Below are 56,946 nucleotides of genomic sequence, written 5' to 3'. Positions count from 1 at the left end.
CGCCACCTCGGCAGCACCCAGCCCGGCACGATCCGCGACCAGCACCGCGCCTTCTCCCGGAGCGGGAGGCCCGTCGTCGCGACGGCCCGGTACAGCTCGAGGTTGAGCCGCGTCTGCGGGAAGGCGAAGCGGACCCGCGCGGACGGCGCGTGCCACTTCACCTGCTCCTGGCCCTGCAGCGAGAGCTGCTCGGGCACCCGCCGCTGCAGGAACGCCCGGTCGTCCACGACGACGGCCGGTCCCTGGCAGAGCAGCTCGGTCAGCAGCACGATGTCGTCGCCCACCATCGGGCGCAGCGGGCGCGCGCGGGCCAGCGCCGAGCGCCGGATCACGCCGTACATGACGTGCGACGCCTGCGACCGGAACAGGCGGCGCAGCCGCTCGTGCGCGGCGTCGGCGTCCAACCCGAGGTCCGCATCCCCGAGGCCGTCGGTGACCGTGCCGTCGCCGTCGACCAGCCGGGCCCGCGTCATCGCGAGCACGGCGTCGGGGCGCTCGTCGAGGGCCCGCACGCACGAGGAGGCGAACGTGGGGAGCCAGAGATCGTCCACGGCCGCCCAGCTGAACAGGGGGGCCGAGGACCGTTCGAGGACGCGCCGGTAGTTCCACGTCCCACCGCGGTTCGCCTCCGCGCGGAGGTACCGCACGCGGGGGTCCGCCGCGGCGACGGCTCGGCAGATCTCCTGGGTGCCGTCGGTCGAGCCGTTGTCGGAGACGACGACCTCGAGGTCCTCCAGGTCCTGCGCGAGCAGGGACCGGAGGGCTCCCTCCAGGAACCGCTCGCCGTTGTACACCGGCAGCCCGAAGGACAGCACGGGGGCCGGCGCGCCCCGCGTCACGGTGTCCCCCGGCCGAGCGACAGCACGCTCTTGGTCACGGTGTACGCCTCGGCGTAGCGGCTGCGGCACTCCATCCCGCGCAGGCGCAGGAGCCCGAGGAACACCTCGTGGTCCCACCAGTCGTGAGCCTTCTGGGAGGCGTAGCAGACGTCGAGCAGCTCGACCTTGCGCCGCGCCAGCGCGTCGGGGACCGGCACGTAGGTCGACGGGCGCCCCATGTCGCCGTCCCACTTGGGGATCTCGTAGTGCAGCACGACGGCGTCCCGCCAGACCGTCGGAGCCATCGTCCCCACCAGCCGGTGGTCCTGGTGCGCGTCGTCGGGCCGCGGCGCCAGCACCAGGTCCGGTGCCGGGACCCGCTCGGCGTGCTCGTGCAGGGCGGCCCGCGCCTCTCCCCACCGGTCCGGCAGGCGCCCGTCCGGAAGCCCGCCGAACACGCTCGTCGCGCCGGGGAGGAAGGCCTCGGCGGCGGTGCGCGCCTCGTCCTGGCGGGACGGGTCGCCGGTGAGCGTGAGGTACGCCGCCTCGACACCACCCCGCGCCGCGAGCGCCAGCAGCGTGCCGCCGCAGGCGATCTCGACGTCGTCCGGGTGCGCGGCGAGGCACACCACCCGCAGCGGGCCGTCGGGGAGCGCGAGGCCGATCATCGGGCGGCCCCCGACCTCTCGTGCGTGCTGCTGGCGGCGGCCCCGGGGACCGTCGAGGCGAGGACGTCGCGGAGCCGCTCCTCCTGGGCCGCCAGCCGTCGGGCCGCGTCCGCGAGCACCGGCCGCGTGTCCGGCGCGGGCTCCCGCAGCAGGTCGAGCACCTGGTCCGCCACCTCGTCCGGGTCGAAGCCGTCGACCGCGTGCACCTGCTCCCCCTGGCCGAACTGCTCGAGCAGCCGTCCCTGCTTCGCGCCGTAGCCGAGCGAGACGGCCGGGACCCCCAACCGCAGCGCCGTCACCAGGTGGTGGTACCGGGCCGCCGCGACGACCCGTGACCCGGCCGTCTCCCGCGCCACGTCGGCCAACGACCCCGCCTCCACGGCCTCGACCCGGCCTGGGCCGGCCGACGCCGCACGGGCCGCGACCTCGCGGGCGGTCGGCGCGTCCGGCAGCGCGCCGCCGAGCACGACGACGTCGGCGCCGGACGCCGCCACCCGCTGGACGACCCGCACCATCCGCGCGACGTAGGCGGCGCGGTCCGCCTCCCCCTCCGCCGTCCCGAGACCCCGGTAGTCGATGACTCCCACGACGACCCGCGGCCGCTCACGGCGAGGGGCGGCGGGCGCCGGGAGCCCGAGGACGAGATCGGGCACCACGTCGAGGGGGCGTCGCACCCCGAGCCGGCGCGCGGCGCGCGCCGACCCGTCGTCGCGCACCGTCACGAGGGTCGCGGCGGAGAGCGTCCAGCGGAACAGTCGCGCCGTCACGGGGTGGAAGGCGGCGTCGACCCCGACCGACAGGGCGAGGAAGGGCCGCCCTCGGAGGCGGGCGGCGAACGCGTACCAGAAGAGGGTGAGCGGGATCCCCCCGGGGGCGATCGCCAGCCCCTCGAAGATCCCGGTGCCGGGCACGACCACGGCGTCCAGGTCGCCGACCGTGCGCCACGCGCGCCGCGCGTCGGCCAGCTTGCCGAGCAGGCCGCCCGCTCCCCCGCGGCGGGCACCGGGATGGTGCAGGGGCACGGCCGCCACGCCGTGCTCCGCCGTCACCGCCTCGCACCGGTCGGCCACCACCACCGGGACCACCCGGTCGTCGGCCCGCAGCACGCCCAGCATCGCGGCGAGCGAGGCCTCGTTCCCGAAGTTGTGGACCCCGAACTCGCCCAGCAGCCCGACGTGCACCTTTACCTCGCCCACCGTGACCTCGTGCACCGGGACCTCACGCGCCGGCACGAGCCGGACCCACGACCTCGCCGACCTCGACCTCGGGCACGCGCCGCGGCGCGGGGCGCGCGCCGCTGTCCCACACCGCCCACGGCCGGTCGCCCACGCGGTTCATCTCCTCCAGCGCGGACCGCTCCTTGAGCGTGTCCATCGGCGCCCAGAACCCGGTGTGCGGGTGCACGCGGAACCGGCCGGCGCGAGCGGCGCGCACGCAGGCGTCCATGACGAGGTCCTCGCCCTCGCCCAGGTAGTCGAAGATGCCCTGCCGCAGCACGAAGTACCCGCCGTTGATGCACATGCTCATGTCGGCCACGGGCTCCAGGTCGCGCATCGTCCCGTCGGGGTCGTAGCGCACCACGTGGAACGAGTCCTGCGGGGCCACCGCCATGAGCGACCCGACGGCGTCCGTGGCGAGGAAGTCGTCGACGATCCGGTCCATCGGCGCGTCCGTGAGCACGTCGCCGTAGTTGGCGAGGAACACCTCGTCGTCGTCGAGGAACCGGCGCACGCGCCGCAGCCGCTCGCCGATCGCCGTGTCGATCCCCGTGTCGACGAACGTGATGCGCCACTCGCTGATGTCGCTGCTGAGCAGCTCGACGTGCTCGCCGCCCTTGGTGAGGACGAAGTCGTTGGAGTGCGTCTCGGAGTAGTGGAGGAAGTAGTCCTTCACGGCGTTCGCGCCGTGCCCCAGCGCGAGCACGAACTCCGTGTGCCCGTAGTGCGCGTAGTACTTCATGATGTGCCACAGGACGGGCCGCGACCCGATCGGCATCATCGGCTTGGGCAGCGAGTCGGGACCGGACCGCATCCGCATCCCCAGCCCGCCGCAGAACAGCACGACCTTCATGACGTCCCTCCCAGGGCCTGCCCGTCGTCGGGCGTGTGACGGACACGGCGCGGCGCGGCCCGCTCCCGCAGCGCGGGGGCGACGGGCCGGCCGACGAGGAAGCCGTCGGTGCCGCCCGCGTCCAGAGCGGCGGCGTAGACGGGCAGCGCCCCGGCGACGGCCTCGACCGTCCGGTCGACGTCCGCGTCGGTGTGCGCGGCGGAGATCACGAACGACTGCGCCAGCACGCCGCGGCGCAGCAGCTCGGCGAGGAACAGGGTGCGGTACGCCTGCGAGGGCGCGCCGTCGTGGTCGCGGGTGCCGAAGACCAGGCACGCCGGGTGCCCGGACACCGTCACCGAGCCCGTCAGACCGGCGGAGTCGACCACCTGCTGCACCCCGGCACGCAGCCGCTCACCCTGGGCGGCCATCGCGCCGGGCACGTCGCGCGCGGCGTACTCGCGGTGCACCGCCAGCCACGCCGCGAGCCCGGCCGTCTCCGCGCCGTGCGTCGTCGAGAGCAGGAAGACCCGCCGTGCGTCCGTCGCCAGGCCGCCGAGCTCCATGAGCTCGCGCCGGCCCGCGAGCGCCGAGACGGCGAACCCGTTGCCCAGCGCCTTGCCCCACGTCGACAGGTCCGGCACGACGCCGTACACGGTCTGGGCGCCTCCGGCGGACCACCGCATCCCGGTGATGATCTCGTCGAACACGAGCACCGTCCCCGTGCTGTCGCACAGGGCGCGCAGCCCCTCGAGGTAGCCGGGCGGGGGGCTCGCGTGCGCGGTCGCGGCCTCGAGCACGAGGGCGGCGACACGGCCCTCGTGCCGGGCGAGCAGCTCCTGGACGGCGGCCAGGTCGCCGTACGGGAACCGGACCGTGAGGTCGCCGATCGCCCGCGGGATCCCGGCGTCCATCGGCGTGGTGCCGATGAACCAGTCGTCGGTGGAGAAGAACGGGTGGTCGGCGCAGACGGCGACCAGGTCGCGGCCTGTCGCGGCGCGGGCCAGCCGCACCGCCGCGGTGGTGACGTCGGAGCCGTTCTTCGCGAACTTCACCATGTCGGCGCCCGGCACCTGCGCGCAGAACGCCTCGGCCGCCTCCAGCTCCCACCGGCTGGGCCGGGAGAAGCTCACGCCGTCCGCGATCGCCGATGTCACGGCGTCCACCACGGGCCGGAAGCCGTGGCCGAGCGTGACGCTGCGCAGGCCCATCCCGTACTCGACGTACTCGTTGCCGTCCACGTCCCACACGTGGGCGCCCGCGCCCCGCGCCAGCACGGGGGCCATGCGCTCCGGGTACTGGTCCGCGCCGCGCGCGTACGTGTGCGCGCCCCCGGGCACGAGACGGTGCAGCCGGGCCTGCGCGGCCGTCGACCGGTCGAAGGACCGGGCGGGGTCCGCGGGCTGCGACGGGTCGGGATGCGTCGCGTGCTGCGTCAGCTGCGTCATGGTGCCCCCGGGTGCGGTCGGGAGGTGGGTCGTGAAGTCTGGTGGGGCCGGCAGGGGGCCGGTCCCGCCGCCAGTCTGCGGCGCGGCACGGCACGGATGAAGGGCCCGCAGGGCTTTTCATCCGGCGCCCGCACCGACTTCACCCGACCGCTCCCCGGACCCTCTCCGTACCGTGTGGAGCATGCAGGTGCTGCCCACGACCCTCGACGGCGTGCTGATCCTCGCCCCCACCCCGCACCGGGACGAGCGCGGGCTGTTCACGCGCACGTTCGACACCGCCACCGCGGCGCACGCGGGCCTCGACCCGGCGGCGTTCGTGCAGGACAGCCAGTCCCGCTCGCGGCGCGGCGTCGTGCGGGGGCTGCACGGTCGGGTGGGCGGCGGCGAGGCCAAGCTGGTGCGGGTGGCGCACGGTGCCGTGCACGACGTCGTCGTCGACGCCCGCCCGGGCTCCCCGACGTTCGGGCACTGGGAGGCGTTCCGGCTCGACGACGTCGACTTCCACGTCCTGTACGTGCCGCGCGGCTGCCTGCACGGACACCAGACGCTCACCGACACCGCGGACGTCTGCTACCGCATCGACGCGGAGCACGACCCGTCCGAGGACGTCGCGGTGCACCACCTCGACCCCGACCTCGGGGTGCGGTGGCCGCTGCCCGTCTCGCTCGTCAGCGACCGCGACGCCGCCGCGGGGCCGTGGGTGGCGCTCGTCCAGCAGCTCGGCGGGGCGGCGTCGGGGCCCGGCGCGGACGTGCTGTAGCCCGACGCCGACGAGGTCGTCCCAGGGCGGCCGACGGCGTCGCGCCGCGTCGAGCCTGCCGTTCCCCCTGGGGACGAGCTGCTTCTCCACAGATCTCGTCGACTCCCTGATCGATCGAACATGCGTTCGATAGCGTCCTTCGTGTCATGGCGCGCCGACCGAGGAGGGACGATGCCCGCCACCACTGCCCCTGCACCCGTGCCGCCCACCGGCCCGGACCCGGCGACCGGCACGGTGTCACGGCTGCTCGACGCCCTGGCCGCCCTCGAGGGCGGGGTCGCCGCGCTCGCGGGGGCCGTCGAGGAGATCGGCCTGCACGACGTCGGCCGGGACGTCCTCGAGCAGGCGTCGGCCCGGCTCCGGAGAGTCGGCTCCCGGGTGGACGCCGCGCGGTGGCGGGTGCTGCCCGCGCTGGAGGCGGACGGCCGGTGGTCGCTCGACGGGTCGCGCACCTTCGCGCACTGGCTCGCCCGTGCCGAGAACGTCGGGCTGCCCACCGCGCGCCGCGACGTCCGCACGGCCCACGCCCTGCGCGACGTCCTCCCGGCGACCGGTGCCGCCGCGCTCGCCGGCCGGCTCGGCGCCGACCACCTGCGCGCCATCGTCGACGTCGCCCCGACCTCCGAGGCCCGCCGAGACGCGCTCCTCGCTCCCGCGCCGACCGCGAGCGAGATGAACCGCACGACGGACAGCGGGACGACGGACGACGAGAACCCGGAAGCGCCGGACGCCGGCCTCGCCGCGCCGACCGGCGAGGAGCACCTGCTCGCCACCGGCTCCTGGTACACGCCCGCGCAGTTCCGCCGGCTCGTCAAGCGGTTCGCGTACGTGACGGACCCGGAGTCGGACGAGCAGGGCTACGCGCACGCCCGCGAGAAAGAGTTCGTCGACCTGTCGCCCACGTGGGACGGCTACCACCTCGCCGGGTTCCTCACCGAGGAGCACGGCCAGGCGCTGCGCGCCGCCCTCGACGCCGTCGCCGGCCGGCCCGCCGCCGGGGAGACCCGCACGCCCGCGCAGCGACGCGCCCAGGCGCTCGCCGACCTCGCACGCGTCGCCCTCGACTCCGGGACCGTGGGGTCGGGCTCCGCCGTGCGCCCGCACCTGACCGTCACCATCTCCCTGACCGAGCTCCGTCGCCTGCTCGCTGCCGGTCACGGTCGCGCCACCGAGCTCGGCCCTCCCGTCGCGGGATGGGCCGAGTCGCTGGGAGTCGACCCCGCCGAGTTCGTGGACGGCCGCGGCCCGCTGCCCGCGTCCCTCCTCCGCCGCATCGTGTGCGACAGCGAGGTGACACGGGTGGTCCTCGGCCCGGAGTCGCAGGTGCTCGACGTCGGGCGTGCCCGGCGCACCGTCACCGGCCAGCTGCGACGCGCCGTCGTCGCCCGGGACCGGCGGTGCACCTGGCCCGGCTGCGACGAGCCACCTGCACGCTGCGAGGTCCACCACGCCGTGGCCCACTGGGCGGACGGCGGCAGCACGTCCGTCGACAACTCCGCCCTGCTGTGCTGGCACCATCACGACCGCGTCGACGCGCTCGGCATCACCATGCGTCGCGACGGCGGCACGTGGCACTTCACCGACCGTCACGGTCGCCCGGCGGCTCAGGCGCCGGGCGTCCCGCTCATCGCTGACCGCCGCGGTCCCGGCTGAGCGGCTCGACCTCGACGGGCTCGGGCTCGGCGATCACCCAGCGACCCCCGAGCGCCTCCACCTCGGGGTGCGCGAACCGCACCTCGTCGAGGAGGTCGGGCACGAGCAGCAGCACCTTGTCGGGGCGGATCTCGGCAAGGATGTCGGGCCCGAGCACGGGCACCCGCGGCCCGGGGCCGCCCGGCATGGACCTGCCCCGCTTCGCGGGCGACGCGTCCACCACGGCGAGGACGTCGTCCGCGGTGACGCCGGCGAGCGCGAACAACGCGACCGCGCGCGACGCGGCGCCGTAGGCGACCACCTTCCCCTCGCTCGCGTCGAGCCAGTCGCGGAGGGCAGCGGCCGACGCGGCCACCTGCCGTTGGAGCGCCGCCACGGCCGCCGGCTCCGTGATCCCCGCCGCGGCCTCGGCCGCCAGCTCGGTGGCGACGAGGTCGCCCGCGGCGCGGGCGTGCCGACCGGCGGGCTGCGAGCCCTCCCGCGCCAGCGCGAGCAGCCGCGTCCCGCCGTACAGCGGATAGCGCCACAGCCCGACCGGGACGAGCCCGGTGCTGCGCGCCATCTCCACGAGCACCGTGAGCGAGTAGTACGCGAAGTGCCCGTGCCGCAGCGCGTTCCAGGTGCCGTCGCGCAGGATCACGGACAGCGGGTGCACGTGCAGCGCGAGGACGCCGTCGGGGGCGAGGGAGTCGAGCCGCAGGTCCCAGGCCGCGCGCTGGTCCGCCTCGTGCATGATCCCGAGCGAGTCGACGACGAGGTCCGCGGCGAGCCCGGGCACCGTGCCGGGGCCGTCGAGCAGCACGGCGTCCGGCACGATCTCCTGCACCCGCGCAAGCCAGGAGCCCCCGTGCGGGGAGCGCATCTCCCCCACCCACGTGCCGGGGCCCAGCAGCCCGCCCCCGACGAGGTCGGCCACTCCCGCCCGCGCCTGCGCGACGAGTGCGGCAGGCTCCACTCCGAGCGGCTTCTCGGGACCTGTCGGGTCCTCCTCGAGCTGGGCCAGTCGGCACCGGTCGCACATCACCATGCGCAACGGGTGCACGGGGTCAGGAGCGGGTGCCTCCGGCTCGGGGAACAGGTCGGCGGCAGGCTGGGAGCCCAGGTCGAGCACCACGGTGGCGCGGTCCGACTGGCACCACCGGCAGCGCCAGCCCGGCACGACGGCGCTCACGTGCCCGGCTCGAAGACCTCGAGGCGCGGCAGGAACGTCACCAGCCGGCCTCCCCAGTCGGCGACGTGCGCGAGCTGGGCCGAGATCTCCCGCCGCAGGTTCCACGGCATGACGACGACGTAGTCGGGCCGGGCCACGTCGAGCGCCTCGGGCGCGTGGATGGGGAGGTGCATGCCCGGCGTGAACCGGCCGTGCTTGTACGGGTTGCGGTCGACGGCGAACTCGATCAGGTCGGGGCGTACGCCGCAGTGGTTGAGCAGCGTGTTCCCCTTGCCGGGGGCCCCGTACGCCACCACGCGCCTGCCCTCGCGGCGGGCGGTGAGCAGGAAGCGCAGCACGTCGTCGCGCACGGCGGCGACCTGCTCGGCGAAGCCGGCGTGACCTTCCACGGTGTGCAGGCCGGCGGCGGCCTCTGCGGCGAGCACGCGCGCCACGGCGGCGGACGGCGCGGGCCCACCGCCGGCTGGTGCGCCGTCGGGCGTCGGCACGGACCACGTGCGCAGCGAGCCGCCGTGGCTGGGCAGCTCGTCCACGTCCACCACGGTGAGCCCGGCGGCGGCCAGCACCCGCTGCGTCGTGAGCAGCGACAGGTAGCTGTAGTGCTCGTGATAGATCGTGTCGTACTCGTTGCCCTCGACGAGGCGCAGCAGGTGCGGGATCTCGATCGACACCCGCCCGTCGTCGGCGACGAGCTGCCGCAGCCCGCGCGAGAAGTCGACGATGTCCGGCACGTGCGCGAAGACGTTGTTGGCCACGACGAGGTCGGCAGGGCCGTGCTCGGCGCGCACGCGCCGCCCCGTCTCCTCGCCCAGGAACTCCACCACCGTGGGCACGCCCCGCTCGACCGCGGCCGCGGCCACGTTGCCCGACGGCTCGATGCCGAGGCAGCGGATCCCCCGGTCGACGACGTGCTGCAGCAGGTAGCCGTCGTTGCTCGCGACCTCAACGACGAACGACCGCTCGGGGGCGAGCCCGAGCCTGTCCACCGCGTCGTCGACGTACCGCCGCGCGTGCTCCACCCACGACGCGGAGTAGGACGAGAAGTAGGCGTAGTCGTCAAAGATGTCCTCCGCCGGCACGTAGGCGGGCAGCTGCACCAGCAGGCACTGCTCGCACACCCGCACGTGCAGCGGGTAGAAGACCTCCGGGCCGTCGACCTGCTCGGCGGTGGGGTAGGTCTCGCACGGCGGCGACATCCCGAGGTCCACGAAGGTACGGGTCAGGGGTGCGCCGCACAGCCGGCACGACGGCGCGGGCACCGCGGACCCCTCGGGCGCTCCGGCGGCGTGCCGCGCCGCCGACACGGCGGTCATGCCGGCACCGCCGTGGTGCGCAGGTTCTCCAGGTCGAGAGCGCCGCTGGCGGCGAGCTCGCTCACCCGGTGCAGGCGCACGAAGCGCGGGCCCTCGAAGTCGTCGGCGGTGAGGCCGAACCGGTGGACGTCCTGCCAGATCTGCCGGATCCCGTCGCGCACCGTCCAGCGGGGCGCGGCGGCCGGGAGCTCGGTGCGGATGCGCGTGAAGTCGACCCGGTAGTTGCGGGTGTCGGCCCCCGCCCCCGCGGCAAAGGTCACGGGGGCGCCGGTGACCTCGCTGACCTGCTCGGCGACGGTGCGGATCTGGACGACGTCCTCGTCGCGGCCCACGTTGAACGCCCGGTCGTGCACCACCTCGCGGGGGGCCTCGAGCCCGGCGAGGAACGCCCGCGCGATGTCCTCGACGTGCACGAGGGGCCGCCACGGCGAGCCGTCCGACTGCAGCCGCACCTCGCCGCGCGTGTACGCGGTGCCGGTGAGGTTGTTGACCACGATGTCGGCCCGCAGCCGCGGTGACGAGCCGTACGCGGTCGCATTGCGCAGGAACGTGGGCGAGAAGTCGTCGTCGGCGAGCGCGGAGAGGCCGCGCTCGGCCTGGATCTTCGACTCCCCGTACGGGGTGACGGGGTGGAACTCGGCGCCCTCGTCGACGGGCTCGTCGCCCGCCGCCCCGTACAGGGAGCACGACGACGAGAACAGGAACCGCGCCACCCCGGCCGCCTTGGCCGCCCGCGCCATCCGCACGGCGCCGTCCGTGTTGACGGAGAACGTGGCATGCGGGTTGAGGTGCCCGAGCGGGTCGTTGGAGATGGCCGCCAGGTGCACCACCGCGTCGAAGCCGGCGAGGTCCTCGGGCCGCGCGTCCCGGACGTCGCCGGTGCGCTGCTCGTACCCCGTCACCGGAGGGCCGAAGTCGCAGCCGTCGTACCAGCCGGCGTCGAGGCCGACCACCTCGTGGCCCGCCGCCTGCAGGAACGGCACCAGCACCGCACCCACGTATCCGCGGTCACCATCGACGAGCACTCGCATGGTCCGTCCCCCGTCGTCGTCCGGCCGGTCCCGCGGGCAGGGAGTCCCGCGAGCCGGTGGCTTCACCGCCGCCTCGACGCTAACCAGCGACCTCCTCCCACCGTGAGGGTTGCCCGGGGTGAAAAGCCTCGTCACCCGGGTGATTCCGCCCCCGGGACGTTCCGCGCCCGCACCCCGGCGGCGAGGATCGGGAGCCATGAAGGTCCTGCGCATCTCCCACAGCGCGGTGGTCGACGCCTGGCGCGGCCGCGAGGCCGAGCTGCGCCGGCGCGGCGACCACGTCCGCGTCGTCACGGCCGCCGTCTGGGACGAGGGCGGCCGCGACGTGCGCCCCGCGCCCTCGCCGGACGAGGAGCTCGAGACCGCGCGCACGTTCGGCCGGCACCCCGCCCTGTTCCTCTACGACCCGCGGGCCCTGTGGCGGGTGCTCGGCGAGCGGTGGGACGTCCTCGACATCCACGAGGAGCCCGTGGCGCTCGCGACCGCGGAGATCCTGGGCGTCCGCGCCGCGCGACGGCTCGTGGACGCGGCGCGCGGGCGCCGCTCCCGCCCCGCGCCCTACCTCCTCTACTCCGCGCAGAACCTCCTCAAGCGGTACCCGTGGCCGTTCCGGGCGCTCGAGGCGGCCGCGCTGCGCGGCGCCGCCGCCGTCGTCACCTGCAACCACGACGCCGCGCGCATCGTGCGCTACAAGGGCGCCCGGGGACTGGTCGAGCGGATCCCGCTCGGGCTCGACACGACCGTGTTCTCTCCCGCCGACGACGCAGAGCTGGGGACGCAGCCGGCCGGGCCGCGCACTCCGGGACGGGTGCGCGTCGGGTACGCCGGGCGCCTCACCGCCCAGAAGGGGGTGGACGTGCTCCTCGCGGCTGTCGCCCGGGACGAGGCGCTGGACCTCGTGGTGGCGGGCGCCGGTCCGGAGGAGGCGCGGCTGCGGCGGGTCGCCGCCCGGTTGGGCGACCGCGTCGACTTCCTCGGCCCGCTCGACACCGACGACCTCCCCGCCTTCTACCGCGGGCTGGACGTCCTGGTCGTGCCGTCGAGGCACGCCCCGGGCCTGGCCGAGCAGTTCGGCCGCGTGGTGGTCGAGGCGATGGCGTGCGGCACCCCGGTCGTGGCGACCCGTGTCGGCTCCGTGCCGGACCTCGTCGCCGGCGCCGGTGTCCTCGTGGCACCGGACGAACCCGAGGCCCTGCTGGACGGCATCCGGCAGGCGACCCACCCGCGGACCGCGCGCACGCTGCGCCTGGCCGGGCTCGACCGTGCACGCGAGTGCTCGTGGCCCGAGGTCGCCCGTCGGTACCGCGCGGTCTACGAGGCGGCCCTCGGCGCGCCGGCACGCGACCACGGTTCCGCCGCGCACGACGGCGCAGCACGTCGGCCGTCCCCCCGTGTCGAGGTGGTGGTCGTCGCCTACGGCCACCCCGACCTGCTGCGCTCCGCGCTCGAGCCTCTGGCGGGAGCCTTCCCGATCACCGTGGTCGACAACTCGTCCGACCCGCAGCACCGCGCGCTCGCCCAGGTCTTCGGCGCCGCCTACCACGACCCCGGGCGCAACCTCGGGTTCGCGGCGGCCGTCAACGTGGCGCTCGCGCACCGGCAGGACCCCGGAGCGGACGTGTTCCTCCTCAACCCCGACGCCGTCGTCGGGCCCGAGACCGTCGCCACGCTCCACGAGGCCCTGCACGGGGACCCCGGGCTGGCGAGCGTCGGCCCCGCGCAGGTCGACGGTGCGGGGCGGCCGGGACGCGTCGTCTGGCCGTTCCCCTCTCCGGCGCGGGCATGGCTGGAGGCCGCCGGTCTCGGCCGGCTCCGGCTGCCGCGCGAGCGCACCTTCGTCATCGGCTCCGCGCTGCTGATCCGCGCGGCCGCGCTGCGCGGCGTCGGCGGGCTCGACGAGCGGTTCTTCCTCTACGCCGAGGAGACCGACTGGGCGTACCGGGCCGACCGGCAGGGCTGGCGGCACGCCCTCGTGCCCACCACCGAGGTCGTGCACGAGGGCGCGGGCACGGGTGGTGACGTCCGGGTCCGCGAGCTGCACTTCCACGCGTCGCAGGAGCGCTACCTGCGCAAGCACTACGGTGCGGCCGGCTGGACCGCCGCCCGTGCCGGTCTCGTCGCGGGCGCGGTGCTGCGGTCCGCCGCGCTCCGCGGGCCTCGCCGGGAGCACGCCCAGCGGCGTCTGCGCGCGTACCTCGGCGGGCCCGCGTCGCTGGAGGACCGCGAAGCGGTGCCGTCGTGAGCGCCGGCGGGCCCGGCGCCCACCACCTGCGCCTTCGGACGGGCGGGGGGCCGCGGACGGGCACGCAGACGGGCATCGCGTCGAGCCTGCGGTCGACGACGCGCGTCGCGACGTGGGCGGCGGTCCTCGGCGTCGTCGTCCTCGCGGCGACCTACGTGCTCGCCCACGACCTCACCCTCGGGGTGGCCGTGACGTCCGTCGCGGTGCTGGCCTGCGTGATGCTCTACGACCCCTCGCTGGTCCCCGTGATCGCGATGCCCACGTTCGTCGTGGCCGAGCGGGTGGGCGGGGACGCCCTGAACATGTCGCTGGGCGACGTGACCCTGTTCGCGACGTTCTGGGTCGCCGTCCTCTTCTCGCCGCGCCCGTTCACGCCTGCGCTGCGGTCCATGCTCTGGCTGTCGGCGGTGTACCAGCTCGCGACGCTCTTCGCCGTCGTCGCCACCCCCTTCGCCCAGAACTCGATCGAGTGGTTCCACGCGTGGCTGCTGGTGGGTGGGGCGCTGGTCGTGGGCTGGGCGGTGGGCCGGTCCGGGCACGCGACGCTCGGACTGACGCTCCTGACCGTGTTCGTGCTCGCGATCGCGCTCGACGCCTGTGCGACCGCGGCCGTGCAGCTCGCGCAGGGCGACGTGTCGCCGGTCTACCCGAGCTGGCCGTTCGAGCTGCACAAGAACCTCGCGGGTCCGATCTTCGCCTCGGTCGCCCTGCTCGTCTTCGTGCGCCAGTCGTGGCTGCGGTGGCCGGCCTGGTTCCGGGTCCCGGCCTTCTACCTGCTGGTGCTCGCGCTCATGGCCGTCCAGTCACGCCAGGCGATCGTCGGCCTGGGCGTCGGCCTCATCGTCCTCGCGCTGCGTGCCGGCCGCGGACGCCGACAGACCCCGATCCTCATGCTGCTCACCATGGCCCCCGCCGCCATCTTCGTCGCGAGCCGCGTGCAGGACGACCTCTCCGGCGACGACCCGTTCAACTCCACGGCGTTCCGCGCCGTGGGCATCGAGGGCGGGTTCGACGTCTGGCGGGAGCACCTGTGGTTCGGCGCCGGGCTGCGCTGGTGGACCGTGGGGCCCGAGCTCGGGTTCCAACCGCCCAACGCCGTCGCGGAGGTACTGTCCTCGGTCGGGATCGTCGGCCTCGCCGGGTTCGCGGTCCTCATGCTGGGCACGCTGGTGGTCGCGTGGCGGATGGACCGCCGGTTCGGGACGCTCGCCGTCGCCCTGCTCGCGTCGCGCCTCGTGGCGAGCCAGTTCGACCAGTTCTGGGTCGCGATCATCGTGTCCCTGCCCTTCCTGCTCGTGGGGGTCTGCCTCGGCGCCGAAGGGTTCGCGAAGGCGCCTGGCGCGCCCCTCCTCGACGACCGGCCGGCGCGCGTCCGTCGGCGCGCGGCGCGAGCCGCCCTGACCCCGGTGGAGCCACCGGTCCCGGCGCAGGGCGAGGAGCTCCTGCTCCCCGGTGGCCGCTCATGAGGATCACCCACGTCGTCGTGACGGACGCGTACGCCGGGGTCGAGGCCCACGTCGCGCGCCTCGCCCGAGAGCAGGCGCGGGCAGGCCATGACGTCGCGGTGGTGGGCGGTGCGGAGGAGCCGATGCGCGCCGTCGTCGGCGACGACGTCGAGCTCAGGCCGGGTTCGACGGTCGCGCGGGCGCGCCGCTCGCTCGTGCGTGGGCCGCAGCCGGACGTCGTCCACGCCCACATGACGGCGGGCGAGATCGCGGCGTGCCTCGTCCCCCGGGTGCTCCTGCACCGCGTGCCGCTGGTCGTGACGCGGCACTTCGCCCTGGTCCGGGGGCGCAGCGCCGCCGGCCGCGTCGCCGCGCCGGTGATCCGTCGCACCGTCGCCGCCCAGATCGCGATCAGCGCCTTCGTGCAGGACCGCATCGACGGCCCGAGCCGGGTGGTGGTCGCAGGCCTCGAGGAGCGGCCGCACTCGCGCGGCGCCGCGCTCCGGTCGCCCGTGGTGCTGATCGCGTCCCGGATCGAGCCGGAGAAACGGGTCGACTCCGGTGTCCGGGCGTTCGCGGCGTCGGGGCTCGCCGACCGCGGCTGGCGCTTGCGGGTCGCCGGCTCGGGCTCGCTCGAGGTGGTGACCAAGGAGCTCGTGAGCGAGCTCGGGCTTGACGGGGCCGTCGATCTCCTCGGCCACCGCGACGACGTGCCCGCGCTCCTGGCCGACGCGGGGCTCTTCCTCGCCCCGACCCCCGGCGACGGCTTCGGGCTGAGCGTGCTCGAGGCCATGGCGAGCGGCGTCCCGGTCGTGGCCGACGGCTCCGGCGGGCACGTCGAGTCTCTCGGCCCCGCCGGCGGCCCCGGCCTGTACGCCACCGGGGACGTCGACGACGCGGGGCGGCGGCTGCGCGCCCTCGCGGACGACCCCCGTCGGCGCGACCGCTACGGCGCCGCCCTGCAGACGCGGCAGCAGGCCGAGTTCTCCGTCGCACGCCAGGCGGCCGCCACCGAGCGCGTGTACCGGCAGGTGCTGTCGTGACGCCGGACCGCGAGACCGTCACCGGCCCCGACCTCGTCGTGATGTCGCTCGAGCCGTGGGACGACGTCTGGCGGCGCAACCAGTACCTCGTCGCCGGTCTCCTGCGCGAACGCCCGTCGGCCCGGGTGCTCTTCGTCGAGCCGGTCAGCGACCCTGTGCACGCCGTGACCCGTGGCGCCTGGCCGCGGCCCGGTCGAGGGCTGCGGCCCGCCCCGGACGTCGAGGGCGTCGGCCCGCGCCGCCTGTGGCTGCTCGAGCCGACCAAGCTGCTGCCACGGCGGGTCGCGCCGCACGGCGACGAGCGTCGCGCGGCCGTCGTCCTGCGGGCTGCCCGGCGCCTCGGGCTCGCGCGGCCGGTGCTGTGGGTCAACGACCCGTACGGCGCCACGCTCGCCCGCGTCAGCGGCTGGCCCACGCTGTACGACGTCACCGACGACTGGACGGCGGCCACGCGTGGCCCGGCCGAGTCCCGTCGCGTCGCCGAGTCGGACCGGTACCTGGTGGAGCACGCTGCGGCCGTCACCGTCTGCTCCCCCACCCTGGCGTCCCGCAAGGCCGACGCCCGGTCGGTCGTGCTGGTCACCAACGGCGTGGACGTCGAGCGGTACCGGCGCCCCGCGGCCCGGCCGGCGGACCTCCCGCACGGTGCGACGGCCGTCTACGTCGGTACTCTGCACTCCGACCGGCTCGATGTCGGGCTGTGCGAGGCCACCGCCCGCGCCCTGGCCGGCGTGGGCTCCCTGGTGCTGGTGGGCCCGGTCGCACTGGAGCGGCCCGACGTCGACCGGCTGCGCCGGGCGGGCGTGGTCGTGCTCGGTGCCCGACCGTTCGACGCGGTGCCGGCGTACCTCCAGCACGCCGACGCGCTCGTCGTCCCGCACGTCGTCGACGACTTCACGGACAGCCTCGACCCGCTCAAGCTCTACGAGTACCGGGCCGTGGGGCGCCCCGTCGTCTCGACGCCCGTCGCCGGCTTCCGGGACACCTCCGACCCGCGGGTCGCCGTCACCCCGCCGGACGGCTTCGCCGCTGCCGTCCGGGACGCGCTCGCGGAGCCGACGCGCGGGCCGGCGGGGCGACCCGGCACGGACCTCGAGCCCATCCCCACCTGGGCGCACCAGGTCGCCCTCATGTCCGACGTCGTCGACGCCGTCCGGCGACCCGCTCCCACACCCCGGTGACCGCGTCCGCGGTCCCGCGGGCGGGGAACCGCCGGGTCGCGTCGTCGTAGGCCGCCCGGGCGCGCCGGTCGGCCGCCCCCGGGTCGTCCAGCACCGCCAGGAGCCCCGCGGCGAGAGCATCCGGGTCTCCGGGCGGCACGAGCACGCCCAGCTCCTCCCCCGCCGGCCGGACGATCTCCGGCACGCCCCCGGCGTCCGTCGCGACCACGGGGACGCCGCGCACCATCGCCTCCACGACCACCTGACCGAACGGCTCCGGCACCGGCGAGGCGTGCACGCACACCGACAGCCGGTCCAGCTCGCCGGCGGGGTCGTCGCTGAACCCGACCACGTCCACCGCGCCGCGCAGCCCGAGCCGGTCGATCTCCGCGTCGACGGCGTCCGCGTAGGCCTCCGCGCCGAACAGCGCCCCTCCGACCAGGCGGAACCGCACGTCGGGGTGGTCGTCGAGCACGGTCCGCGCGGCGCGCACGAGCTCCAGCTGGCCCTTCGTCGGGCTGAGGCGGCCGACCAGGCCCACCACCGGGCGCTCCGGCGGCACCCGCGCGTCATAGGCCGGCACCGCCTGGTCGGGCGCGTAGCCCGGGTGGACGACGGTGAGGTCGTGCACCCCGGGGAGCGTCCGGGCCGTCGCCTCCGAGTTCGCGACGACCGCGCGCGGGCCCCGGCGGGCCAGCGCGCGCAGGAGCCGGACCGCCAGCGTCGGGAGGTAGTCGTCGGCGATCCGGTCGTGGACGTGCCACACCGCCGGAACCCGGCACCACCGGGCCGCGAGGAGCCCCACGACGTCGGCGCGCAGCGAGTTGGTGTGCACGACGTCGGCGTCCGCCCGCCGGAGCACGCCGGCCACCCGGACCCCGAGCCGGAGGGTCTCGCCCAGCGCGAGCACCGCGCGCCAGGATCCGCCGAGCGCGTGCCGGTCCATGCCTCGCGACCGCGCCCCGGCGCGGACCACCACCGTCCGTACTCCGGCTGCCCGCAGCCGCTCCACGAGCGGGCCCTCGTCCAGCACGATCGCGCGGAGCTCGACACGGCTCGGGTCGAGCTCCGCGGCCAGCCGGAGCAGCGCCAGCTCCCCGCCGCCCAGCGCCGCCGTGTGGTCGACGGCCACGACCCGGAGCGGCCGCTCGGCCCCGCCCGAGGGCACGGTCACGACGAGCGCGCGGTCCGCAGCAGCCGACCGATCGTGGGCGCGACCTGCGCCGGCGTCGGCGGCTCCTGCTCCGCGGCCGGCGGGGCGGCCACGGTCGCGACCCGGACCCCCGTGGGCGGGAACGCCGGGGGACGGACCGGCGTCGGCGGCGTGACGGCCCCCGCCGGGCTCGCCTCGTCGCGCGCCGGGGCCGGGGCCGCGTCGTCGCCCGCGCTGGTGGGCGCACCGGGGTCCGGCGTGCCCTGCGGACCGCTCGGGGTGCGGTCCGCCGTCTCGTCGGCCGGGTCGGGCACCGCAGCGGACGGAGCGTCGGACGGGTCCGACTCGACGGGCTCGCCGTAGGTCGACGCGTAGACCATCCGGCTGTCGCCCTTCACCCCGGCCAGCGCGACACCGGTGAGCGGTACGCCGTTGATGCGCAGCCGCTCGGCCGCCTCGGCGAGGACGCTCCGCGCGGTCCGGCCGGCGGTGGCGACGAGGACGACGCAGTCCGCGTAGGCGCCGAGGATCGTGGCGTCCGCCGCCGCCAGCACGGGTGGGGCGTCGATGACGAGCACCTCGCCGGCGTCCCGTGCCGCCTCCACGGTCGCACGGACCCGGTCCGTCGCGAGGTAGTCCGCGGGGTCCATCGTCGGGTCGTGGAGGGCGAGGAAGCGGAGGTTGGGCACCTGGGTGGGACGCAGCCCGTCCGGATCGGTGCCCGGACCGTTCGGGCGAGGCAGCAGGTCCTCCAGGTCCGGACGACGCAGGTCGCCCGACACCGCGACGGTGGCTCGGCCGCTCATGGCCCACGACGCCGCGAGGTTGGCGGCGATGAACGGCCGCGGCGCGTGCGGGTCGGTGGCCGTCACGACGACCACGGCGTGCTCGCGGTCCTGCATCGCCACGTGCAGGGCGGTGCGCAGCTCCCGGATCGACTCGGTGAACGGGGAGGCGACCCGGCTCGAGATCGGCAGCACCGGGGTGCGGCGGTACGACTTGGCGGCCCGGGTCACCCCGTAGAGCTCTGCGAGGACCGGTACGCCGGCCGCGGCCGCGGCGTCGGCACGGCCACGCAGCCGGGAGTCGAGGGCCCGTCGGGCGAGGGCGAGGCCGACCCCGATCGCGAGCCCGGCGAGCGCGCCGAGGAGGACGATGCTGGCCCGCGGCAGCCCCACCACCACGGCGGACGAGCCGGTGGCGGGAGTGAGGATCTGGGCGGGCGTCACGATCGACTCGAGCGTGCTCCTGCTGGCCGACAGGGTCTGGTACTGGTCGATGATGGTGGAGCGCTCCGCGCCCGCCAGGGGGTCCTTGGGCTTGTCCTTCACCTGCTTGTCGACCGCGTCGAGCTGGCCGCGCAGCGCGTCGCGGCGGGCGTCGATCTCGGCGATCTGGTCGTCGATGACCCCGGGCATGCTGTCGACGTAGGCGGACGCCACCGCGTTCGCCAGCCCGACCGCGTCGCCCGGGGCGCCCGCCGTGGTGGTGACCGCCATGACCTGCGTGGAGGCGTCGAACGCTCCCGAGACCTGGGCGGCGAGCGCCTTCGGGTCCGTTCCCGCGGCCACACCCTCGGCGACCACCTGGAGCACACCGGGCGCCTCGACGAGCCCAGGGTCGGTGTCGACGCTCGTGGTGGTGGCCGCCGGCGACGTGCTGTCGCCCAGCTCGACGGCGTTGATCTGGACCGTCGCGGTCGCCTCGAACACCTCGGGCTTGCGGTCGGCGTACACCCACGCGGCGGCCAGCGCGAGCACGACCGACCCGATCAGGAGGTACTTGCCCTCCCACATCACCCGCAGGAACTCCCGGACGGTCATCGGCCCCCTACCTCCCCCTGTGTCCCCGGCACCCCGGCCGCCACGGCCTCCTGCGCCACCACGGCCTGCAGCCGGGCGACGAACGCGTCCTTGGAGAACCCCTTCACGTGCACGCCGATGGCCTCCTGGTCCCAGGACCGGGCGAGCGCGGCCTCGATCCCCTCGGCGACCGGCGCCGCGTCCGGGCTGTCCACGTACAGCCCGGTCACGCCGTCGACCACGGTGTCCAGGTACCCGCCCGTGCCGAGCGTCACCGCCGGGACGCCGAACGCGGCCGCCTCCAGCGGCGTGAGCCCGTAGTCCTCGTACGACGTGGCCACCAGCAACGACGCGTGGCCGTACAGCCAGCGCAGCTGGGCGTCGTCGACCTTCCCGACGAACCGCACCCGCTCGTCCGCGAGACGCTCGAGCCGCTCGCGGTCGGGGCCGTCCCCGACGACGACGAGGGGCAGGCGGAGCCGCCGCGCGGCCGCGACGACGACGTCGACGTTCTTGTACGGCAGCAGCCGGGCCACGCAGAGCAGGTAGCCGGGGGCGATCCCCGGAATCGGGGTCGCGGGGCCCTCCGGCTCCATCGCCGGCGGGGGCGCCACGACCTCGGCGTCGATGCCGTAGGCCTCGCGCACGGCGCGCCGGGCGACGGTCGAGACGGCCAGGTAGACGTCGGCGCGGGCGGCGGCCGCCGCGTCGGACTCGCGCAGCCCGGGGCCGAGCAGGTCGAGCGCGGCGCCGGCGAGGCCGGTGCGCCACCGCTCCTTCCAGGCCCGGCCCGAGGCCCCGGAGAGGTACCGGTCGCGCTGGTAGAGCCAGCGGGCGGGCGCGTAGCAGTAAACGACGGTGCGCCGCGCGCCGCGATAGCGGTGCGCCCACCCGCTGGAGCTGGCGAGCAGCACGTCGGCCTCGACGGGCTCGCTCTCGACCGCACCGCGGAGCAGCGGCAGCGCCAGGCGGTGGTGGCGCCGCAGCGCGCCGACACGGTCCAGGCGCGACGGGCGCACGTCCACGTCCGCGAACTCGGGGAACGTCCCGTCGGGGTGGTACAGCGTCGTGTAGAGCGGCGCCGACGGGAAGGCCCGGGCCATCGTCAGCGCCACCCGCTCGGCGCCCCCGCGCTGCGTCAGGTAGTCGTGCGCCAGTGCCACCGTCGGGCCCATGGTTCCTCCTCGTGCGGACGGTCGAGACCGCCCGTCGAGCGTAAGGAGACCGGGGCATGGAAAGGACCCCGTGGCGGCCTTTCCACCCGGGTGAAGAGCCCGGTCAGGCCGGGATCCGCACGGCGTCAGACCCTCGTGTGGAACTTCCCCTGCGCGGCGAGGAGCCCCTCGGCGAGGACCATCTCCACGGCGTCGGCGGCGTCGTCGACGAGGATCGGCAGGTCCTTGCGCTCGGTGGCGGAGAAGTCCTTGAGCACGTGGTCGGCAGTGTCCATGCGCCCCGGGGGGCGGCCGACGCCGACGCGGACGCGGACGTAGTCCTTGGTGCCGAGGGCCTTGGTGATGTCGCGCAGGCCGTTGTGCCCGCCCTCGCCGCCGCCGGACTTGAGCTTGATGGTGTCGAACGGGATGTCGACCTCGTCGTGCACGACGACGACCTGGGCCGGGTCGACGCCGTAGTACTTCACGAGCCCGGCGACGGGCCCGCCGGACGTGTTCATGTACGTGGTGGGCTTGGCCAGCACCACGCGGGGGCCGGGGCGCCCGCCGGGCAGGACGCCGAGCCGCGTCTCGGCGACGGCCGCCTGGGTGCGGGCGTGCCGCGAGAAGCGCGCGCCGGTGCGCTCGGCGAGCAGGTCGAGCACCATCTGCCCGACGTTGTGCCGGTTGCCCGCGTACTTCGGGCCGGGGTTGCCCAGCCCGACCACCAGCCAGGGGGTCTCGGTCATCGGCGTTCTCTCTCCAGGGTTCGGCGGCGGGTGCGCACGTCACAGGGCGCGGACGCGCGAAGGGCGCCCGGAACCGAACGGTACCGGGCGCCCTGGGCGTGAGGTGGTGTCAGCCCTCGGTGGACTCGGCGGCCTCGGTGGTCTCCTCGGCGGCCTCGCCCTCCTCGGCCTCCTCGTCCTCGGCGGCGGCCTCGGCGCGCGGCTCGGCGATCTGGACGACGGCGGCCTCGGGGTCGGTGAGCAGCGTGGCGCCCTTCGGCAGCTCGACCTCGCCGGCGGTGACGTGCTGGCCGGCCTCGAGGCCCTCGATGGAGACCTCGACCGACTCGGGCAGGTGGGTGGCCTCGGCCTCGACCGACAGGGTCTGGGCCTCGACGAAGTGGATGGTGCCCGGGGCCGACTCGCCCACGACGTTCACGGTGACGTCGACGGCGATCTTCTCGCCGCGGCGCACGATCAGGAAGTCGATGTGCTCGATGGTGCTGTTCACCGGCGTGCGCTGCACGTCCTTGGCGACGGCGAGCTCGGTCTTGCCGTCCAGCTCGATCGAGAACAGGGCGTTGCTGTGACGCATCGCCAGCATCGTCTGGTGGCCCGGGAGGGTGATGTGCAGCGGGTCCGCGCCGTGCCCGTACAGGACGGCGGGGATCTTGTTCTCGCGACGGATGCGGCGGGCGGCGCCCTTGCCGAACTCGGTGCGGGCCTCGGCGGCGAGCTTGATGTCGGACACGTGGATCACTCCTGGGATGTCTGTGCGTGCCGACGGCCAGAGGGAGCCGTCGGCTGTCCACGAGGGTGTGGTCCCCGCGAACTGCGGTTGCGTCGGCGTGGGACACGTGACGGACGCGATCGAGAGCGCGCCGTGGGAGCACCCGCAGAACGCGGTGCACCGACAGCCGCCCAGTCGATCACGGAAATCCGACGGATCCTGCGCTGAGGGTGGCGGCCGGGTCGCAGGTGCGTGACCTGTACGACCTGGGTGACCGGCGCCCGTCAGACGTCCCTCGCCGAGGCAACCGGACGAGTATAGCCCCCTCGGGGCAGGGCGTGTCAGGCCCGGGCTCAGGGTTGGGCGTGCTCGCCCGTGCGAGCCCGGGCCCGCGACGCGCTGCGGGGGCGGTAGACCACCTGCGCCTGGAAGACGAACCGCACGACGAACGCGACGAGGATGAGCACCGCCTGCACCAGCTCGGGGTGCGGCACGGCGCGCTCGACGATCCACCACAGCAGCAGCGTGCGGACCGCGGCCTCCGTCCCGTTGAAGGCGAAGGACCGCACGAAACGGCCCCAGAAGCCGTGCGCGCCGTCGCGCAGGTCGGCGAAGACGAACCGCTCCTGCAGCAGGAAGTTGATGACGATCGTCACGGCGTTGGCCCAGACGACGGCGGGCAGGTAGTGCACCCCGAGCCCCTGGAGCCCTGCGAGGATCGCGAGGTTGAGCACCGCGCCGAGCGCACCGATCAGCGCGAACGGGGACAGCCGCCCGAACCGCAGGAGGGTGAGCTGCTGCACGTACCGCAGCCCGTTGGCGACAGTGGCCTTGGACCGGCCCGCGAACCGCTCCCCGAAGACGAACGGCTCCTCGACCACGACGAGCCGCTGCCGGGCGAGGATCTCGAGCAGGATCTTGAAGCCGCGCGGGCGCAGCCCGGTCAGGTCGACGGCACCGGGGCGGACGACGAAGAACCCGGTCATCGGGTCGGAGACGTCGCGCAGCTTGACGGGGAACATGGACCGGGCCAGCAGCCCGGACGCCTTGGAGACCCAGCGGCGGTACCGCCCGTCGAGGCCGCCGGCGTCGCCGCGGCCGGTGTACCGGGAGGCGACGACGACGTCGGCGCCGGTCTCGCGCGCGGTGGTGAGCAGCACGGGCACCATCTCGGGCGGGTGCTGCAGGTCGCCGTCCATCACGACGACGCGCTCGCCGGTCGCGGCGCGCAGGCCGGCGACGACGGCGCCCGAGAGCCCGCCGTCGGGCACCTCGCGGTGGATCATGCGCACGGGCAGCGCGGCGGTGGCGGCGACCCGCTCGATGACGGCGGGGGTGTCGTCCTTCGAGTCGTCGACGAACAGGATCTCGACGCCGCCGGGCGCGACGCGGCGCCCTTCGCCGTCGGGGCCGAGCACGGCGGCGAGACGACGGACCAGCTCGGCGACGTTCGGTCCCTCGTTGTAGGTGGGGACCACCACGGTCACGTCCACCGTCATGTCACCGTGCCTCCCTCGGGGACGCCGCGGCCCGGGACGGCGCGCGTCCCGGGCCTCCGGCGTCGCTCAGGCGTTGCCGTCGAACAGGCTCGTCACCGAGCCGTCGTCGAAGACCTCACGGATGGCGCGGGCCACGAGCGGGGCGACGGACAGCACGGTGAGCTTCTCGAACCGCTTGTCGGCCGTGATCGGCAGCGTGTCGGTGACGACGACCTCGGCGGCGCCGCACTCCTGCAGGCGCTGCGCGGCGGGGTCGGACAGCACGCCGTGCGTGGCGGCCACGGTGACGGAGCGGGCGCCCGCGTCCATGACCACCTTGACGGCCTCGGCGATCGTGCCGCCGGTGTCGATGAGGTCGTCGACGAGCACGCAGTCGCGCCCCTCGACCTCGCCGACCACGCGGTTGGCGACGGCCTGGTTGGGGCGGGTGACGTCGCGCGTCTTGTGGACGAAGGCCAGCGGGCAGCCGCCCAGCTTGGCGGCCCACTGCTCGGCGACGCGGATGCGGCCGGCGTCGGGCGAGACGACGGCGGCGTTGGACACGTCCACGCGGGTGCGGACGTAGTCGACCAGGACGGGCATGGCCCACAGGTGGTCGACCGGGCCGTCGAAGAAGCCCTGGATCTGCGGCGTGTGCAGGTCGATGCTGAGGATGCGGTCCGCGCCCGCCGTCCTGAGCATGTCGGCGACGAGGCGGGCCGAGATGGGCTCGCGGCCGCGGCTCTTCTTGTCCTGGCGCGCGTACGCGTAGAACGGCGCCACGGCGGTGATCGAGCGTGCGGAGCCGCGCTTGGCCGCGTCGACCATGAGCAGCTGCTCCATGAGCCACTGGTTCACCGGGGCGGTGTGGCTCTGCAGCAGGAAGATGTCCGAGCCGCGCACCGACTCGCTGAACCGCACGTAGGTCTCGCTGTTCGCGAAGTCGTACGCGGACACGGGCAGCAGCTCGATGCCGAGCTCCTTCGCCACGGCCTCCGCGAGCTCCGGGTGCGCCCGACCGGTGGCGAGGACGAGCGTGCGCTCACCGGTGCCGGGGATGAAGTTGTTCATCGCTGCGTGCTTCCTTCGGTCGGGTCGGAACTGTCGGCGGGGGGCACCACCGGGATGGCGCCGGTGAGGGCATTGTGCGCGGCGAGCTGACGCTGCGCCTGGGCACCGAGCTGCCCGCCCGAGCCCTCGGCGCGGGCCCGGGCGGCCGCCTCGGCGGCCGGCGAGCCCGACCAGCGGCGCTCCACCCAGTCGTCGACGTTGCGCTGCTGGGCGCGGGCGACGCCGAGCGCGCCCGCCGGCACGTCCTTGACGATGACGGAGCCCGCGGCCGTGTACGCGCCGTCGCCCACGGTCACCGGCGCGACGAACATATTGTCGGCGCCCGTCTTCGCGTAGGAGCCGATCACGGTGCGGTGCTTCTTCTGGCCGTCGTAGTTCACCGTGACCGACGCGGCGCCGATGTTGGTGTGCTCGCCGATCGTCGCGTCGCCGACGTACGACAGGTGCGGCACCTTCGAGCCCTCGCCGATCTGCGCGTTCTTCGTCTCGACGAAGGTGCCGATCTTGCCCTTCGTGCCCAGCTCGGTGCCGGGGCGCAGGTAGGCGAACGGGCCGACAGACGCGTCCTCCCCGATGACGGACAGCGAGCCGTGCGTGCGCACGACGGTCGCGCCGGGGCCGACCTCGACGTCGGTCAGCGTGGTGTCCGGGCCGATCGTCGCGCCGGACTCCACCTTGGTGGCGCCGTGCAGCTGCGTGCCGGGCAGGAGCGTGACGTCGGGGGCGAGCTCGACGTCGACGTCCACCCAGGTGGTCGCCGGGTCGACGACGGTGACGCCGGCCTGCATCCACTCCGTGAGCACGCGGCGGTTGAGCTCGGCGCCCAGGGTCGCGAGCGCCACGCGGTCGTTGACGCCCTCGACGAGCATCGGGTCGTCGCTGAGCACGGCGCGCACGGCACCGCCCTCGGCCCGCGCGGAGGCGACGACGTCGGTGAGGTAGACCTCGCCCTGCGCGTTGTCGCGGTCCAGGCCGCCGAGCCCGCGGCGCAGCACCGCGGCGTCGAAGACGTAGACGGAGCTGTTGATCTCGCGGATCTCGCGCTGCTCGGGCGTCGCGTCCTTGTGCTCGACGATCGCCAGCACGTCGCCCGTGCCCGCCTCGCGCACGATGCGGCCGTAGCCGGTGGCGTCCGCGACCTCGGTCGTGAGGATCGTGACGGCGTTGCCGTCCTCGTGGTGCGCGGCGAGCAGCTGGCCCAGCGTGGCGCCGTCGAGGAGGGGGATGTCGCCGGCGAGGACGACGACGGCGCCGTCCAGCCCGTCGCCCAGCGGGTGGTCGCCTCCGTTGGCGTGGTCGGCGTGCAGCTCGTCGTCGACGGCGTCGTCGTGCACGAGCTGGGCGGCACGCCCGGCGTGCGCGCGGGCGTCGAGCGCGTCGAGCGCGCACTGCACGGCGCGGCCGGTGCCGGGGATCTCGTCCTGGTCGACGACGAGGGCCGCGGCGTCGATCTGCGCCGCGGCGGCGGCCACGAGGTCGCGCTCGTGGCGGACGACGACCGCCACCTGCTGCGGGTCGAGCTCGCGGGCCGCGGTCATCGCGTGGCCGAGCATGGTCCGCCCGCCCAGGGCGTGCAGCACCTTCGGCGTCGCGGACCTCATCCGCGTCCCCTGCCCCGCGGCGAGGACGACGACGGCCGCCGGACTGGGGTGGGAGGGTGCTGCGCCGGTCGAACCTGCGGCGTCCGGTCCTGTCGAGACCACGAGTGCTCCGTCTCTTCTCGGGTGTGCTCTGTCGATGGTGCCGAGCTCCGCCCCCAGGACTCGAACCTGGACCAAAGGCACCAAAAACCTCTGTGCTGCCGATTACACCAAGGCGGATCGGGCCCCCGGGCCGGGTTCACGCCCCAGCAGGCGCGGCACCGTCGGGCGTCCGTCCTCAGTCTGCCAGGTCCGCACCACCGCCCCGGCACGCGTCCCGCCCCTCGGCGTCCCCGGGCGCCGTGGCACGCGCCACACCCGGCACGCGCAGGAGCTCAGGCGCGGGCCCCGGCGGGGGCCTCGCCGCGCGGCAACGTCACGGCGAGCTCGAAGCCGTCGGGCACGTGCGCCGCGGTGACCGACCCGCCGTGCGCCTCGACGATGCCGCGCACGATCGCGAGGCCGAGACCGGCGCCGTGGCCGCCGACCTGCCCGTCGACTGTTCCGCCCTCGGGGGCGTCGGCGGTCCGGGCGTCGTTCGCCCGCCAGCCGACGTCGAACAGGTGGCCCAGGTCTGCGACGTCCACGCCGCTGCCGTGGTCGAGCACGCTGACCACCAGGTGGTCGTCGTCCCTCGTGTGCGCGGAGACGAGGATCTCGGTGCCTGCGGGGGCGTGCCGGACGGCGTTGGCGAGCAGGTTGCCGATCGCGCGCGTCAGCTCGCGCGGGTCGGCCCACAGGAGGTGTCCCTCGATCCCGGACTGCGCGATGCGCACGCCGCGGCCCGCGGCGGCGGCCTGCACGTCGACGACGGCGTCGGAGACGAGGTCGAGCAGGACGACGAGCTCGCGCTGCAGTCGCAGCGTGCCGCTCTGCAGGGTCGACAGCTCGAAGAGGTCGTCGACCATCGCGGTGACGGTGTCGACCTTGCCGCGGATGGCCCGGACGTACGCGTCCCGGTCGGGCGCGACGTCGTCGTCGAGCGCCTCGGTCATGGCGCGGATCCCTGCGAGCGGGGTGCGCAGGTCGTGGGAGATCCAGGCGAAGAACTGGCGGCGGGCGGCGTCGAGCCGGTCGATCTCGGCGCGCGCCTGGGCCAGCCGCTCGGAGGTGTCGACGAGCTGGGCGTGCAGGTCGTCGAACTCCTTCCAGCCGGCCGCGGCGGGCGCGACGACGTCGCCGTCCGCGATCCGCCGCGCCGACCGCGTGAGCGTCCCCACCGACCGGCGCACGGCCCGGCTCGTGGTCAGCCACGCCGCGGCAAGGCTCAGGACGGTGGCCACGACGATCACCGCCGTCAGCACGACCAGGTCGTGCGCCGAGATGAACATCTCCACCATGACCGCCACGACCGACGCGACGATCGAGGCGACCGCCGCGCCCACGACGACGGCCATCTGGGACGCGACCGGCCCGCGCCGGTTCCAGCGCAGCACGACCAGGGCGAGGGCGGTCACCAGGGCCGTGCACACCACCGTGGTCAGGACGATCAGCCCGACGTCGGCGAGCCCGAGCATGCCGTCGAACATCAGCGCTCCCCTGGCCCGGCGGTCATCGGGCGTCCCCTCGCGGCGTGAACCGGTACCCCGCGCCCCACTCGGTGCGCAGGTACACGGGGTAGCGGGGCTCGGGCTCGATCTTCTCCCGCAGCCGCCGCACGTGCACCGTGACCGTGGACGCGTCGCCGAAGCTCCACCCCCACACCTCGCCCAGGACGTCGTCGCGCGCGAGCACCTGGTCGGGGCGCTGCACGCAGTACAGCAGCAGCTCGTACTCGCGGGTCGTGAGCGCGATCTCCTCGCCGCCCCGCCACGCCCGGCGGTGGCCGGGATCGATGCGGAAGTCCCCGACGGTGAACGCGTCCGCCGGGGCGGCCGGCGCCCGGCGCCGCAGCTGCGCGTCGACACGCAGCCGCAGCTCCTTGAGCGCGAACGGCTTGGTGACGTAGTCGTCCGCCCCGCGCTCCAGCCCGGCGATCCGCTGCTCGACGGCGCCGAGCGCGGTGAGCATGATCACCGGCAGGTCCGAGGTGCGGCGCACCTCGCGGCACAGGTCGTCGCCGGTGACGCCGGGCAGCATGCGGTCCACGACCAGCACGTCCGGGAGGTCGGCCCGCAGCGCCTCGCGCGCGCTCTCGCCCTCGCTGTACAGGTCGACGTCGTACCCACCGGCCCGCAGGTAGTCGCCGACGACGGTCCGCACCGCCGCGTCGTCCTCCACGACCATCACCCGCGCCCTGCCGCTGCTCATGGACCGACCCTACGCACGGCACCGCACCGCGCGGGCTGTCCTTACACCTCTGAAAGAAACGGCCCGCGGCCGGGGTCGCGGTGCTTGTCTCGGGGTGTTCCATCCCCGAGACGACAGGACACCCTCATGCGTGCGAAGGCACTCGCGACCACCGGGCTCGTCGCCCTGGCCCTCACCCTCACCGCGTGCGGCGCCGACGACGGCGCCGGCTCCGGCGACGACATGACGCCCGCCGCCACCGACTCCATGCAGTCCGACGACATGCAGTCCGACGACATGCAGTCCGACGGCGCCATGGCGCAGCACGGGACGTTCGCCGGGATGAACGACAAGAGCGTCGAGGGCACGGTCACGGTCGAGGGCGACACGGTCACCCTCTCCGACTTCTCCTCCGACGAGGGCCCCGACCTGCACCTCTACCTCGCGAAGGGCACGGACGAGGCGGCCGTCGAGGCCGGCACGGAGCTGGGAGAGGTCGCGTTCGACGAGGCCAACCAGACGTTCACGATCGACGGCATGGACGGCGGGGACGGCATGGACGGCATGGACGGCATGGACGGCTACACCGACGTCGTCGTGCACTGCGACAAGGCCAAGGCCGTGTTCGGCGCGGCGACGTTGATGTGACGGCCGCCGTGCCCCGCGAGGCGACCACCACCTCGGCGCGCGTCGCCCCGGCCCTCGCCGGGGCGGCCCGCGTGGCCCTCGGCCTGCTGTGGCTGCACGAGGGGTTCGTCAAGTACCGGGCCGGGTTCGGCGCGGCCGACATCGGGTTCGTCGTCGACGGCGCCGCGAGCAACCCCCGGGTGCCCGGCTTCTTCCAGGCCTTCACGGACCTGGTCCTGGGTGCGGCTCCCGGGCTGTTCGGGGTGGTGATGCCGCTGCTGGAGTCGCTCCTGGGCGTCGCGCTGGTCCTCGGCGTGCTCACGGTCCCTGCCGCCTGGGCGTCGGTCGTCGCGCTTGCGACGTACTGGCTCGCCGACCTGCTGGTCTGGCAGTACCCGGTGATGGTGCTGCTGTCCGCCGTCGTGCTGGCGTTCCCGGCGGCCGCCGCCGCGTGGTCGGTGCCGGCGGTGCGCGCCGTCCTCGCGTCCCGGCGGCACGCCCAGGCACAATGACCCCATGCCCACCGACTCCCGCGCGTCCAAGCGTCCGCCGCGCGCCCGGATGACGGCGAGCCAGCGGCGCGAGCAGCTGCTCGCGGTCAGCCGCGGCCTGTTCGCCGAGAAGGGCTTCGACGGCACCAGCGTCGAGGAGATCGCGGCGCGCGCGGAGGTCTCCAAGCCGGTGGTCTACGAGCACTTCGGCGGCAAGGAGGGCGTCTACGCCGTCGTCGTCGACCGCGAGGTGCGCGCCCTGACGTCCGCGCTGACCGGCGCGCTCGAGGAGGGCGGCCACCCGAAGGTCCTGGTGGAGCGCACGGCGCTGGCCCTGCTCGGCTACATCGAGGCGTCGGAGGACGGCTTCCGCATCCTGGTGCGCGACTCCCCCGTCGCCCAGGCCACCGGCACGTTCTCCAGCCTCATCGGCGACGTCGCCACCCTGGTGGAGCACATCCTCGGCGACCAGTTCAAGGCGAACGGCCTGGACCGCAAGGCCGCGCCGCTCTACGCGCAGATGCTCGTCGGCATGGTCGCCCTCACCGGGCAGTACTGGCTCGACGCACGCAGCCCCGACAAGGCCGAGGTCGCCGCACACCTGACCAACCTCGCCTGGAACGGGCTGTCCGGGATGGTGAAGAAGCCGGAGCTGACGAAGTCCCGCTGACCCCGGACCCGCGCCGTCACCCCGTTCACGCAACAGCGCCGCGACGAGGTCGACGAGCGCCCGCGGGGCGCCACGCAGCTCCTCCGCTGGTCGACGGCTTCCTGCGCGCCCACGACGACGCCTGACCGACGAGCTGTCAGGACCAGGGCCCCGGAGACGTGGCTCTGGCCCTGACAGGTCACTTGCCGTCGAGGTAGCCGTTCGCGTTGATGACGTACTTCGTCGCGGCGCCGGCGTCGAACTCGGCGTACCCCTGCGGGGCCTGGTCGAGGGTGATCGCCTTCGCGTTGACGTTCTTCGCGATCTGCACCCGGTCGTGCAGGATCGCCTGCATCAGCCCGCGGTGGTACTTCATCACCGGGCACTGGCCGGTGGTGAACGCGAGCGACTTGGCCCATCCCGTGCCCAGGCTGAGCGAGAGCGAGCCCTTCTGCGCGGCCTCGTCGATGCCCCCCGGGTCGCCGGTCACGTACAGGCCGGGGATGCCCAGCGCCCCGCCCGCGGCCGTGAGGTCCATGAGCGAGTTGAGCACGGTGGCCGGGGCCTCGTGGTCCGAGTCCGCCCCGTGCCCCTTGGCCTCGAAGCCGACGGCGTCGATGCCGCAGTCCACCTCGGGCACGCCGAGGAGCTGCTCGATCTGCTCGACCGGCCCGCCCTTCGTGAGGTCCACGGTCTCGCAGCCGAACGAGCGCGCCTGAGCCAGCCGGTCGGCGTTCATGTCGCCGACGATCACGACGGCGGCGCCCAGCAGCAGCGCCCCCGTGGCGGCGGCGAGCCCCACCGGCCCGGCCCCCGCGACGTACACGGTGGAGCCGACCTCTACGCCCGCGGTCACCGCCCCGTGGAACCCCGTCGGGAAGATGTCGGACAGCATCGTCAGGTCCATGATCTTCTCGAGCGCCTGGTCCTTGTCCGGGAACCTCAGGACGTTCCAGTCGGCGTACGGCACCAGCACGTAGTTGGCCTGCCCGCCGACCCAGCCGCCCATGTCGACGTACCCGTACGCGCTGCCCGGGCGGTCGGGGTTCACGTTGAGACAGATGCCGGTCTTGCGCTCCTTGCAGTTCTTGCAGCGTCCGCACGCGATGTTGAACGGCACGGAGACCAGGTCGCCCACCTGGACGAACTCGACGTCCCGGCCCACCTCGACGACCTCGCCGGTGATCTCGTGGCCCAGCACGAGGTCCTTCGGCGCCGTCGTGCGGCCGCGGACCATGTGCTGGTCCGAGCCGCAGATGTTCGTCGCGACGGTCTTCAGGATCACGCCGTGCGGCACCTGCCGGCCGACGTTGGCCGGGTTCACCCCGGGGCCGTCCTTGAGCTCGAACGTCGGGTAGTCGATGTCGATGACGTCGACCTCGCCGGGCCCCTTGTACGCGACCGCGCGATTCGTGTCTGCCATGGTGCTCCTCCTTGAACACGGCCGGCCCGGTCTGAGCCGGTCCCCCGACCGTAGGCGCGTCGCGCGTCCCCGGCAGGTCGAGCGCGGGCCGCGTCGCCCGGCTGCCGTTGTGCCCGGCGCGGGGGTCTGCTAGGCCTGCGGGTATGACCCGCGTCACCGTCCGACGCCGCGTCAGGCGCGTCACCATCGGCGGCCGCGCCGCGCGCCGCGAGGACCTGCTCGCCGGCGAGGAGCCGCTGGAGATCCGTGTAGGAGGGCGCTCGTACGCGGTGACGATGCGCACCCCGGGGCACGACGTCGAGCTCGCGACCGGCTTCCTCGTCTCGGAGGGTGTCGTGACCGACGGCGCGCAGGTCGCCGGCGCGCGCTACTGCGCGCCCGGCCCGGCGGCCCCGGTCGAGAACCCGTACAACGTGCTCGACGTCGCGCTGGCCGCAGGCGTCGCCCCGCCCGACCCGGCGCTCGCCCGGGAGTTCTTCACCTCCAGCGCCTGCGGCCTGTGCGGCAAGGCGTCGATCGACGCGGTGTTCACCCGCAGCGCGTTCGGCGTCGCCGACGACCCCGTCCGAGTGGACGCGGCCCTGCTGGCCGCCCTGCCCGACCGGCTGCGCGCCGCGCAGGACGTCTTCGCCCGCACGGGCGGGCTGCACGCGGCGGGGCTGTTCGACGCCGCGACCGGCGAGGCCCTGGTCGTGCGCGAGGACGTCGGCCGGCACAACGCCGTCGACAAGGTGGTCGGCTGGGCCGCCGCGGCCGGGATGCTGCCGCTGCGCGGCACGGTGCTCGTGGTGTCCGGGCGGGCGAGCTTCGAGCTCACGCAGAAGGCCGTCATGGCCGGGGTGCCGGTGCTCGCCGCCGTCTCGGCGCCGTCGTCGCTCGCCGCGGAGCTCGCGGACTCCGCCGGGCTGACGCTCGTCGGCTTCGTGCGCGACCCGACGCTCGTGGTCTACGCCGGCGAGCACCGCGTGGTCGAGCAGGACTGGGCCGAGCAGGACGGGGACGCAGGGAGGGCAGGGCCCGGCGACGGGCACGACGAGGCTCGCGCGCGCCGCGACCGGAGAGGGGACGCCGCATGACCACACCGCAGCCGGAGGACGTCCGGGACGGGGGCGAGCCACGGGAGCCCCAGCCCGAGGAGGTCCGCCCGCCGAAGACCTGGGCGGCCGGGGTGCCCGGCATCGTGCACGCGCTGGTCCCGGCGCTGCGCGACATGGGGCCCACGCGGACGGCGCGCCTGCTGCTGTCGATGAACCACCGCGAGGGCTTCGACTGCATGAGCTGCGCCTGGCCGGACCCGGACCGGCGCAAGCCCGCCGAGTTCTGCGAGAACGGCGCGAAGGCGGTCACGTGGGAGGCGACGCCGCTCGTCGTCGAGCCGTCGTTCTGGGCCGAGCACCCGGTCTCCGACCTGCTCACCCGCACCGAGCACTGGCTGGGCCAGCAGGGGCGGCTGGTCGAGCCGGTGCACAAGGCCGCCGGGTCCGACCACTACGTGCCCGTCTCCTGGGACGAGGCGTTCGCGATCGTCGCGGACCGGCTGAACGCCCTCGACTCCCCCGACCAGGCGTCGTTCTACACCAGCGGGCGCACGTCCAACGAGGCCGCGTTCGTCTACCAGCTGTTCGTACGCGCCTTCGGGACCAACAACCTGCCCGACTGCTCCAACATGTGCCACGAGTCCACGGGCGCCGCGCTGGGCGAGACGATCGGCGTCGGGAAGGCGACGATCACCTACGACGACTTCGCCCAGGCCGACCTCATCGTGATCATGGGGCAGAACCCCGGCACGAACCACCCGCGCATGCTCACCGCGCTGGAGGAGGCCAAGGAGAACGGCGCCGCCATCGTCGCCGTGAACCCGCTGCCCGAGGCGGGGCTCAAGCGGTACAAGAACCCGCAGACCGTGCGCGGGCTGGCGGGCCGGGGCACCGGGCTGGCCGACCAGTTCCTCCAGATCCGGCTCGGCGGCGACATGGCCCTGCTCCAGGCGGTGTCGAAGCGGGTGCTCGACGCCGAGGCCGCCGCCCCCGGCACGGTCCTGGACCACGAGTTCCTCGCCGAGCACACCTCGGGCCTCGAGGCGCTCACCGCGCACCTGGCCGACCTCGACGAGGACGCCGTGCTGGCGGCGACGGGCCTCACCAGCGCCGAGATCGACGAACTCGCCGAGCGGTACCTCCGCGCCGAGCGCGTCATCGTCACGTGGGCGATGGGCCTGACCCAGCACACCAAGGCCGTCCCCACCATCAAGGAGATCGTCAACCTGCTGCTCCTGCGCGGGAACATCGGCCGCCCCGGCGCGGGCGCCTCCCCCATCCGCGGCCACTCCAACGTGCAGGGCGACCGCACGATGGGCATCTGGGAGCAGATGCCGGACACCTTCCTCGACGCGCTCGACTCCGAGTTCGGCATCTCGTCTCCCCGTGAGCACGGCCTCGACGCCGTCGGCACGGTGGAGGCGATGGCGGCCGGGCGTGTGAAGGCGCTCGTCGCCCTCGGCGGCAACCTGGTCGGGGCGATCTCCGACACCGGCGCCGCGGAGGCGGCGGTCCGCAGAGCCGACCTCACCGTCCAGATCTCGACGAAGCTCAACCGGTCCCACGCCGTCGTCGGCCGGGAGGCGCTCATCCTCCCCACCCTGGGGCGCACCGACGTCGACCGGCAGGCGTCGGGGGAACAGTTCGTGTCGGTGGAGGACACGGTCTGCGCGGTGCACGCGTCGCGCGGCAAGGTCGAGCCGGTCGCGCCGGGACTGCTGTCGGAGGTCTCGATCGTCACGCGGCTGGCGCGCGCCGTCCTCGGCGCCCGCCCCGGCGGGCAGGGCTCGCCGGACCGCCCCGTGGACTGGGCGGCGATGGAGCGCGACTACGACGTGATCCGCGAGCACATCGCCCACGTCGTCCCGGGCTGCGAGAACTACAACGCCCAGCTGCGGCGGCCGAACGGCTTCCGCCTGCCGCACGGCCCGCGCGACTCGCGCACCTTCCCCACCGACGACGGCCGCGCCCACCTCACCGTCAACGAGCTCGCGCCCGTCGAGTGCCCGCCCGGGCGCCTGCTGCTGCAGACCATCCGCTCGCACGACCAGTTCAACACCACGATCTACCGCCGCGACGACCGCTACCGGGGCATCAAGGGCGGGCGCTCCGTCGTGCTGGTCAACCCCGACGACCTCGCGGCGCTCGGGATCGCGGACGGCACCACCGTCGACGTGCACGGCGAGTACCACGACGGCGTCGACCGCGTGCTGCGCGGGCAACGCGTCGTCGCCTACCCGACGGCGCGCGGGTGCGCCGCGGCCTACTTCCCGGAGGCGAACGTCCTCGTCCCGCTGGGCGCGACGGCCGAGACGAGCCGGACGCCCGTGTCCAAGGCCGTCGTCGTCCGGCTCGAGCCCGCCTGAGGCCGAGGTGGTACGAACCGTGCCGAGGTAGTACCGGCTGTGCCGAGGTAGTACCAGCCCTGCCGAGGTAGTTCAGGCTTCCTGCGCGCGAGGCTCGACGAGGGCCTCGGCGAGCGCGCCGAGGGCCGGCAACGCGCGGAGAGCGGCGTCACGGACGTCGTCCGGCACGGCTCCGAGTCGGCGGGCCCAGAACGCGTTGATGCGGGCGAGGTGCTCGTCGGCCAGCGGGGTCGCGACCAGCCGGACCGTGCGCCCGTCGCCTTCGGTGTGCTCGCGCAGCACGAGCCCGCGCGCCTCGAGCGTGCGCAGGGCGGCGCTGACGTTGCTGCGGGCGAGCCCGGTCGCGAGGGCGATGCGCGACGGCGTCGGACGCGGCGTGCGGTGGACCTCGCGGATCACGGCCACCTCCGTCCCGGTGAGCGGCACGATGTCGCGCAGCTCCGGGGCACGGACGTCCAGGTGGCGGGCCAGCTCGACGAGGACGTCGGCGAGGTCGGCGAGGTCGGGCGTGACGATCGTCTCGTCGGGCATGGCCCGATCCTAGGCTGGCGACATAGTTATAGTTTCATAATCACTTGTCGCCCGGGCCGCGCCCCGGGCGTTCCTCTGCCCGCGCCGTCCGGCCCCCGACCGCGCACGCACCCACCCCAAGGAGCTCCCGTGAGCAGCGCCCCCGCCCTCGCCCCCGACGCCACCGCGTCCCCGCCCGAGCGACGAGCGCTGCGCGGACGCCCCGCGCTGACGCTCGTCGGCGTCGCCTTCGGGCTGTTCCTGGTCGGCCTGGACGCTACCGTCGTCTCGATCGTCAACCCCGCGATCGCCGCCGACGTCGGCACCACGTTCGTCCAGCTGCAGTGGGTGACGCACAGCTACCTCCTCGGGCTGGCCGTCACCCTGATCCTGGCTGGCAAGCTCGGCGACAGGTACGGCCACCGCACGCTGTACCTGAGCGGCCTCGTGCTCTTCACGCTGGCCTCGGTCGCCATCGGCCTCTCGACCACCGCGGCGGGGCTCATCACGTTCCGCGTCGTGCAGGGCGTCGCGGCCGGCATCCTCATGCCGCAGACCCTCGCGATGCTGCGCGCCACCTTCCCGCGCGAGAGGTTCGGCATGGCCGTGGGGATCTGGGGCGGCGTCTCCTCGATCGCGATCGCCGTGGGCCCGACGCTCGCCGGCGCGCTCGAGGCGTCGCTCGGCTGGCAGTCGGTGTTCTTCGTCAACGTTCCCGTCGCCGTCATCGGCCTGGGGTACGGGCTGTGCCTGCTCCCGCGCACGAGCTTCCCCGTCACGGGCCGCTTCGACCTGCGCGGCGTCGTCGTGCTGGCGCTCGGGCTGGTCGCCACGGTCTTCGCCATCGTGCAGTCCGAGACCTGGGGGTGGGGCGACGCGCACACCCTCGGCCTGCTCGCGCTCGGCGTCCTCGTCATCGTCGGGTTCGTCGCCCTGGAGGCCCGCACCGAGGCGCGCACCGGCGACGCCCTGCTGCCGCTGTCGCTCTTCCGCGGGACGACGGTCGGCACCGGCGGGCTGATGATCGCCGCGAACTTCTTCGTGCTGATGGGCTCGACGTTCATCCTGCCGATGTTCTTCATCAACCTGCGCGGGGCCACCGCGCTGGACGCCGGACTGATGCTGCTGCCGATGTCCGCCGTCTCGATCGTGTCCGCCCCGGCCGGCGCCCTGCTCGTCGCACGGATCGGCACGCGCGCGACCGGCACGCTGAGCCTCGGACTCACCGCCGTGGGCCTGCTGGTGCTGCTGACCTCGTCGGCCGGCTCGCCGTACGGCGTCATGGCGGTCGCGTTCGTCGTCCTCGCGATGGGCACCGGGATGACGATCACCGCCGGAGCGGAGGCGATCGTCGGGTCCGCGCCCGTGCACCTGGCGGGGGTCGCGGGTGGCTTCCAGTCCACGTGCATCCAGATCGGCGGCGCGCTCGGCACCGCCGTGATGTCCGCGGTCGTCGCCGCGAACGTCCACGCCGGCACCGCCGGGCTCGGTCTCGACGACCGTGCGCTCCAGGGCCTGGCGCAGGGTTCCGTGCCCACGGGCCTGGACGCCGTCGCGGTCCGCGCCGCGGAGGGCGCCTACGTCTCGGGCGTGCACACCGCGTTCCTGGTCGCCGCCGCCGTCGCCGTCGTCGTCGCCGTCGTCGCGGCCCTCACCCTGCGCCCGAAGCCCGGGCCGAGGTAGTTCGATCCTCGGCACGAGATCACACCCATCAAGATTCTTGACGTCGAGAGACCGGGAGTAGTCTCGGCGCATGGATGTGGAGGCACGGTCCGACGAGGTCGACCGGATCGTCGACGCGTGGCGCCGCGAGCGCCCGGACCTGGACGTCGAGCCGCTGACCGTGTTCTCGCGGGTCAGCCGGCTCGCGCGGCACCTGGACCGCGCGCGGCGCGGGGCGTTCGCCCGGCACGACCTGGAGACGTGGGAGTTCGACGTGCTGTCCGCGCTGCGCCGCGCCGGCGAGCCGTACCGCCTGTCCCCCGGCGTCCTCGTCGCCCAGACCCTCGTGACGAGTGGCACCATGACCAACCGCATCGACCGGCTCGAGGAGCGCGGGCTGGTGGAGCGCCACCGCGCGCCGTCCGACCGCCGCGGCGTGCTCGTGCAGCTCACCGCCGCGGGCCGGCAGCGGGTCGACGCGGCGATGAGCGACCTGCTCGACGTCGAGGCGCGCGTGCTCGACGCGCTGCCCGCCGCCGTGCGCCCCCAGCTCGCCGCGCTGCTGCGCACCGTCGTCGCGCAGTTCGACGAATGATCCCGGAGATGCCCGCCGCGTGACGTCCTACCCCTCCCCCTCCGCCCGCGACGACGGCGCCCGCGCCGGCCTGCTGCTGGCGGCGCTGCTGCTCGTCGCGCTCAACCTGCGCGCCCCCATCACGTCGCTGCCCCCCGTGGTCGACGACGTCGCGGCGTCGCTCGGCCTCACGTCCGCGGGCGCGGGCCTGCTCACCTCGGTCCCGGTGCTCTGCTTCGCGCTGTGCACGCCGCTGGCGTCGGTGCTGGTCGCGCGCGCGGGCCCGGAGCTGTCGCTCGGCGTCTCGATGGCGGGGATCCTCGCCGGGACGCTGCTGCGCTCGGGGGGCTCCGTGCCGGCGGCCCTCGCCGGCAGCGCGGTGCTGGGCGTCGCGATCACGATCGGCAACGTCGCGGTGCCGGTGGTCATCACCCGCGACTTCCGCCGCCGTGCTGCCGCGGTCACGGGCGCGTACAGCGCGACGATGAACCTCGGGTCGACGTTCACCACCATGCTCACCGTGCCCCTCGCGACGGCGTTCGGCTGGCAGTGGGCGCTCGCGGGGTGGGGAGTGCTCGCCGTGGTCGCGATCGCGGCCTGGGTGCCCGCCGGGCGGCGGCTCGCCGCCCGGGGCCGGGCCGCGGCACCGCGCGGGGAGGGCGGTGTCCGCGTCCGGCCCCCGTCGGCGCGCGCGGAGCTCGACGCCCTCGACCCGAAGGCCAGGTCCGCCGTCCGGCGCCTCGTCGTGCTGCTGTCGGTGGCGTTCGCGGGGCAGGCCTTCGGCTACTACGCGGTGACGGCGTGGCTGCCCGAGATCCTCCACGACCGGCTCGGCATGAGCGCCGCCGGCGCGGGCAGCGCGGCGGCCCCGTTCCAGCTGTGCGCGGTGCTGGGGTCGTTCCTCGTGCCGGCGGCGTTCTCGCGCGGGCTCTCGGCCCGCTCGGTCGCGGTCGCGATGGCGGCGATGTGGATCTCGCTGCCGCTCGGGCTGCTGCTGGCGCCCGGCCTGTGGTGGCTGTGGGTGGGGCTGGCGGGCGCCGCCCAGGGCGGCAACTTCACCGTGATCTTCACGCTCGTGGCGCAGCGCAGCCCCGGCGTCGCGGTCGCGCGACGGTCGTCGGCGGTGGTGCAGACGGCGGGCTACGGGTGCGCGGTGCTCGCCCCGACCGTGATGGGCGCCGTGCACGAGGCGTCCCTCGGGTGGACGGTGCCGCTGGCCCTCGTCGCGGGCGTGCTCGCCACGATGGCCGCGGCGATGTGGGTGGCGTCGGCCCGGCCCGCCGCCGACGGCGCCTAGCGGTCCTCCGCCAGGGTGATCGCGAGGGAGCCCAGCGCCCGCAGCGCCTCCTCCGCGTGCGCCTCGTCGTAGCCGCGGGTGCACACGGCGATCACCAGGGCGCCCGGCCCGGGCGTCCCGACGAACGCGACGTCGTGCCGGATGCCGTCCACCCAGCCCGACTTGGATCCGTACGGCACGCCCTCGGGCACGGCGGCCGTGAGCTGCCGGTCGGTCTGGCGCGCGAGCAGGTCGATCATCCAGAGGGTGCGCTCCGGCCCGGCGAGCTCCCCGGTGACGACGCCGGACATCAGCGCCGCCAGGTCGGCGGGCGTCGTGCGGTGCGAGTCGCCGCGGGCCTCGGCCGCCAGGTCGCTGTACTTGCGCCCGACGACGCTGCCGGCGGCGCCGACGTCGGCCAGGGCGCGGTTGCACGCGTCGAGGCCGACGAGGTCGATCACCATGTTGGTGGCCTCGTTGGACGACACGACGATCATCCGCTCGACCACCAGCCCCACGGGCATGAAGGTGCCCGGCGGCGGCATGCCCGGGTCGAGGTCGTCGGGCTCGATGCGGTAGTCGGGCTCGCCCGGCACCTGGGAGCGGAACGTGTCGGTGCTGGCCACCTCCTCGTCGAGCGTGAGCTCGCCGGCGTCCAGCGCCCGGGCCGCCGCGACCAGCACGGCCAGCTTGACGGTCGACGCGGCGTAGAACGGCGCGTCCGCGTCGCGCTCGGCGAGCACCTCGCCGCCCGCCCGCCGCACCTGGTACGCGACGACCGGGACGCCGTCCGAGTGCGTGCCCGTGCTCACCATCACCGCACCCCCGCATCGTTGTGGGCGCGATTTCGGGGACTATCGCTCGGCGAACGGTCCCCGAGATCGCGCTCACAGCGGGCGTGGACGACGGCGGCGAACGCGGACGCGAGGGCGCGGGCCTGCTTCTCGTTCTCAGGTGCCCGCTCGAGGGCGGCGGCGAGCAGTGCGTCGCGGTCGAAGCCGAGCTCGGCGAGCTCGTCCGCGTCCCAGGTGCCGATGCGCTCCGGCGCCGCCTCGGGGTGGAACTGCAGCCCCCACGCGACGTCGCCCACGCGGAAGGCCTGGACGCCGCACGCATCGCTCGTCGCGAGGTGCACGGCCTCCGGCGGCAGCCCCGTGATCGAGTCGACGTGGCTCTCGACCATGCGGACCTCGCCGCCCTCGGCGAGTGCCCCGAGCGGGCCGAGCAGGGCGTCGTCGGCCGCGTCGTCGAGCAGGCGCACGGGGCAGAGCCCCTTCTCCGTCTCGCCCGACCGGCCCGTCACCGTGCCGCCCGTGACGTGCGCGAGCACCTGCCCGCCCAGGCAGATGCCCAGCACCGGGACGCCGGCGTCGAGCGCCTCCGCGACGAGCGCGCGCTCGTGCGGCAGCCAGGGCGCCCGCTCGTCCTCGTCGGGCAGCAGGCCGCCGCCCAGCAGCACGAGGCCGGCCACGCCGTCGGGCGCCGCGGCCCCGCCGGCGGCGAGCGACGGGACCTGCTCCACGAGGTCCGCGCCCTGCACGACGGCGGTGGCCGCGCCGTCCGCCTCCAGCCAGCCGGGCAGGCGGCCCGGGCCGCTGTGCGGGGAGTTCTGGACGAGGACGACGGTCGGTCGGCGGTCGGTCACGGTCAGCGCTCCCTGCTCTCGAGGACGGGGCGGTCGGGGACGGTCTCGGGCTCGGGGCCGCCGCCGTCCCCCGGGTGGCGGTCGTCGGCGTCCGGTGCGGCGTCGTGCTGGGCGTCGTGCTCGACGACCGCGGCCGGGCCGTCGGTCGCCGCGGTGGAGCCCGCCGCCGGGTGCCCGCCGAACGCGGCGGCCTCCCGGGCGAAGTGGCACGCGGCGGCGTGCGGCACGGTCGCCGCGCCCCCGCGAGCGCCGTCGGACCGGCCGAGCGGCACGAGCACCGGGTCGTCGGTGCGGCACCGGGCGGGCACGGCGCCGTCGCCAGCGAGCCCTTCCTCCGCCGCGAGCCGGTGGGCGAGCCAGCAGCGGGTGTGAAAACGGCAGCCGGACGGCGGGTCGGCGGGCGACGGCGGGTCGCCCTCGAGCATCAGCTCGTCGTCGCGGTGGGCGGTGGGGTCGGGCACGGGCACGGCGGACAGCAGCGCCTTGGTGTACGGGTGGTGCGCGTCGTCGTACACCGCGGGCCGGTCGCCCTCCTCGACGACGCGGCCCAGGTACATGACGGCGACCTCGTCGGCGATGTGCTGGACCACGGCGAGGTCGTGCGCGATGAAGAGGTACGCCAGGCCCAGCTCGTCCTGCAGGTCCTCCAGCAGGTTGATGACCTGGCCCTGCACGGACACGTCGAGGGCGGAGACGGGCTCGTCGCACACCAGCACCCGGGGCTTGACCGCGAGCGCCCGGGCGATCCCGACGCGCTGGCGCTGCCCGCCGGAGAACTGGTGCGGGTAGCGGTGCGCGTGGTCGGGGTCGAGGCCGACCAGCTCGAGCAGCTCGGCCACGGCTCGTCGCCGGCCGCCGGCGGGAACGGCGTCGCGGTGGATGCGGAACGGCTCCGCGACGATCTCCCCCACCGACATGCGCGGGTTGAGCGACGTGTACGGGTCCTGGAACACCATCTGCACGTTCCGGCGCAGCTCGCGGCGGGCGCCACGCGACATCGTGGACACGTCCTCGCCGTCGACGAGCACCTGCCCGCGCGTCGGCTTCTCGATCCCGACCAGCACGCGCGCGAGCGTGGACTTGCCGGACCCGGACTCCCCCACGAGGCCGAGCGTGCGCCCGCGGCGCAGCGCCAGCGAGACGCCGTCGACGGCCTGCACCTGCCCCACCGTGCGCTTGAGGACGACGCCTTGGCGCACCGGGTAGGACTTGGCCAGGTCGCGCACCTCGAGGACGACGTCGTCGGACGACGTGGGTGCGAGGGCGGGGCCGGTGGCGGTCTCAGGCACGGGCGCCTCCCAGCAGCTCGGCGGCGAAGTGGCAGGCCGACGACCGGCCCGGGGCGACGTCGTCGAGCGGCGGCTCGACGGTGCGGCACAGGTCCTGGGCCATGTCGCAGCGCGGATGGAACGAACAGCCCGACGGGACGCGGCCGGGCGCCGGGGGCCGGCCGGGCACGACGGGCAGCCGACCGCCGGCCACCTCTGCGCCGGAGTCGAGCCGCGGCACCGAGCGCAGCAGGGCCCTGGTGTAAGGGTGCGCGGGCGCGGCGTACAGGTCGCGCACGGGAGCGTGCTCCACGGCGCGGCCGGCGTACATCACGGTGACGTCGTCGGCGACGCCCGCGACGACCCCGAGGTCGTGGGTGATCAGCACGAGCCCCATCTGCCGCTCCGCCTGGATCTCGGCGAGCAGCCGCAGCACCTGCGCCTGCACGGTGACGTCGAGCGCCGTCGTCGGCTCGTCCGCGATGAGCACGTCCGGGTCGAGGGCCAGGGCGGACGCGATCATCACCCGCTGCCGCATGCCGCCGGAGAACTGGTGCGGGTACTCGTCCACCCGCTGCGCCGCGTTCGGCACCTTCACCAGGTCGAGCAGCTCGACGGCGCGTCGTCGCGCCTCGCGCCGCGACGTCCCGGTGCGCGACCGCAGGGACTCGGTGAGCTGGTAGCCCACGGTGTGTACCGGGTTGAGCGCGGCGAGCGCGTCCTGGAAGACCATCGCGACGTGGGTGCCGCAGTGCGCGCGGTGCCGGGTCGGCGACAGTGCGAGCAGGTCGGTGCCGCGGTAGCGCGCGGTGCCTCGCACGACGCGCGCCGTCGGGGGCAGCAGCCCCATCACGGCCAGCGAGCTCACCGACTTGCCGCAGCCGGACTCGCCGACCAGGGCCAGGGTGCGGCCCGCCTCCACGCGGTAGCTCAGGCCGTCGACGGCGCGCACCGCGCCGTCGTCGGACCGGAACTCGACCGCCAGGTCCTCCACCTCGAGCAGGACGTCGCCGGCGGAGCGTTCGGCGTCGGCCGGGGGGATCAGGGTCTCGGTCACGCGGATCACCGGAGCCTCGGGTCGAGGGCGTCGCGCAGGGCGTCGCCGAGGGCGACGAGCGCCAGGACCGTGAGGACCAGGCACCCGAGCGGGTACAGGAGCAGGTACGCGTACCCGCCGGTCACCCAGTCCGCACCGTTCGTGATCATGATGCCCCAGCTGATCGCGGGCGGCCGGACGCCGATGCCGAGGAACGCCAGCACCGCCTCCGTGCTGATCACGCCGGCGATCGCCGTCGGCACGAGCGCCGTGACCGGGCCGATCGCGTTGGGCAGCACGTGCCGCACCATGACGCGCAGGTCGGACGCGCCGAGCGCGCGGGCCGCCGTCACGTAGTCGAGGTTCTTGGCCTCGAGCGTGGCCGCGCGGACGTACCGCGCGTACGCCATCCAGCCGAACATGGTGAGCACCACCGCCGGCAGCAGGATGACGTCGAACGTGCCGCCGCCCACGCTCACCTTGCGGAACAGCGTGAGGAGCAGCAGCGCGGCGAGCAGCAGCGGGATGACGAGGAAGACCTCGATGGTGCGGGACACCACCGAGTCCACCCACCCGAGGTAGTACCCGGCCAGCAGGCCCAGCGTGACCCCGATGAGCAGGGACGCGCCCACCACCACGAACGCCAGCGTCAGCGACGGGCGGGCGCCGTGCACGAGCTGGGCGAGCAGGTCGCACCCGTGCACGTCCGTGCCGAGCGGGTGCTCGCCCCCCAGGCCCTGCGGCCGGATCTTCGAGTCCCCGATGACGCAGCTCTGCGGGTTCGTGCTGGTGAACAGCCGCGGGAAGGCCGCCATCGCTGCGAAGAAGACCACGACGACGGCCGCCGCGATCACGTCGGGCCGGCGGCGCAGCCGGCGCCAGGTGTCGCCGCCGAGCGACGTCGACGCGTCGACCGCCGGCGCGTCCGGGGTGGCGGTGGCCGCCGTGGGTCCGGGAGCGGCGCGTTCAGGCATAGCGGATCCTCGGGTCGAGGGCGGCGTAGGCGATGTCGACGACCAGCATCACGACCACCGTCACGGCGGCGAGGATCGTCACGATGCCGAGGATGAGCGCGACGTCCGCGGCGCGGACCGCCTCCCAGAGCACCCCGCCCATCCCGTAGATGTTCATCATCCCCTCGGTGACGACGGCGCCCGCGAGCGCCTCGGTGAAGGTCAGTCCGACGGCGGTCACCACGGGCACCGCGGAGTTGCGGATCACGTGGTGCGTCACGACGTGCCGCTCGTTGAGCCCCCGCGAGCGCGCGGTGCGCACGTGGTCGCCCGCGTACGACTCCAGCTGGCTCGCGCGGACGAGGCGGATGAACGCCGCGGACCCGGCGAGGCCGAGCAGGATGCCGGGTACGAGGAGCGTCGCCCACGGGTGGTCGTCGTCGAACGACGGTCTGAACCACAGGGCGGGCAGGCTTCCCGCCCCGAACGTGTCCTCGGCCCAGCCGTTCAGCGGCACGGCGAACACGTACCGGTACACGAGCAGAAGCACGAAGATCGGGAACGCGTCGATGAGCACCGACGTCAGCCGGATGCCGTGGTCGGCGGACCGGTCGCGTCGGCGGGCGGCCGCGGTGCCGAGACCCATGCCGAGCACGAACCACACGATCGTCACGACGAGGAACAGCTTCAGGGTGTTCGGGGCGGCGGTCGCGACGATGTCCGTGACCTCGCGCCCCCGCAGGTTCGTGCCGAAGTCGCCCTGCGCGTACTGCCCGAGGCGCTCCACGAACGGGCCCAGGCACGGGTTGCCGGTCTGGTCGTAGCAGGGGTCGTCCAGGCCGAAGCGTGTCTCCACGGCGGCGAGCTGCGACTCCGTGGGCACCTTGTCGCCGAAGAACGCCAGGGCGGGGTTGCCGTTGAGCTGGATCGCGAACGTCGTGAGCAGGTGCAGCACGAACATCACGAGCAGCAGGGTGGCCACCCCCAGGAGGGAGCGGCGCAGGATGTAGCGGCCCATTCACGGAACTTTCTGGTGGTGCGGGGAGGGACGCTGGTTGAGCTTGTCGCGACCCGTGCGACAGCGGTCTCGACAAGCTCAACCAGCGAACTGACTAGCCGTTCGTGACCTCGAGGAGGCGCAGCTTCGGCTCACCGCTGAACGGGTCGAGCACGACGTTCGACACGTTCTCGCTGTAGTAGTCGGTGTTCTGGGCCACGAACAGCGGGATGGTCGGGAAGTCGGTCGCCAGGATCTTCTCCGCCTCCTGGTACTGCGTGACCGCCTCGTCGAGGGTCGCGGCCTCGTCGCCGGCCTTGACGGCCGCCTCGAAGTCCGCGCTGTAGTAGCCGAACTCCACGTTGCCGTTCTTCTCGTCGCCGCTGGCGTACACCGGGGCGAGGTAGTTCTCGTTGAGCGGGTAGTCCGGGAACCAGTTGGCGCGGAACGGGCCGGAGAAGTCGCGGGCCGCGCGCCGGGCGAAGTAGTCCGGCGTCGCGTCGAGCTCGTACGGGATGCCGAGCGTCTCCTGGATGGAGTCGCCGACCGCCTTGAACAGCTCCTGCTCGGTGGCGTCCTGGCCGAGGTGGATGGTCAGCTTCTCGCCCTCGGGCCAGCCGCCGGCCTTCTCCAGCGCCGCCTTGGCGGCCTCCGGGTCGAAGGTGCACCACTCGCAGGTGCCGCCGGTGCCGCCGGGCACGACGTCGGGCACCACCCAGCTGTCCGCGGGAACCCGCTGGCCGGGCAGCAGGGCGTCGATGATGCCCTGCCGGTCGACGGCGAGCGAGATCGCCTTGCGGAACTCGACGTCCGTCCACGGGCCGTCCTTGTACAGCGGGAAGGCGAGGTAGGTCAGCGCGGCGCCCGGGCCCTCGACGTACCTCTCCTGCAGGTCGGGGTCGTTGGCCGCGGCCTGCTGCTCGGCCGGCGGCGGCACCGCGAAGTCGAGGTTGCCGGCCTGGAAGTCCGGCCAGTTGTCCTCGCCCGTGTACTCGGTCCACTCGATGGCGCCGTACTCCGGCGTCTCCTCGAGCGTGTAGTCCTCCCACCGCTGGGCGGTGAGGTTCACGCCCTGGTCCCACTTCTCGACCTGGAACGGGCCGTTGCCGATCGGCTGCACGGCGCACGCCTCGATGTCGTCGAGGCACGCCTGCGCGATCGGGAAGAAGCCGGTGTAGCCGAGCATCGTGGCGAAGCCCGCGAACGGCCCGGTGAGGGTGACCTCGAGCGTCTGCGGGTCGACGACCGTCAGGCCCGACAGCGTCTCGGCCTCGGGCTCCTTGGTGACGTTGCCGTCGTCGTCGGTCTCGCCCTGCATCTCGTCGTAGCCGGCGATGCGCTCGAAGAAGTAGTTGTTCGCCATGGCGTTCGGGCCGTACGCGGCGTAGTTCCAGGCCCGGGCGAACGCGTCGGCGTCCACCGGCTCGCCGTTCTGGAACGTCAGGTCCGGCTTGATCTTGATCGTCCAGACCGTGTTGTCCTCGGTCTCGACGCTCTCGGCCACGTAGTTGTACGGCTCGGTCGTCTTCGGGTCGTACCGGACCAGCCCGTCGTAGACGACGTCGAGCACGGAGATGTTGTCCCCGACGTTCGAGTCCATCGGCAGCAGCGTCTCGACGTCCTGGGAGAGGGCCAGGTGCAGCGTGGCGTCCGGGTCGCTGCCGCCGCCTCCCCCGCCGCCGTCAGTGCCGTCGTCGTCCCCGCCGCCGCCCGAACAGCTCGCCAGCACCAGCGCCACCGCTGTCGCCGTGGCTGCCACTGCAGCCTTTCGCCCCATCGTCACCGGCTTCTCCCCACGTCCTGGTCGCTCAACGCGCCGTTGCCCTGCCGTGCTCACGTCGTCGTGCACGTCCCGCCGACCGTGCGCACGGGCCCGCGACGGCGTTGCCGTGGAACATATCGCCATCATGGCCTCCCGTGGTGAAAATCACTGTTAAGGATGGGTAACGATCGACCGCGTGTCGCACTGCAGACGCTTCCGGTCACCACCCGCGGGACCTCGCGTCCTCACGGCGGCAGTCCAGGCTCGCGGCGGCAGTTCGAACTGCCGCGGTGGGGCGAAACTGCCGCGACGACGCTGCCCCCAGGCCGGGTCCCTCCACAGCCGCACGTCGGACGGCGCCGCGCCGAGTGCGCGCCGAGCACGATCCCGGGCATGAGCGACGACGACCGCACCCTCCTGATCGCACGGCACCACGACCCCGCAGAGCTGCGGCGCGCGACCGCCGCGCGCGAGATCGAGCGCGTGCGCCGAGGCGCCTACCGCGTGCCACGGGCCGGCACGCGCGACCCGCATGCCCACGCCCGCGACCACCTGGCCGCCGTCCACCGGCAGCTCGACGCCGACCACGTGTTCAGCCACGAGTCGGCGGCCATGGTCTGGGGCGTGCCGCTGTGGGAGACGCCGTCGACGACGCACGTGCTGCAGCGCTCGGGCGCCAGCTCGCGATCGGCCCGCGACATCGTGCGACGGCGCGGGTTGCCGGAGCGCTGGGTGCAGCGCGAAGGACTGCCGATCACCAACCTCACGCGCACCGTCGTCGACTGCGTCACGACGATGCACCCGCTCGGCGGCCTCGTCGTCGCCGACTGGGCGCTCGGTCGTGGCCTCGACCGTGCGGAAGCGGTACGGCTGCTCGCCGGGCGACGCCGCGGGGTCCGTAGGGCGCGCCTGCTGCTCGACCTGGCGGAGGGGCAGGTCGACCCGCCGTGGGAGACCTGGCTGCGGTACGTGGCGGTGCGCGCCGGCCTCCCGCGACCCCGGACGCAGCTCAGGGTGGACACGCGTGCCGGGCGCTTCTTCGTCGACGTCGCCTGGCAGGACCACGGCGTGCTCGCCGAGTTCGACGGCCGGATCAAGTACCGCGACGGCGCCTTCGGCCCGGGCTACGACGCCGAGCAGGCGCTGTTCGACGAGAAGGTGCGCGAGGACGCCATCACCGAGCGGCTCGGCGTGCGGCCGCTGCGATTCGTCGCCCGGGACGCCCGGAACCCCGACGGCGTCGCGCGACGCCTGCTCGCACGGTTCCCGGCCGACGTCCGCCGCGCGGCGCGGATCCACCCGCTGCTGCCGCCCCCGCCACCGCCTTCACGCGCTCAAAGCGGCAGTTCGCGTTCGCGACGGCAGTTCAAACTGCCGCAGTGAAGCCGAACTGCCGCCGCGGTCAGAGGCGCCGGGCGATTCGTGCGAGGTCGACGACGGCGGCCGTCACGTCGTCGAGCGCCCGGGCGGTGCGCTCCGGGTCGCCGTCGACCTCGAGCGAGTGGTCGCCGCCGTCCACCGCGAGCACGCGCGCGCCGGACGCCGCGGCCAGCGCGCCGTCCCACAGGCCGTCGGCGGTGCCTCCGACGAGCAGCGCCGGCACGCCCGACGTCCCCAGCCCAGCGGCGGCGTCGCGCACCTCGGGCGCCCGGTCGGTGGTGAGCAGCGGCGTCAGCCACGCCCCGGCCAGCCCCAGCTCGACGGCGACGGGCAGCGCCAGCGTGCCGAGCGACTTCGCCAGCACCAGGTGCGTCGCGTCGGGCGCGGCGGCCACGCCGTCCCGCAGGACGTCGGCGTAGACCCGCCGCGCGACGTCGAAGTCCGGTCGCCCGTCCCACACGACGGTCCGCACCGTCCAGCCAACGGCACGCAGCGCCTCGGCCGGTCGCGCCAGCACCGGCCCCTCCGCCGTGTACCCGACGCCGGGCAGCACCCTCAGCACCAGCCCTGGGTCGCCGTCGTCCTCGACAAGTCGATGACTGCTCACGGCCCGAGCCTGCCACGCCCCGACCCCCGACGACCAGGACACAAGAAGAGCCGGGTCCGGACATCGGGCGCACGGTAGTCACACCCGAAGTGGAGGGCGCCCTGGCGCCCGTGAACGCTACCGTGCGCCCGATGTCCGGACCCGGCGTCAACCGCGCCAAAGTGTCGGTCTGATCAGCCGCCGACCCGCGAGACGACCGTGTCGAGTGCTGCGACCGCATCGTCCAGCACGGACTCGTCCACCGTCAGCGCCGGTCGGAACCGCACGGACCGCTCCCCGCACCCGAGGATGAGGAAGCCCTCCGCGTGCAGCCCGGCGAGGACGGCGTCGCGCACGTCCCGCGACGGGAGGGACACGGCGCACATGAGCCCTCGGCCACGGGGGTCGGAGACGACGCCGGGGTGCGCGACGGCGAGCGTCTCGAGCCTCGACAGCAGGCCCGCGCCGACGCGCGCGGCGCGCTCGATCAGCCCCTCGGCCTCGATCACCTCGAGGATGCGGCGCGAGCGGACCATGTCGGCGAGGTTGCCGCCCCAGGTGGAGTTGATGCGGGAGGAGACCCGGAAGACGTTGTCGTCGATCTCGTCGACGCGGCCGCCGGCCATGACTCCGCACACCTGGGCCTTCTTGCCGAAGGCGACGACGTCGGGCTGCACGCCGAGCTGCTGGTACGCCCACGCCGTCCCGGTCATGCCGACGCCGGTCTGCACCTCGTCCAGGACGAACAGGGCGTCGTGCTCGTGGCACAGCGCCTGCATGGCCTGGAGGAACTCGGCGCGCAGGTGGTGGTCGCCGCCCTCCCCCTGGATCGGTTCGGCGACGAAGCAGGCGATGTCGTGCGGGTGCGCCTCGAACGCGGCGCGGGCCTCGGCGAGCGCCCGGGCCTCGAGCGCCTGGACGTCGCGGAGCCCGCCGTCGGCGTCGTGACCGGGGTAGGGCGAGCTGATGCGCGGCCAGTCGAACTTGGGGAACCGGGCGACCTTGCCCGGCTCGGTGTTGGTGAGGGACATGGTGTAGCCGGAGCGGCCGTGGAACGCGTGCTGCAGGTGCAGCACCTTCGTGCCCAGCTCGGGCGAGCGGCCGTGCGCCTCGTTGTGCCGCGACTTCCAGTCGAACGCGACCTTGAGCGCGTTCTCGACGGCGAGGGCGCCGCCGTCGACGAAGAAGAGGTGCGGCAGGGCGTGGTCGCCGAGCACGCGGGCGAAGGTGTCGACGAAGCGGGCGAGCTCGACGGTGTAGACGTCGGAGTTGGACGGCTTGTTGATCGCGGCGCGGGTGAGCTCCTCGCGGAACAGCGGGTCGCGGAACAGGGCCGGGTGGTTCATGCCCAGGGGGTTGGACGCGAAGAAGGTGAACAGGTCGGTCCACTCCCGTCCGTCGCGGGCGTCGACGAGGGTCGAGCCGTGCGAGCGGTCGAGGTCGAGCACGAGGTCGAAGCCGTCGACGAGCAGGTGCTCGCGCAGCGACTCGAGGACGGCGGTGGCCTCGATCGAGCCGCCGACGCTGGGGGCTGTGCGCTGAGAGATTGTCTCGGTCATACCCCGACGGTAGAGGAGAACTTCCTGCCGAACCAGAGCGATGCCGAAAGAATTATTGTCAGTGCGCCAGCGGGTGCCCTTCGAAGTACGTCCGGAGCACCACGGTGGAGCGCGTCGACACGCTCGCCTCGCGGCGGATGACGCCGAGCAGGTCCTCCAGCGCCGACGGCGAGGGCACCCGCACCAGCAGCAGGTAGTTCGCGTTGCCCGCGACGGACCAGCACGCCTCGATGCCAGGCACGTCGCGCAGCCGGTCGGGGGCGTCGTCGGCCTGCGACTGGTCCAGCGGCGTGATCTCCACGTACGCCGCGATGGGCAACCCCACGGCGTCGGGGTCGACGACGGCGCGGTAGCCGGTGATCACGTGCCGCGCCTCCAGCTTGCGCACCCGTGCCTGCACGGCGGACTGCGACAGCCCCGTCACGCCCGCGAGCGCCGCCAGGGTCGCGCGCCCGTCCTCGCGCAGCGCGCGCACGAGCGCCCGGTCGACGTCGTCCAGCGTGCCCTCGCTCATCCCGCCACCTCGGCGGACTCCAACCAGGCCATCTCGAGCTCCTCCTTCTCGGCGCCGAGCTCCCGGAGGCGCTCGTCGAGGGCCGCCACCGCGGTGTAGTCCGTCGGGTCGGCGGCGATCTGCTCGTGCAGAGTGTTCTCCTCGTCCGCGATCCGAGCCAACCTCCGCTCAATCCGTGAGATTTCCTTCTTGGCGGCCCGCACCTCCGCCGTGGAGGCCCTCGACGACGTCGTCGCAGGTCGCGATGCGGAAGCGGCGGCCCCTGCGGCGGCCGGCGGGGCGTCCGCGGGCGCGGCGGCCGGGGACGTGCCCGAGGCACCCGCCCGCCGCAGCTCGAGGTACTGCTCCACCCCGCCCGGCAGGTCCCGCAGCGCGCCGTCGCCCAGCAGCGCCCACTGCCGGTCGCACACGCGCTCCAGCAGGTACCGGTCGTGCGAGACGACGATCAGCGTGCCGGGCCAGCCGTCCAGCAGGTCCTCGACGGCGGCGAGGGTGTCGGTGTCCAGGTCATTGGTGGGCTCGTCGAGCAGCAGGACGTTCGGCTCCGAGACGAGCAGCCGCAGCAGCTGGAGACGCCGCCGCTCGCCGCCGGACAGGTCGCGCACGATCGTGTGCGCCCGCTCGCGGGTGAAGCCGAGGCGCTCGGTGAGCTGCCCGGCGGTGAGCTCCTTGCCGTCGACGACGACGGTGCGCTTCTCGCGGTCGACGACCTGCACGGCGGTGAGGTGGCCGACGTCGTCAAGCTCGCCGACGTCCTGCGTCAGCTCCGCGACGTGCACCGTCTTGCCGCGCCGCACGCGCCCGGAGTCGGGCTCGCGGCGCCCGGCCAGCAGGGACAGCAGCGTCGTCTTGCCCGCGCCGTTGACGCCGACCACGCCGTAGCGGTCGCCGGGGCCGAGGCGCCACGTGACGTCGTCGAGCAGCACGCGCCGGCCCGCCGCGTCGCGCGGCCCGGCCTCGTGACCCTCCCGCGCGGGGACGGTGACGGTGACGTCCTCGAGGTCGAGCACGTCCTTGCCGAGGCGGCGGGTGGCCATCTGCGTGAGCTCGAGGGTGTCGCGCGGCGGCGGCTCGTCGTCGATCAGGGCGGCCGCGGCGTCGAGCCGGAACTTGGGCTTGGACGTGCGGGCGGGCGCGCCGCGCTTGAGCCACGCGAGCTCCTTGCGCAGCAGGTTGTTGCGCTTCTCGGCCGCCGTGGCGGCCTGCCGCGCACGCTCGGCGCGCGCCAGGATGTACGCCGCGTACCCGCCGTCGTACCCGTCGACGCCGCCGGACCCGTCGCCGCGCACCTCCCACGTACGGGAGCAGACCGCGTCGAGGAACCAGCGGTCGTGCGTGACGACGACCAGCGCCCCGGTGGCACCCGGGCGGCCGTAGCGGGCGGACAGGTGCTCGGCCAGCCAGGCGACGCCCTCGACGTCGAGGTGGTTGGTGGGCTCGTCGAGCAGCAGCACGTCCGGGTCCTCGACGAGCAGCGCCGCGAGCGCCACGCGGCGGCGCTGCCCGCCCGACAGGGTCGACGCCGGCTGGTCCAGGTCGAGGTCCGCCAGCAGGCCGGCGTGCACGTTGCGGATGCGGGCGTCGGACGCCCACTCGTGCGTCGCGTCGTCGCCGTGCACCAGGTCGCGGATCGTCGCCGCGTCGTCGTCGACGTCGCGCTGCACGAGCATGCCGAGCCGCGAGCCGCCCACCCGGGTGACACGACCGGTGTCGGGCGCCTGCGTGCCCGCGAGCAGGCGCAGCAGGGTCGACTTGCCCGCCCCGTTGGGGCCGACGACGCCGATGCGGTCGCCGTCGTCGAGCCCGAGCGAGACGTCGCGGAGGAGAGTGCGGGTGCCGATGGTCAGCGCGATGCCGTCCGCGCCGAGAAGATGTGCCACCCGACGAGGGTAGTCGCCCCTTCGAGCACGCGATCCGTCGCCTGCTCGAAGGGGCGGGGGCTCAGTACAGGATCGACGCCTTGCCGCGCGGCCACGCGAGGGTGGCGTAGATCTGCACCATGGCCGCCTGCTCGAGCAGCTCGGTGTGCTCGTCACCGGCGTCGAACAGCCCGGTCCCGGAGTCCCGCGCCTCGCGCCACTGCGTGTCCGCGTAGTCCGCCATCGCGTCGCGGTAGGTGTGCCCGCCCGTCACCGACTCCAGGAGCAGCAGGTTCTTGAACCAGATCGAGTTGAAGAACATGGGCTGGCCGGCCAGACGACCCTCGGTCACGTAGAACCGGTACGAGGCCGCCGCGATCGCCTCCGCCTTCTCCAGGTAGCGCTCCTCGCCCGTCGCCTCGTACAGCAGCGTGTACGTGCCCACCGGGACGCCCTGGTTGTACGACCACTGCGTCCGGTCGATCGACCCGTCGAGCTTGACGTTGTCCCAGTACAGGCCGTTCGGCGCGAGCAGGTGCTCGTCCGTCCAGCCGACCATCTGCTCGGCTCAGTCGAGGTAGCGCTCCTCGCCGGTGAGCATGTACAGGCGGGTGGCGAGCTGCGCGCCGGGCATGGTGGACACGGTGTTGCGGTCGGTGCTCCACGGCGCCTGCGTCCAGAAGACGCCGCCCGGCGCCGGGTGGTCCGGGTCGGTGTCCCAGCCGGAGACGACCAGCTCGAAGATCTCCTCGGCCCGCTCGAGGGCCGCCCGGTCGCCCGTGGCCAGGTGCTGCTGCACCTTGGCCAGCGCGACCCACTCGTTGTCGTCGTAGAAGATGTCGCCTCCGTCGCCGTACGGGGCGCGGGCGTAGGAGTCGTACGCCGGCAGCCCGGTCGTGCCGCCGTCCGCGTTCCAGAACCGCTCCTGGCCCACCGACCGGTCCGCGAGGTCGTCGGTGAACGACCGACCCGCCCGCCCGGGCATCCCCGTGAGGTCGAGCGTCGCGACGTGCGCCTGGGAGAACGGCCACTCGTACGAGTACGGGCGGTCCTCGGCGCCGGACGGGTAGCGCTCCCGGTAGAGCCCCGACCCGTCGTCCACGTACAGGTGCTCCTGCATCGCCTCGTAGCTGGCCACGGCTCGGGCCTGCTGCGTGCGCGGCGACGTGCCGCTCCCGTCCTCCGACGCGGACGCAGGCACCGCCGCGGCCAGGACGCACGCCAGCGCGGCGACCGTCCCGACCGATCTCGCCCCGGCTGCTCTGGTGAACCTCATCGTTCGCTCCTCTGCTCGGTGGTGCTCGGCTCGGTGGTGCTCGGCTCGGTGGTGCTCGGTCCCCGCGTGGCGGTGCATGACGTCAGCGGCGCACGCGCAGCGTGACCACCTGGAACGGCGTCAGCTCGAGGAGCACGTCGTCGCCGTCGCGGTGCGCGGCGTCCAGCGGCCGCTCCAGCAGGTCCGTCACGACCACGCCGGTGTGCTCGAACGCCGGCGTGACACGGGCCCGGGCGCGGCCGCCGCGGCTCTCGTAGAGGCGCACGACGACGTCGCCGCTGCCGTCCTCGGCGAGCTTGACGGCCTCGACGACGACGGCGTCGTCGTCCACCGAGAGCAGCGGCTCGACGCCGTGGTCCCCCGCGACGACGCGCTCGGGCAGGTTGAGCGCGTAGCCGTGGCGGACGGCGTCGTCGATGCCGGCGCCGACGACGAGCTCGCAGGTCAGCTCGTGCTCGCCCTGGTCCGCGTCGGGGTCGGGGAACTTCGGCGCGCGCAGCAGCGAGAGCCGGACGGTGGTGCCGCGGGCGCCCTGGGCGTCGGTCGCGTCGGCGGTGCGGGTCCGGGTGATGTCGTGCCCGTACGTCGAGTCGTTCGCGACGGCCACGCCGAAGCCCGGCTCCCCCACGTGGACCCACCGGTGCGCGACGGTCTCGAACCGGGCGTGGTCCCACGACGTGTTGACGTGCGTGGCCCGGTGCACGTGCCCGAACTGGATCTCCGACGTCGCGCGCTCGGCGCGCACGTCGAGCGGGAACGCGAGCTTGAGCAGCTTCTGCCGTTCGTGCCAGTCGACGCGGGTCGTGATGCGCAGGCCGCGCCCGGCGACGGGGAGCGCGAGGTCCTGTTCGACGCGCGACGACCCGACCTCGCGCAGCACGCGCACCACCGGCCCGGACGCGCCGTCGGCGACCTCGATCTTCGCCGCGTCGACGAGGTCGGTCGTGCTGCGGCGGTAGTGCTCGTCGATGTCCCACGCCTCCCACTCGTTGGGGACGTCGCGGTGCAGCTGGAGCAGGTTCGCCCTCGCGCCGGGCAGCACGGCCTCGCGCCCGCTCGACCGGTCGACGGCGGACACGACGTGCCCGTTGCCGTCGACGACGACGCGCACGAGGTCGTTCTCCAGCACCCAGCCGTCACCCTCGGCCACGGGCGTCACGGTGCCCGCGCCTCGCGCCGCGTCAAGGGCCGTGCCGCCGAGCGCCGCGACGCCGTCGCGCGCGAACGGCCCGGCGTTCACGGCCACCGGCCGATCGCCCTCCCCGACCAGCGCCCGCAGCGCGTCGTCGACGATCTCCTCGAGCTCGCGGGCCACCTCGGCGTAGTTGCGCTCGGCCTCGCGGTGCACCCAGGCGATGGACGACCCGGGCAGGATGTCGTGGAACTGCTGCAGCAGGACGGTGCGCCACAGCCGCTGCAGCCGCTCGGCCGGGTAGTCCGCGCCGACGCGCACGGCCGCCGTCGCCGCCCACAGCTCGGCCTCGCGCAGCAGGTGCTCGCTGCGGCGGTTGCCGCGCTTGGTGCGCGCCTGCGACGTGTAGGTGCCGCGGTGGTACTCGAGGTACATCTCCCCGGTCCACGTGGCCGGGTTCGCGTACTCGGCCCGGGCGGCGTCGAAGAAGGACTGCGAGTCGGACAGCTCCACCTTCGGCGACCCCTCGAGGTCGCGCGTGCGCCGGGCCGCGGCCACCATCTCCCGGGTGGGGCCGCCGCCCCCGTCGCCGAAGCCGAACGGGACCAGCGACGTGTTGGCGCGGCCCTTCTCGGCGTACTGCCGCTCGGCCCGCGCGAGCTCCTCGGCGGTCAGCTCCGAGTTGTACGTGTCCACGGGTGGGAAGTGCGTGAACACCCGCGACCCGTCGATGCCCTCCCACCAGAACGTGTGGTGCGGCATGGTGTTGGTGTCGTTCCACGAGATCTTCTGCGTGAGGAAGTTGTCGCTGCCCGCCAGGCGGGCGAGCTGCGGCAGGGCCGCCGTGTACCCGAAGGAGTCCGGCAGCCACACCTCCTTCGGCTCCACGCCCAGCTCCTCGATGAAGTACCGCTTGCCGGCCACGAGCTGGCGGGCCAGCGCCTCGCCGCCCGGCATGTTGGTGTCCGACTCGACCCACATGCCGCCCACGGGCACGAACCGGCCCTCGCGCACACGCTCGCGGATCCGCTCGAACAGCTCCGGGTAGTGCTCCTGCACCCACGAGTACTGCTGCGCGGACGAGCAGGCGAACTTCACGTCCGGGTCCTCATCCATGAGCGCGAGCACGTTGGAGAACGTGCGCGCGCACTTGCGCACGGTCTCGCGCGTGGGCCACAGCCACGCGGAGTCGATGTGCGCGTGGCCGACGGCGTGCACCCGGTGGGCGGACGCCGCGGCCGGTGCGGCGAGCGCGTCCACGAGCGCCGCGCGGCCCGCGGCCGCGGTGCCGGCGACGTCGTCGGGGTCGACGGCGTCGAGCATGTCCTCGAGCGCGCGCAGCACCTCGGCCGCGCGCGGGCTCGTGGCGGGCAGCACCCGCACCAGGCCGTGCAGGGCGCGCACGTCCTGGAGCAGCTCCCACACCGTCTCGTCGACGAGGGCCACGTGCATGGTGCGCAGCGCGTAGATCGGGTCCGGCCCGGAGGTCTCCCAGGCGCCCATCGGCGTGGGCCGCGTCCACGCGCCGCCCGGCACGTCGGGGTTGGCGGCGGCCTCGACGTACACGTCGACGCGGCC

Annotated in this window: 47 protein-coding genes, 1 tRNA gene and 1 pseudogene (2 of these 49 running past the window's edge); 15 read left to right on the top strand and 34 right to left on the bottom strand. The window is 74.4% G+C overall.

Translation table 11 applies throughout. The annotated features are described in order from the left end of the window. The 5 genes in view from ACQP6G_RS11640 to ACQP6G_RS11620 are tightly spaced (each overlapping or abutting the next) and all read right to left on the bottom strand, a layout consistent with a single transcriptional unit that may run on beyond the window. Positions 1-839, bottom strand: the 5' portion of a protein-coding gene (locus ACQP6G_RS11640; protein WP_429764480.1) for a glycosyltransferase family 2 protein. It extends 46 nt beyond the left edge of the window; the window shows 839 of its 885 coding nt (coding positions 1-839); its start codon is at positions 837-839; its stop codon lies beyond the left edge, outside the window. Then, positions 836-1,486 carry a PIG-L deacetylase family protein gene (locus ACQP6G_RS11635; protein ID WP_429764479.1) on the bottom strand — a complete coding sequence of 217 codons (651 nt, stop codon included), beginning with the start codon at positions 1,484-1,486 and terminating at the stop codon, positions 836-838. Before ACQP6G_RS11635 ends, ACQP6G_RS11640 begins: the two co-directional genes overlap by 4 nt. After that, on the bottom strand, positions 1,483-2,718 hold the full coding sequence (locus ACQP6G_RS11630) for a polysaccharide pyruvyl transferase family protein (protein ID WP_429764478.1): 1,236 nt from the start codon (positions 2,716-2,718) through the stop codon (positions 1,483-1,485). Before ACQP6G_RS11630 ends, ACQP6G_RS11635 begins: the two co-directional genes overlap by 4 nt. Beyond that, positions 2,705-3,556, bottom strand: a complete 852-nt coding sequence (locus tag ACQP6G_RS11625) for a sugar phosphate nucleotidyltransferase (protein ID WP_429764477.1) — start codon at positions 3,554-3,556, stop codon at positions 2,705-2,707. Before ACQP6G_RS11625 ends, ACQP6G_RS11630 begins: the two co-directional genes overlap by 14 nt. Beyond that, the gene (locus ACQP6G_RS11620) at positions 3,553-4,983 is read right to left on the bottom strand and encodes a glutamate-1-semialdehyde 2,1-aminomutase (protein WP_429764476.1); all 1,431 of its coding nucleotides are present in this window, start codon (positions 4,981-4,983) and stop codon (positions 3,553-3,555) included. Before ACQP6G_RS11620 ends, ACQP6G_RS11625 begins: the two co-directional genes overlap by 4 nt. A gap of 181 nt (positions 4,984-5,164) precedes the next feature. On the opposite strand from ACQP6G_RS11620, the gene ACQP6G_RS11615 reads away from it, so the two are divergent. Together ACQP6G_RS11615 and ACQP6G_RS11610 are read left to right on the top strand one after the other, a co-directional pair. Further along, on the top strand, positions 5,165-5,743 hold the full coding sequence (locus ACQP6G_RS11615) for a dTDP-4-dehydrorhamnose 3,5-epimerase family protein (RefSeq protein WP_429764475.1): 579 nt from the start codon (positions 5,165-5,167) through the stop codon (positions 5,741-5,743). Positions 5,744-5,914: 171 nt separating this feature from the next. After that, positions 5,915-7,396, top strand: coding sequence for an HNH endonuclease signature motif containing protein (locus tag ACQP6G_RS11610; protein WP_429764474.1), 1,482 nt, complete (start codon positions 5,915-5,917; stop codon positions 7,394-7,396). On the opposite strand, the gene ACQP6G_RS11605 is transcribed toward ACQP6G_RS11610, so the two are convergent. From ACQP6G_RS11605 to ACQP6G_RS11595, 3 genes are read right to left on the bottom strand one after another with little or no spacing between them, the layout of a single operon-like run. Further along, the gene (locus ACQP6G_RS11605) at positions 7,368-8,567 is read right to left on the bottom strand and encodes a class I SAM-dependent methyltransferase (protein WP_429764473.1); all 1,200 of its coding nucleotides are present in this window, start codon (positions 8,565-8,567) and stop codon (positions 7,368-7,370) included. The two genes, ACQP6G_RS11610 and ACQP6G_RS11605, sit on opposite strands and share 29 nt — an antisense overlap. Continuing rightward, on the bottom strand, positions 8,564-9,880 hold the full coding sequence (locus tag ACQP6G_RS11600) for a methyltransferase domain-containing protein (RefSeq protein WP_429764472.1): 1,317 nt from the start codon (positions 9,878-9,880) through the stop codon (positions 8,564-8,566). The genes ACQP6G_RS11605 and ACQP6G_RS11600 overlap by 4 nt, the downstream gene beginning before the upstream one ends. After that, the gene (locus ACQP6G_RS11595; protein ID WP_429764471.1) at positions 9,877-10,911 is read right to left on the bottom strand and encodes an NAD-dependent epimerase/dehydratase family protein; all 1,035 of its coding nucleotides are present in this window, start codon (positions 10,909-10,911) and stop codon (positions 9,877-9,879) included. Before ACQP6G_RS11595 ends, ACQP6G_RS11600 begins: the two co-directional genes overlap by 4 nt. A gap of 196 nt (positions 10,912-11,107) precedes the next feature. Here ACQP6G_RS11595 and ACQP6G_RS11590 point away from each other — a divergent pair, with 196 nt between their 5' ends. From ACQP6G_RS11590 to ACQP6G_RS11575, 4 genes are read left to right on the top strand one after another with little or no spacing between them, the layout of a single operon-like run. Continuing rightward, positions 11,108-13,153 (top strand): glycosyltransferase, encoded by a 2,046-nt coding sequence (locus ACQP6G_RS11590; RefSeq protein ID WP_429764470.1) that lies wholly within the window; start codon positions 11,108-11,110, stop codon positions 13,151-13,153. After that, complete coding sequence (locus tag ACQP6G_RS11585) at positions 13,150-14,619, top strand: O-antigen ligase family protein (RefSeq protein WP_429764469.1); 1,470 nt, start codon at positions 13,150-13,152, stop codon at positions 14,617-14,619. The genes ACQP6G_RS11590 and ACQP6G_RS11585 overlap by 4 nt, the downstream gene beginning before the upstream one ends. Further along, positions 14,616-15,641: a glycosyltransferase family 4 protein gene (locus ACQP6G_RS11580; protein ID WP_429764468.1), complete on the top strand. Its 1,026-nt coding sequence runs from the start codon at positions 14,616-14,618 to the stop codon at positions 15,639-15,641. The genes ACQP6G_RS11585 and ACQP6G_RS11580 overlap by 4 nt, the downstream gene beginning before the upstream one ends. Then, on the top strand, positions 15,638-16,822 hold the full coding sequence (locus ACQP6G_RS11575; RefSeq protein ID WP_429764467.1) for a glycosyltransferase: 1,185 nt from the start codon (positions 15,638-15,640) through the stop codon (positions 16,820-16,822). The genes ACQP6G_RS11580 and ACQP6G_RS11575 overlap by 4 nt, the downstream gene beginning before the upstream one ends. Here the strand turns inward: ACQP6G_RS11575 and ACQP6G_RS11570 are convergent. From ACQP6G_RS11570 to ACQP6G_RS11520, 11 genes are all read right to left on the bottom strand, one after another. Then, complete coding sequence (locus ACQP6G_RS11570; protein ID WP_429764466.1) at positions 16,770-17,975, bottom strand: glycosyltransferase; 1,206 nt, start codon at positions 17,973-17,975, stop codon at positions 16,770-16,772. The genes ACQP6G_RS11575 and ACQP6G_RS11570 overlap by 53 nt on opposite strands. Further along, positions 17,972-19,777, bottom strand: a complete 1,806-nt coding sequence (locus tag ACQP6G_RS11565; protein WP_429764465.1) for a polysaccharide biosynthesis tyrosine autokinase — start codon at positions 19,775-19,777, stop codon at positions 17,972-17,974. Before ACQP6G_RS11565 ends, ACQP6G_RS11570 begins: the two co-directional genes overlap by 4 nt. After that, positions 19,774-20,931 (bottom strand): glycosyltransferase, encoded by a 1,158-nt coding sequence (locus ACQP6G_RS11560; protein ID WP_429764464.1) that lies wholly within the window; start codon positions 20,929-20,931, stop codon positions 19,774-19,776. The genes ACQP6G_RS11565 and ACQP6G_RS11560 overlap by 4 nt, the downstream gene beginning before the upstream one ends. 125 nt (positions 20,932-21,056) lie before the next feature. After that, positions 21,057-21,659, bottom strand: a complete 603-nt coding sequence (gene pth, locus ACQP6G_RS11555) for an aminoacyl-tRNA hydrolase (protein ID WP_429764463.1) — start codon at positions 21,657-21,659, stop codon at positions 21,057-21,059. Positions 21,660-21,768: 109 nt separating this feature from the next. Then, positions 21,769-22,389: a 50S ribosomal protein L25/general stress protein Ctc gene (locus ACQP6G_RS11550; protein WP_429764462.1), complete on the bottom strand. Its 621-nt coding sequence runs from the start codon at positions 22,387-22,389 to the stop codon at positions 21,769-21,771. Between the two features lie 332 nt (positions 22,390-22,721). Continuing rightward, positions 22,722-23,861: a glycosyltransferase gene (locus tag ACQP6G_RS11545; protein WP_429764648.1), complete on the bottom strand. Its 1,140-nt coding sequence runs from the start codon at positions 23,859-23,861 to the stop codon at positions 22,722-22,724. A gap of 72 nt (positions 23,862-23,933) precedes the next feature. Then, positions 23,934-24,917 carry a ribose-phosphate diphosphokinase gene (locus tag ACQP6G_RS11540; RefSeq protein ID WP_429764461.1) on the bottom strand — a complete coding sequence of 328 codons (984 nt, stop codon included), beginning with the start codon at positions 24,915-24,917 and terminating at the stop codon, positions 23,934-23,936. Further along, a complete protein-coding gene (gene glmU, locus ACQP6G_RS11535; RefSeq protein WP_429764460.1) occupies positions 24,914-26,518 on the bottom strand; it encodes a bifunctional UDP-N-acetylglucosamine diphosphorylase/glucosamine-1-phosphate N-acetyltransferase GlmU in 1,605 nt (534 codons plus the stop codon). Before glmU ends, ACQP6G_RS11540 begins: the two co-directional genes overlap by 4 nt. Positions 26,519-26,665: 147 nt before the next feature. After that, positions 26,666-26,737 (bottom strand) — tRNA-Gln (locus tag ACQP6G_RS11530). Between the two features lie 155 nt (positions 26,738-26,892). Next, complete coding sequence (locus ACQP6G_RS11525) at positions 26,893-28,086, bottom strand: sensor histidine kinase (RefSeq protein ID WP_429764459.1); 1,194 nt, start codon at positions 28,084-28,086, stop codon at positions 26,893-26,895. 22 nt (positions 28,087-28,108) lie between these two features. Continuing rightward, positions 28,109-28,807 (bottom strand): response regulator transcription factor, encoded by a 699-nt coding sequence (locus ACQP6G_RS11520; protein ID WP_429764458.1) that lies wholly within the window; start codon positions 28,805-28,807, stop codon positions 28,109-28,111. Between the two features lie 126 nt (positions 28,808-28,933). Here ACQP6G_RS11520 and ACQP6G_RS11515 point away from each other — a divergent pair, with 126 nt between their 5' ends. The 3 genes from ACQP6G_RS11515 to ACQP6G_RS11505 are packed head-to-tail and all read left to right on the top strand — an operon-like array spanning position 28,934 to position 30,574. Beyond that, positions 28,934-29,434, top strand: coding sequence for a DM13 domain-containing protein (locus ACQP6G_RS11515; protein WP_429764457.1), 501 nt, complete (start codon positions 28,934-28,936; stop codon positions 29,432-29,434). An 8-nt stretch (positions 29,435-29,442) separates the two neighbouring features. After that, on the top strand, positions 29,443-29,925 hold the full coding sequence (locus ACQP6G_RS11510) for a hypothetical protein (RefSeq protein WP_429764456.1): 483 nt from the start codon (positions 29,443-29,445) through the stop codon (positions 29,923-29,925). 49 nt (positions 29,926-29,974) lie between these two features. After that, entirely contained in the window at positions 29,975-30,574 is a 600-nt protein-coding gene (locus ACQP6G_RS11505) for a TetR/AcrR family transcriptional regulator (RefSeq protein WP_429764647.1), read from the top strand. A gap of 178 nt (positions 30,575-30,752) precedes the next feature. On the opposite strand, the gene fdhA is transcribed toward ACQP6G_RS11505, so the two are convergent. Continuing rightward, positions 30,753-31,976 (bottom strand): formaldehyde dehydrogenase, glutathione-independent, encoded by a 1,224-nt coding sequence (fdhA, locus tag ACQP6G_RS11500; protein WP_429764455.1) that lies wholly within the window; start codon positions 31,974-31,976, stop codon positions 30,753-30,755. Positions 31,977-32,119: 143 nt separating this feature from the next. Here fdhA and fdhD point away from each other — a divergent pair, with 143 nt between their 5' ends. Both fdhD and ACQP6G_RS11490 read left to right on the top strand, forming a co-directional pair. Next, positions 32,120-33,052, top strand: coding sequence for a formate dehydrogenase accessory sulfurtransferase FdhD (fdhD, locus tag ACQP6G_RS11495; RefSeq protein ID WP_429764454.1), 933 nt, complete (start codon positions 32,120-32,122; stop codon positions 33,050-33,052). Beyond that, a complete protein-coding gene (locus ACQP6G_RS11490) occupies positions 33,049-35,379 on the top strand; it encodes an FdhF/YdeP family oxidoreductase (RefSeq protein ID WP_429764453.1) in 2,331 nt (776 codons plus the stop codon). Before fdhD ends, ACQP6G_RS11490 begins: the two co-directional genes overlap by 4 nt. Before the next feature lie 72 nt (positions 35,380-35,451). Here the strand turns inward: ACQP6G_RS11490 and ACQP6G_RS11485 are convergent, their stop codons facing one another. Continuing rightward, positions 35,452-35,910, bottom strand: a complete 459-nt coding sequence (locus tag ACQP6G_RS11485) for a MarR family winged helix-turn-helix transcriptional regulator (RefSeq protein ID WP_429764452.1) — start codon at positions 35,908-35,910, stop codon at positions 35,452-35,454. A 129-nt stretch (positions 35,911-36,039) separates the two neighbouring features. On the opposite strand from ACQP6G_RS11485, the gene ACQP6G_RS11480 reads away from it, so the two are divergent. The 3 genes from ACQP6G_RS11480 to ACQP6G_RS11470 all read left to right on the top strand — a co-directional run bounded on the left by ACQP6G_RS11480 (position 36,040) and on the right by ACQP6G_RS11470 (position 39,422). After that, complete coding sequence (locus ACQP6G_RS11480; protein ID WP_429764451.1) at positions 36,040-37,572, top strand: MFS transporter; 1,533 nt, start codon at positions 36,040-36,042, stop codon at positions 37,570-37,572. Positions 37,573-37,642: 70 nt separating this feature from the next. Then, positions 37,643-38,146: a MarR family winged helix-turn-helix transcriptional regulator gene (locus ACQP6G_RS11475; RefSeq protein ID WP_429764450.1), complete on the top strand. Its 504-nt coding sequence runs from the start codon at positions 37,643-37,645 to the stop codon at positions 38,144-38,146. 19 nt (positions 38,147-38,165) lie between these two features. After that, a complete protein-coding gene (locus ACQP6G_RS11470; RefSeq protein ID WP_429764449.1) occupies positions 38,166-39,422 on the top strand; it encodes an MFS transporter in 1,257 nt (418 codons plus the stop codon). Here the strand turns inward: ACQP6G_RS11470 and ACQP6G_RS11465 are convergent. The 7 genes from ACQP6G_RS11465 to ACQP6G_RS11435 all read right to left on the bottom strand — a co-directional run bounded on the left by ACQP6G_RS11465 (position 39,419) and on the right by ACQP6G_RS11435 (position 47,059). After that, positions 39,419-40,216 carry a serine hydrolase gene (locus ACQP6G_RS11465; RefSeq protein WP_429764646.1) on the bottom strand — a complete coding sequence of 266 codons (798 nt, stop codon included), beginning with the start codon at positions 40,214-40,216 and terminating at the stop codon, positions 39,419-39,421. The two genes, ACQP6G_RS11470 and ACQP6G_RS11465, sit on opposite strands and share 4 nt — an antisense overlap. Then, positions 40,216-41,046 carry a type 1 glutamine amidotransferase gene (locus ACQP6G_RS11460; protein ID WP_429764448.1) on the bottom strand — a complete coding sequence of 277 codons (831 nt, stop codon included), beginning with the start codon at positions 41,044-41,046 and terminating at the stop codon, positions 40,216-40,218. The genes ACQP6G_RS11465 and ACQP6G_RS11460 overlap by 1 nt, the downstream gene beginning before the upstream one ends. A 2-nt stretch (positions 41,047-41,048) precedes the next feature. Next, positions 41,049-42,335 (bottom strand): ABC transporter ATP-binding protein, encoded by a 1,287-nt coding sequence (locus tag ACQP6G_RS11455; protein WP_429764447.1) that lies wholly within the window; start codon positions 42,333-42,335, stop codon positions 41,049-41,051. Beyond that, entirely contained in the window at positions 42,328-43,371 is a 1,044-nt protein-coding gene (locus ACQP6G_RS11450) for an ABC transporter ATP-binding protein (RefSeq protein ID WP_429764446.1), read from the bottom strand. The genes ACQP6G_RS11455 and ACQP6G_RS11450 overlap by 8 nt, the downstream gene beginning before the upstream one ends. A 5-nt stretch (positions 43,372-43,376) precedes the next feature. Continuing rightward, positions 43,377-44,324: an ABC transporter permease gene (locus ACQP6G_RS11445; RefSeq protein ID WP_429764445.1), complete on the bottom strand. Its 948-nt coding sequence runs from the start codon at positions 44,322-44,324 to the stop codon at positions 43,377-43,379. Continuing rightward, complete coding sequence (locus ACQP6G_RS11440) at positions 44,317-45,321, bottom strand: ABC transporter permease (protein ID WP_429764444.1); 1,005 nt, start codon at positions 45,319-45,321, stop codon at positions 44,317-44,319. Before ACQP6G_RS11440 ends, ACQP6G_RS11445 begins: the two co-directional genes overlap by 8 nt. Positions 45,322-45,415: 94 nt before the next feature. Further along, a complete protein-coding gene (locus ACQP6G_RS11435) occupies positions 45,416-47,059 on the bottom strand; it encodes a peptide ABC transporter substrate-binding protein (RefSeq protein ID WP_429764443.1) in 1,644 nt (547 codons plus the stop codon). Positions 47,060-47,455: 396 nt separating this feature from the next. Here ACQP6G_RS11435 and ACQP6G_RS11430 point away from each other — a divergent pair, with 396 nt between their 5' ends. Then, the gene (locus ACQP6G_RS11430; protein ID WP_429764442.1) at positions 47,456-48,445 is read left to right on the top strand and encodes a hypothetical protein; all 990 of its coding nucleotides are present in this window, start codon (positions 47,456-47,458) and stop codon (positions 48,443-48,445) included. Between the two features lie 19 nt (positions 48,446-48,464). Here the strand turns inward: ACQP6G_RS11430 and ACQP6G_RS11425 are convergent, their stop codons facing one another. The 6 genes and pseudogenes from ACQP6G_RS11425 to ACQP6G_RS11400 form a co-directional block, all read right to left on the bottom strand. Further along, a complete protein-coding gene (locus ACQP6G_RS11425) occupies positions 48,465-49,049 on the bottom strand; it encodes a hypothetical protein (RefSeq protein WP_429764441.1) in 585 nt (194 codons plus the stop codon). A gap of 173 nt (positions 49,050-49,222) precedes the next feature. After that, positions 49,223-50,587 (bottom strand): L-lysine 6-transaminase, encoded by a 1,365-nt coding sequence (gene lat / locus ACQP6G_RS11420; protein WP_429764440.1) that lies wholly within the window; start codon positions 50,585-50,587, stop codon positions 49,223-49,225. A 58-nt stretch (positions 50,588-50,645) separates the two neighbouring features. Further along, positions 50,646-51,101: an Lrp/AsnC family transcriptional regulator gene (locus tag ACQP6G_RS11415; protein ID WP_429764439.1), complete on the bottom strand. Its 456-nt coding sequence runs from the start codon at positions 51,099-51,101 to the stop codon at positions 50,646-50,648. Further along, positions 51,098-52,981, bottom strand: coding sequence for an ABC-F family ATP-binding cassette domain-containing protein (locus tag ACQP6G_RS11410; protein ID WP_429764438.1), 1,884 nt, complete (start codon positions 52,979-52,981; stop codon positions 51,098-51,100). Before ACQP6G_RS11410 ends, ACQP6G_RS11415 begins: the two co-directional genes overlap by 4 nt. A gap of 61 nt (positions 52,982-53,042) precedes the next feature. Further along, positions 53,043-53,945: pseudogene (locus tag ACQP6G_RS11405) on the bottom strand (glycoside hydrolase family 76 protein). A gap of 373 nt (positions 53,946-54,318) precedes the next feature. Next, on the bottom strand, positions 54,319-56,946 hold the 3' portion of the coding sequence (locus tag ACQP6G_RS11400; RefSeq protein ID WP_429764437.1) for an alpha-mannosidase. 426 nt of this gene lie beyond the right edge of the window; only the last 2,628 of its 3,054 coding nucleotides appear in the window; its start codon lies beyond the right edge, outside the window; the stop codon is at positions 54,319-54,321.

Origin of the sequence: Isoptericola nanjingensis, from assembly GCF_050311635.1 — a bacterium.
Taxonomy (GTDB): Bacteria; Actinomycetota; Actinomycetes; order Actinomycetales; family Cellulomonadaceae; genus Isoptericola; species Isoptericola nanjingensis.
This window is presented reverse-complemented; position numbering and strand designations above follow the sequence as displayed.

Bases quoted from the DNA above. Each gene is read 5' to 3' on its own strand.
- ACQP6G_RS11635 (WP_429764479.1), bottom strand. From the start codon at position 1,486: ATGATCGGCCTCGCGCTCCCCGACGGCCCGCTGCGGGTGGTGTGCCTC.
- ACQP6G_RS11625 (WP_429764477.1), bottom strand. From the start codon at position 3,556: ATGAAGGTCGTGCTGTTCTGCGGCGGGCTGGGGATGCGGATGCGGTCC.
- ACQP6G_RS11620 (WP_429764476.1), bottom strand. From the start codon at position 4,983: ATGACGCAGCTGACGCAGCACGCGACGCATCCCGACCCGTCGCAGCCC.
- ACQP6G_RS11615 (WP_429764475.1), top strand. From the start codon at position 5,165: ATGCAGGTGCTGCCCACGACCCTCGACGGCGTGCTGATCCTCGCCCCC.
- ACQP6G_RS11610 (WP_429764474.1), top strand. From the start codon at position 5,915: ATGCCCGCCACCACTGCCCCTGCACCCGTGCCGCCCACCGGCCCGGAC.
- ACQP6G_RS11600 (WP_429764472.1), bottom strand. From the start codon at position 9,880: ATGACCGCCGTGTCGGCGGCGCGGCACGCCGCCGGAGCGCCCGAGGGG.
- ACQP6G_RS11595 (WP_429764471.1), bottom strand. From the start codon at position 10,911: ATGCGAGTGCTCGTCGATGGTGACCGCGGATACGTGGGTGCGGTGCTG.
- ACQP6G_RS11590 (WP_429764470.1), top strand. From the start codon at position 11,108: ATGAAGGTCCTGCGCATCTCCCACAGCGCGGTGGTCGACGCCTGGCGC.
- ACQP6G_RS11580 (WP_429764468.1), top strand. From the start codon at position 14,616: ATGAGGATCACCCACGTCGTCGTGACGGACGCGTACGCCGGGGTCGAG.
- ACQP6G_RS11565 (WP_429764465.1), bottom strand. From the start codon at position 19,777: ATGACCGTCCGGGAGTTCCTGCGGGTGATGTGGGAGGGCAAGTACCTC.
- ACQP6G_RS11560 (WP_429764464.1), bottom strand. From the start codon at position 20,931: ATGGGCCCGACGGTGGCACTGGCGCACGACTACCTGACGCAGCGCGGG.
- pth (WP_429764463.1), bottom strand. From the start codon at position 21,659: ATGACCGAGACCCCCTGGCTGGTGGTCGGGCTGGGCAACCCCGGCCCG.
- ACQP6G_RS11540 (WP_429764461.1), bottom strand. From the start codon at position 24,917: ATGAACAACTTCATCCCCGGCACCGGTGAGCGCACGCTCGTCCTCGCC.
- glmU (WP_429764460.1), bottom strand. From the start codon at position 26,518: ATGAGGTCCGCGACGCCGAAGGTGCTGCACGCCCTGGGCGGGCGGACC.
- ACQP6G_RS11525 (WP_429764459.1), bottom strand. From the start codon at position 28,086: ATGTTCGACGGCATGCTCGGGCTCGCCGACGTCGGGCTGATCGTCCTG.
- ACQP6G_RS11520 (WP_429764458.1), bottom strand. From the start codon at position 28,807: ATGAGCAGCGGCAGGGCGCGGGTGATGGTCGTGGAGGACGACGCGGCG.
- ACQP6G_RS11515 (WP_429764457.1), top strand. From the start codon at position 28,934: ATGCGTGCGAAGGCACTCGCGACCACCGGGCTCGTCGCCCTGGCCCTC.
- ACQP6G_RS11505 (WP_429764647.1), top strand. From the start codon at position 29,975: ATGACGGCGAGCCAGCGGCGCGAGCAGCTGCTCGCGGTCAGCCGCGGC.
- fdhA (WP_429764455.1), bottom strand. From the start codon at position 31,976: ATGGCAGACACGAATCGCGCGGTCGCGTACAAGGGGCCCGGCGAGGTC.
- fdhD (WP_429764454.1), top strand. From the start codon at position 32,120: ATGACCCGCGTCACCGTCCGACGCCGCGTCAGGCGCGTCACCATCGGC.
- ACQP6G_RS11490 (WP_429764453.1), top strand. From the start codon at position 33,049: ATGACCACACCGCAGCCGGAGGACGTCCGGGACGGGGGCGAGCCACGG.
- ACQP6G_RS11485 (WP_429764452.1), bottom strand. From the start codon at position 35,910: ATGCCCGACGAGACGATCGTCACGCCCGACCTCGCCGACCTCGCCGAC.
- ACQP6G_RS11475 (WP_429764450.1), top strand. From the start codon at position 37,643: ATGGATGTGGAGGCACGGTCCGACGAGGTCGACCGGATCGTCGACGCG.
- ACQP6G_RS11465 (WP_429764646.1), bottom strand. From the start codon at position 40,216: ATGGTGAGCACGGGCACGCACTCGGACGGCGTCCCGGTCGTCGCGTAC.
- ACQP6G_RS11445 (WP_429764445.1), bottom strand. From the start codon at position 44,324: ATGCCTGAACGCGCCGCTCCCGGACCCACGGCGGCCACCGCCACCCCG.
- ACQP6G_RS11440 (WP_429764444.1), bottom strand. From the start codon at position 45,321: ATGGGCCGCTACATCCTGCGCCGCTCCCTCCTGGGGGTGGCCACCCTG.
- ACQP6G_RS11430 (WP_429764442.1), top strand. From the start codon at position 47,456: ATGAGCGACGACGACCGCACCCTCCTGATCGCACGGCACCACGACCCC.
- lat (WP_429764440.1), bottom strand. From the start codon at position 50,587: ATGACCGAGACAATCTCTCAGCGCACAGCCCCCAGCGTCGGCGGCTCG.
- ACQP6G_RS11415 (WP_429764439.1), bottom strand. From the start codon at position 51,101: ATGAGCGAGGGCACGCTGGACGACGTCGACCGGGCGCTCGTGCGCGCG.